Source organism: Streptomyces sp. NPDC058457 (assembly GCF_042720695.1).
GTDB lineage: Bacteria > Actinomycetota > Actinomycetes > Streptomycetales > Streptomycetaceae > Streptomyces.
The window spans coordinates 1-55,038 of record NZ_JBHXLU010000073.1 but is presented as its reverse complement, the minus strand read 5'-3'; the positions used below and the strand labels follow the sequence as shown (position 1 = coordinate 55,038).

General features: G+C 71.8%; 56 protein-coding genes, 2 pseudogenes and 1 riboswitch (1 of these 59 only partly in view). Of the genes and pseudogenes, 32 read left to right on the top strand and 26 right to left on the bottom strand.

The features are described 5' to 3' along the window. Positions 1–1,491, bottom strand: partial view of a cobyric acid synthase gene (locus ACFWPS_RS39715; protein WP_383714907.1) — the 5' portion only. The gene continues 45 nt to the left of window position 1, outside the view; only the first 1,491 of its 1,536 coding nucleotides appear in the window; it begins with the start codon at positions 1,489–1,491; its stop codon lies off the left edge, out of view. 182 nt (positions 1,492–1,673) lie between these two features. Beyond that, positions 1,674–2,609 (bottom strand): annotated as a pseudogene (locus ACFWPS_RS39710) (cobalamin biosynthesis protein); the annotation flags it as partial. 99 nt (positions 2,610–2,708) lie between these two features. Continuing rightward, positions 2,709–2,851, bottom strand: a riboswitch (cobalamin riboswitch). 127 nt (positions 2,852–2,978) lie between these two features. On the opposite strand from ACFWPS_RS39710, the gene ACFWPS_RS39705 reads away from it, so the two are divergent. Further along, on the top strand, positions 2,979–3,320 hold the full coding sequence (locus ACFWPS_RS39705) for a DUF397 domain-containing protein (protein WP_383714905.1): 342 nt from the start codon (positions 2,979–2,981) through the stop codon (positions 3,318–3,320). A 253-nt stretch (positions 3,321–3,573) separates the two neighbouring features. On the opposite strand, the gene ACFWPS_RS39700 is transcribed toward ACFWPS_RS39705, so the two are convergent. The 5 genes from ACFWPS_RS39700 to ACFWPS_RS39680 all read right to left on the bottom strand — a co-directional run bounded on the left by ACFWPS_RS39700 (position 3,574) and on the right by ACFWPS_RS39680 (position 7,580). Beyond that, positions 3,574–4,020, bottom strand: a complete 447-nt coding sequence (locus ACFWPS_RS39700; RefSeq protein WP_383714903.1) for a hypothetical protein — start codon at positions 4,018–4,020, stop codon at positions 3,574–3,576. Positions 4,021–4,044: 24 nt separating this feature from the next. After that, positions 4,045–4,902, bottom strand: a complete 858-nt coding sequence (locus ACFWPS_RS39695; RefSeq protein WP_383714900.1) for a helix-turn-helix domain-containing protein — start codon at positions 4,900–4,902, stop codon at positions 4,045–4,047. Between the two features lie 247 nt (positions 4,903–5,149). Then, the gene (locus ACFWPS_RS39690; protein WP_383714897.1) at positions 5,150–5,377 is read right to left on the bottom strand and encodes a hypothetical protein; all 228 of its coding nucleotides are present in this window, start codon (positions 5,375–5,377) and stop codon (positions 5,150–5,152) included. A 19-nt stretch (positions 5,378–5,396) separates the two neighbouring features. After that, complete coding sequence (locus ACFWPS_RS39685; protein WP_383714895.1) at positions 5,397–6,641, bottom strand: anion permease; 1,245 nt, start codon at positions 6,639–6,641, stop codon at positions 5,397–5,399. Positions 6,642–6,815: 174 nt separating this feature from the next. Then, positions 6,816–7,580: a lysozyme gene (locus ACFWPS_RS39680; RefSeq protein ID WP_383714893.1), complete on the bottom strand. Its 765-nt coding sequence runs from the start codon at positions 7,578–7,580 to the stop codon at positions 6,816–6,818. Positions 7,581–7,776: 196 nt separating this feature from the next. Here ACFWPS_RS39680 and ACFWPS_RS39675 point away from each other — a divergent pair, with 196 nt between their 5' ends. The 3 genes from ACFWPS_RS39675 to ACFWPS_RS39665 all read left to right on the top strand — a co-directional run bounded on the left by ACFWPS_RS39675 (position 7,777) and on the right by ACFWPS_RS39665 (position 11,726). Further along, positions 7,777–8,511 carry a class II aldolase/adducin family protein gene (locus ACFWPS_RS39675; RefSeq protein WP_383714891.1) on the top strand — a complete coding sequence of 245 codons (735 nt, stop codon included), beginning with the start codon at positions 7,777–7,779 and terminating at the stop codon, positions 8,509–8,511. A gap of 202 nt (positions 8,512–8,713) precedes the next feature. Beyond that, entirely contained in the window at positions 8,714–9,841 is a 1,128-nt protein-coding gene (locus tag ACFWPS_RS39670; RefSeq protein WP_383714888.1) for an alpha/beta hydrolase, read from the top strand. Positions 9,842–10,343: 502 nt separating this feature from the next. Then, a complete protein-coding gene (locus ACFWPS_RS39665) occupies positions 10,344–11,726 on the top strand; it encodes a hypothetical protein (RefSeq protein WP_383714885.1) in 1,383 nt (460 codons plus the stop codon). A gap of 46 nt (positions 11,727–11,772) precedes the next feature. Here the strand turns inward: ACFWPS_RS39665 and ACFWPS_RS39660 are convergent, their stop codons facing one another. Together ACFWPS_RS39660 and ACFWPS_RS39655 are read right to left on the bottom strand one after the other, a co-directional pair. Beyond that, on the bottom strand, positions 11,773–12,186 hold the full coding sequence (locus tag ACFWPS_RS39660) for a VOC family protein (protein ID WP_383714882.1): 414 nt from the start codon (positions 12,184–12,186) through the stop codon (positions 11,773–11,775). A 116-nt stretch (positions 12,187–12,302) separates the two neighbouring features. Further along, complete coding sequence (locus ACFWPS_RS39655) at positions 12,303–13,193, bottom strand: neutral zinc metallopeptidase (protein WP_383714880.1); 891 nt, start codon at positions 13,191–13,193, stop codon at positions 12,303–12,305. Positions 13,194–13,759: 566 nt separating this feature from the next. On the opposite strand from ACFWPS_RS39655, the gene ACFWPS_RS39650 reads away from it, so the two are divergent. The 4 genes from ACFWPS_RS39650 to ACFWPS_RS39635 all read left to right on the top strand — a co-directional run bounded on the left by ACFWPS_RS39650 (position 13,760) and on the right by ACFWPS_RS39635 (position 17,591). Further along, a complete protein-coding gene (locus ACFWPS_RS39650; RefSeq protein WP_383714877.1) occupies positions 13,760–14,380 on the top strand; it encodes a hypothetical protein in 621 nt (206 codons plus the stop codon). Positions 14,381–14,472: 92 nt separating this feature from the next. Beyond that, the gene (locus ACFWPS_RS39645) at positions 14,473–16,071 is read left to right on the top strand and encodes an ABC-F family ATP-binding cassette domain-containing protein (RefSeq protein ID WP_383714874.1); all 1,599 of its coding nucleotides are present in this window, start codon (positions 14,473–14,475) and stop codon (positions 16,069–16,071) included. Between the two features lie 369 nt (positions 16,072–16,440). Beyond that, a complete protein-coding gene (locus ACFWPS_RS39640) occupies positions 16,441–16,659 on the top strand; it encodes a helix-turn-helix domain-containing protein (protein ID WP_046727957.1) in 219 nt (72 codons plus the stop codon). A gap of 128 nt (positions 16,660–16,787) precedes the next feature. Then, positions 16,788–17,591 carry an enoyl-CoA hydratase/isomerase family protein gene (locus tag ACFWPS_RS39635; RefSeq protein WP_383714872.1) on the top strand — a complete coding sequence of 268 codons (804 nt, stop codon included), beginning with the start codon at positions 16,788–16,790 and terminating at the stop codon, positions 17,589–17,591. 88 nt (positions 17,592–17,679) lie between these two features. On the opposite strand, the gene ACFWPS_RS39630 is transcribed toward ACFWPS_RS39635, so the two are convergent. Next, positions 17,680–18,375, bottom strand: a complete 696-nt coding sequence (locus tag ACFWPS_RS39630; protein ID WP_383714869.1) for a nucleopolyhedrovirus P10 family protein — start codon at positions 18,373–18,375, stop codon at positions 17,680–17,682. 87 nt (positions 18,376–18,462) lie between these two features. On the opposite strand from ACFWPS_RS39630, the gene ACFWPS_RS39625 reads away from it, so the two are divergent. The 5 genes from ACFWPS_RS39625 to amaP are packed head-to-tail and all read left to right on the top strand — an operon-like array spanning position 18,463 to position 20,701. Further along, positions 18,463–18,927, top strand: coding sequence for an Asp23/Gls24 family envelope stress response protein (locus ACFWPS_RS39625; RefSeq protein ID WP_089101589.1), 465 nt, complete (start codon positions 18,463–18,465; stop codon positions 18,925–18,927). Between the two features lie 32 nt (positions 18,928–18,959). After that, entirely contained in the window at positions 18,960–19,154 is a 195-nt protein-coding gene (locus ACFWPS_RS39620; RefSeq protein ID WP_383714865.1) for a hypothetical protein, read from the top strand. Continuing rightward, the gene (locus ACFWPS_RS39615) at positions 19,151–19,510 is read left to right on the top strand and encodes an Asp23/Gls24 family envelope stress response protein (protein ID WP_383714862.1); all 360 of its coding nucleotides are present in this window, start codon (positions 19,151–19,153) and stop codon (positions 19,508–19,510) included. Before ACFWPS_RS39620 ends, ACFWPS_RS39615 begins: the two co-directional genes overlap by 4 nt. Continuing rightward, complete coding sequence (locus ACFWPS_RS39610; RefSeq protein ID WP_383714860.1) at positions 19,510–20,118, top strand: DUF6286 domain-containing protein; 609 nt, start codon at positions 19,510–19,512, stop codon at positions 20,116–20,118. Before ACFWPS_RS39615 ends, ACFWPS_RS39610 begins: the two co-directional genes overlap by 1 nt. A gap of 4 nt (positions 20,119–20,122) precedes the next feature. Beyond that, the gene (gene amaP / locus ACFWPS_RS39605; protein WP_383714857.1) at positions 20,123–20,701 is read left to right on the top strand and encodes an alkaline shock response membrane anchor protein AmaP; all 579 of its coding nucleotides are present in this window, start codon (positions 20,123–20,125) and stop codon (positions 20,699–20,701) included. Between the two features lie 83 nt (positions 20,702–20,784). On the opposite strand, the gene ACFWPS_RS39600 is transcribed toward amaP, so the two are convergent. The 5 genes from ACFWPS_RS39600 to ACFWPS_RS39580 form a co-directional block, all read right to left on the bottom strand. After that, positions 20,785–21,540, bottom strand: a complete 756-nt coding sequence (locus ACFWPS_RS39600; protein WP_383714855.1) for an SDR family oxidoreductase — start codon at positions 21,538–21,540, stop codon at positions 20,785–20,787. A 5-nt stretch (positions 21,541–21,545) separates the two neighbouring features. Beyond that, positions 21,546–23,330, bottom strand: a complete 1,785-nt coding sequence (locus ACFWPS_RS39595; protein WP_383714852.1) for a glycoside hydrolase family 15 protein — start codon at positions 23,328–23,330, stop codon at positions 21,546–21,548. A gap of 70 nt (positions 23,331–23,400) precedes the next feature. Then, positions 23,401–24,198, bottom strand: coding sequence for an SURF1 family protein (locus ACFWPS_RS39590; RefSeq protein WP_383714849.1), 798 nt, complete (start codon positions 24,196–24,198; stop codon positions 23,401–23,403). 49 nt (positions 24,199–24,247) lie between these two features. Further along, positions 24,248–24,481, bottom strand: a complete 234-nt coding sequence (locus tag ACFWPS_RS39585) for a hypothetical protein (protein ID WP_361284438.1) — start codon at positions 24,479–24,481, stop codon at positions 24,248–24,250. A 113-nt stretch (positions 24,482–24,594) separates the two neighbouring features. Next, the gene (locus tag ACFWPS_RS39580; RefSeq protein WP_383714847.1) at positions 24,595–25,584 is read right to left on the bottom strand and encodes a DEDDh family exonuclease; all 990 of its coding nucleotides are present in this window, start codon (positions 25,582–25,584) and stop codon (positions 24,595–24,597) included. Between the two features lie 240 nt (positions 25,585–25,824). Here ACFWPS_RS39580 and ACFWPS_RS39575 point away from each other — a divergent pair, with 240 nt between their 5' ends. From ACFWPS_RS39575 to ACFWPS_RS39540, 8 genes are all read left to right on the top strand, one after another. Continuing rightward, positions 25,825–26,628: an acetoacetate decarboxylase family protein gene (locus tag ACFWPS_RS39575; RefSeq protein ID WP_383714844.1), complete on the top strand. Its 804-nt coding sequence runs from the start codon at positions 25,825–25,827 to the stop codon at positions 26,626–26,628. After that, positions 26,628–27,512: an SDR family NAD(P)-dependent oxidoreductase gene (locus ACFWPS_RS39570; RefSeq protein ID WP_383714841.1), complete on the top strand. Its 885-nt coding sequence runs from the start codon at positions 26,628–26,630 to the stop codon at positions 27,510–27,512. The genes ACFWPS_RS39575 and ACFWPS_RS39570 overlap by 1 nt, the downstream gene beginning before the upstream one ends. Positions 27,513–27,543: 31 nt before the next feature. Further along, positions 27,544–28,830 (top strand): amidohydrolase family protein, encoded by a 1,287-nt coding sequence (locus tag ACFWPS_RS39565; RefSeq protein WP_383714838.1) that lies wholly within the window; start codon positions 27,544–27,546, stop codon positions 28,828–28,830. Then, positions 28,827–30,056 (top strand): amidohydrolase family protein, encoded by a 1,230-nt coding sequence (locus tag ACFWPS_RS39560; protein WP_383714835.1) that lies wholly within the window; start codon positions 28,827–28,829, stop codon positions 30,054–30,056. Before ACFWPS_RS39565 ends, ACFWPS_RS39560 begins: the two co-directional genes overlap by 4 nt. A 45-nt stretch (positions 30,057–30,101) precedes the next feature. Beyond that, a complete protein-coding gene (locus tag ACFWPS_RS39555) occupies positions 30,102–30,815 on the top strand; it encodes a VIT family protein (RefSeq protein ID WP_383714833.1) in 714 nt (237 codons plus the stop codon). A 100-nt stretch (positions 30,816–30,915) separates the two neighbouring features. Continuing rightward, a complete protein-coding gene (locus ACFWPS_RS39550; RefSeq protein ID WP_383714830.1) occupies positions 30,916–31,782 on the top strand; it encodes a sterol desaturase family protein in 867 nt (288 codons plus the stop codon). Next, positions 31,779–32,453 carry a lysoplasmalogenase gene (locus ACFWPS_RS39545; protein WP_383714827.1) on the top strand — a complete coding sequence of 225 codons (675 nt, stop codon included), beginning with the start codon at positions 31,779–31,781 and terminating at the stop codon, positions 32,451–32,453. The genes ACFWPS_RS39550 and ACFWPS_RS39545 overlap by 4 nt, the downstream gene beginning before the upstream one ends. A gap of 36 nt (positions 32,454–32,489) precedes the next feature. Beyond that, a complete protein-coding gene (locus ACFWPS_RS39540; RefSeq protein ID WP_383714825.1) occupies positions 32,490–33,536 on the top strand; it encodes a zinc-dependent alcohol dehydrogenase family protein in 1,047 nt (348 codons plus the stop codon). A gap of 24 nt (positions 33,537–33,560) precedes the next feature. Here ACFWPS_RS39540 and ACFWPS_RS39535 read toward each other — a convergent pair whose 3' ends face one another. From ACFWPS_RS39535 to ACFWPS_RS39520, 4 genes and pseudogenes are all read right to left on the bottom strand, one after another. Continuing rightward, positions 33,561–34,562 (bottom strand): CopD family protein, encoded by a 1,002-nt coding sequence (locus ACFWPS_RS39535; RefSeq protein ID WP_383714822.1) that lies wholly within the window; start codon positions 34,560–34,562, stop codon positions 33,561–33,563. A 111-nt stretch (positions 34,563–34,673) separates the two neighbouring features. Continuing rightward, positions 34,674–36,122, bottom strand: coding sequence for a CoA transferase (locus tag ACFWPS_RS39530; RefSeq protein ID WP_383714819.1), 1,449 nt, complete (start codon positions 36,120–36,122; stop codon positions 34,674–34,676). Between the two features lie 43 nt (positions 36,123–36,165). Next, a pseudogene (locus ACFWPS_RS39525) lies at positions 36,166–36,569 on the bottom strand (peptidase S8); the annotation flags it as partial. A 66-nt stretch (positions 36,570–36,635) separates the two neighbouring features. Continuing rightward, the gene (locus ACFWPS_RS39520; RefSeq protein WP_383714816.1) at positions 36,636–38,162 is read right to left on the bottom strand and encodes a S8 family serine peptidase; all 1,527 of its coding nucleotides are present in this window, start codon (positions 38,160–38,162) and stop codon (positions 36,636–36,638) included. Positions 38,163–38,510: 348 nt separating this feature from the next. Here ACFWPS_RS39520 and ACFWPS_RS39515 point away from each other — a divergent pair, with 348 nt between their 5' ends. The 3 genes from ACFWPS_RS39515 to moaA all read left to right on the top strand — a co-directional run bounded on the left by ACFWPS_RS39515 (position 38,511) and on the right by moaA (position 41,626). Continuing rightward, positions 38,511–38,867 (top strand): DUF485 domain-containing protein, encoded by a 357-nt coding sequence (locus tag ACFWPS_RS39515; RefSeq protein WP_383714814.1) that lies wholly within the window; start codon positions 38,511–38,513, stop codon positions 38,865–38,867. After that, positions 38,864–40,483, top strand: a complete 1,620-nt coding sequence (locus tag ACFWPS_RS39510; protein WP_383714811.1) for a cation acetate symporter — start codon at positions 38,864–38,866, stop codon at positions 40,481–40,483. The genes ACFWPS_RS39515 and ACFWPS_RS39510 overlap by 4 nt, the downstream gene beginning before the upstream one ends. 153 nt (positions 40,484–40,636) lie before the next feature. After that, entirely contained in the window at positions 40,637–41,626 is a 990-nt protein-coding gene (gene moaA, locus ACFWPS_RS39505) for a GTP 3',8-cyclase MoaA (protein WP_383714808.1), read from the top strand. A 15-nt stretch (positions 41,627–41,641) separates the two neighbouring features. On the opposite strand, the gene ACFWPS_RS39500 is transcribed toward moaA, so the two are convergent. After that, positions 41,642–41,854, bottom strand: coding sequence for a hypothetical protein (locus ACFWPS_RS39500; protein ID WP_383714806.1), 213 nt, complete (start codon positions 41,852–41,854; stop codon positions 41,642–41,644). Positions 41,855–42,078: 224 nt separating this feature from the next. Beyond that, complete coding sequence (locus ACFWPS_RS39495; RefSeq protein ID WP_383714804.1) at positions 42,079–42,480, bottom strand: DUF3099 domain-containing protein; 402 nt, start codon at positions 42,478–42,480, stop codon at positions 42,079–42,081. Between the two features lie 245 nt (positions 42,481–42,725). On the opposite strand from ACFWPS_RS39495, the gene ACFWPS_RS39490 reads away from it, so the two are divergent. Next, a complete protein-coding gene (locus ACFWPS_RS39490; RefSeq protein ID WP_383714803.1) occupies positions 42,726–43,004 on the top strand; it encodes a GlsB/YeaQ/YmgE family stress response membrane protein in 279 nt (92 codons plus the stop codon). A gap of 132 nt (positions 43,005–43,136) precedes the next feature. Here ACFWPS_RS39490 and tyrS read toward each other — a convergent pair whose 3' ends face one another. The 3 genes from tyrS to ACFWPS_RS39475 all read right to left on the bottom strand — a co-directional run bounded on the left by tyrS (position 43,137) and on the right by ACFWPS_RS39475 (position 47,557). Continuing rightward, positions 43,137–44,405: a tyrosine--tRNA ligase gene (gene tyrS / locus ACFWPS_RS39485; RefSeq protein WP_383714800.1), complete on the bottom strand. Its 1,269-nt coding sequence runs from the start codon at positions 44,403–44,405 to the stop codon at positions 43,137–43,139. A 79-nt stretch (positions 44,406–44,484) separates the two neighbouring features. Further along, positions 44,485–45,879 carry a metallopeptidase TldD-related protein gene (locus ACFWPS_RS39480; RefSeq protein WP_383714798.1) on the bottom strand — a complete coding sequence of 465 codons (1,395 nt, stop codon included), beginning with the start codon at positions 45,877–45,879 and terminating at the stop codon, positions 44,485–44,487. An 82-nt stretch (positions 45,880–45,961) separates the two neighbouring features. After that, positions 45,962–47,557, bottom strand: coding sequence for a TldD/PmbA family protein (locus tag ACFWPS_RS39475; protein WP_383714796.1), 1,596 nt, complete (start codon positions 47,555–47,557; stop codon positions 45,962–45,964). A 197-nt stretch (positions 47,558–47,754) separates the two neighbouring features. On the opposite strand from ACFWPS_RS39475, the gene fabG reads away from it, so the two are divergent. From fabG to ACFWPS_RS39460, 3 genes are all read left to right on the top strand, one after another. Then, a complete protein-coding gene (gene fabG, locus ACFWPS_RS39470; protein WP_383714793.1) occupies positions 47,755–48,474 on the top strand; it encodes a 3-oxoacyl-[acyl-carrier-protein] reductase in 720 nt (239 codons plus the stop codon). 5 nt (positions 48,475–48,479) lie between these two features. Then, a complete protein-coding gene (fabI, locus tag ACFWPS_RS39465) occupies positions 48,480–49,247 on the top strand; it encodes an enoyl-ACP reductase FabI (RefSeq protein ID WP_089107826.1) in 768 nt (255 codons plus the stop codon). A 162-nt stretch (positions 49,248–49,409) separates the two neighbouring features. Then, positions 49,410–49,760, top strand: coding sequence for a hypothetical protein (locus ACFWPS_RS39460; RefSeq protein WP_383714792.1), 351 nt, complete (start codon positions 49,410–49,412; stop codon positions 49,758–49,760). Here ACFWPS_RS39460 and ACFWPS_RS39455 read toward each other — a convergent pair. Further along, the gene (locus tag ACFWPS_RS39455) at positions 49,738–50,430 is read right to left on the bottom strand and encodes a FadR/GntR family transcriptional regulator (RefSeq protein WP_383714789.1); all 693 of its coding nucleotides are present in this window, start codon (positions 50,428–50,430) and stop codon (positions 49,738–49,740) included. The genes ACFWPS_RS39460 and ACFWPS_RS39455 overlap by 23 nt on opposite strands. A 78-nt stretch (positions 50,431–50,508) precedes the next feature. On the opposite strand from ACFWPS_RS39455, the gene ACFWPS_RS39450 reads away from it, so the two are divergent. From ACFWPS_RS39450 to ACFWPS_RS39435, 4 genes are all read left to right on the top strand, one after another. After that, entirely contained in the window at positions 50,509–51,828 is a 1,320-nt protein-coding gene (locus tag ACFWPS_RS39450; protein WP_383714787.1) for a CynX/NimT family MFS transporter, read from the top strand. Between the two features lie 199 nt (positions 51,829–52,027). Beyond that, positions 52,028–52,144, top strand: a complete 117-nt coding sequence (locus tag ACFWPS_RS39445; protein ID WP_089107830.1) for an SGM_5486 family transporter-associated protein — start codon at positions 52,028–52,030, stop codon at positions 52,142–52,144. Positions 52,145–52,320: 176 nt separating this feature from the next. Continuing rightward, positions 52,321–52,527 (top strand): hypothetical protein, encoded by a 207-nt coding sequence (locus ACFWPS_RS39440; RefSeq protein ID WP_189261052.1) that lies wholly within the window; start codon positions 52,321–52,323, stop codon positions 52,525–52,527. Positions 52,528–52,606: 79 nt separating this feature from the next. Next, positions 52,607–53,125 carry a SixA phosphatase family protein gene (locus ACFWPS_RS39435; protein ID WP_383714786.1) on the top strand — a complete coding sequence of 173 codons (519 nt, stop codon included), beginning with the start codon at positions 52,607–52,609 and terminating at the stop codon, positions 53,123–53,125. A 118-nt stretch (positions 53,126–53,243) separates the two neighbouring features. On the opposite strand, the gene serB is transcribed toward ACFWPS_RS39435, so the two are convergent. Continuing rightward, complete coding sequence (serB, locus tag ACFWPS_RS39430) at positions 53,244–54,452, bottom strand: phosphoserine phosphatase SerB (RefSeq protein WP_383714783.1); 1,209 nt, start codon at positions 54,450–54,452, stop codon at positions 53,244–53,246. Between the last annotated feature and the right edge of the window lie 586 nt (positions 54,453–55,038).

Sequence of the window (55,038 nt, the reverse complement as noted above, 5' to 3'; positions counted from 1 at the left end):
GCCCGACTCGATGAGCCGCCAGAGCGCGTCCGTGTCCGCGTGCTGTTCGATCAGGTCGCCGAGCCGGTCGAGCTGCTCCTCGCGCAGCGCGGCGAACGAGGTGTCGGGGGCCGGCACGAACCGGCGTCCCGCGGCGGCCGCCACCTCGCGCAGGAAGGCCCGCCGGAAACCGTCCGACTCCAGGGAGCCGTGCCAGTGCGTGCCCCAGGTCTGCCCGACCCGGCACCCGTCCAGGCTGTGTCCTTTGCCATCGGAGATGAACGCCTCCCCGCCGGTCACCTCACTGACCCCGTGATGGATCTCGTACCCCTCGACACGCTCGCCGAGGGCCTCTCCCACCGGCCGGGTGAGGGTCTTCTCCCGGGCGAACCGGACGCGCACGGGCAGCACACCGAGCCCGTCGACGGCACCCTTGCGGCTCTCGACCTCGTCCTCGATGTGCTCGCCGAGGATCTGGAAGCCACCGCAGATCCCGAGCACGGGCCGCCCCTCGGCGGCCCGGCGCCGCAGCGCCTCGGCCAGCCCCCGCTCCCGCAGCCACTCCAGGGCCCGGACCGTTCCCCGGGTCCCCGGAATCACCACGAGATCGGCGTCGGCCAGCTCCTCGGGCCGGTCCACGAACCGCACCACCACGCCGGGTTCGGCGGCCAGCGCGTCCACGTCGGTGAAGTTGGACATCAGCGGGATCGCACAGACGGCGACCCGGAGCACGTCCGCCCCGACGGGCGGGGCCGTGTTCGACTCCCGGACGGTCCCCCGCAGGGACACCCGCAGTCCGTCCTCCTCGTCGATGCCGAGCCCGTGCCGGAAGGGGAGGACACCGTAGGTGTGCCGCCCGGTGAGCCCGTGCAGCATGTCCAGGCCCGGCTCCAGCAGGGAGACGTCCCCCCGGAACTTGTTGACGAGGAACCCGGCGACGAGGGCCTGGTCCTCCGGCGAGAGCAGCGCGACGGTCCCGAAGAAGGAGGCGAAGACGCCCCCGCGGTCGATGTCCCCGACCACGAGCACGGGCAACCCGGCGTTCCGGGCGATCCCCATGTTCACGATGTCGGTCCGGCGCAGGTTGATCTCCGCCGGACTGCCGGCCCCCTCACAGATCACCGCGTCATACGTGCCCCGCAACTCGGCGAGACAGTCGAGCACGGTCCCGAGCAGCCGCTGCTGCCGCCCACCGTGGTACCCGCGCGCGCTCAGCTCGCCGACCGGCTTGCCGAGCAGCACGACCTGACTGCTCTGCTCGCCACCGGGCTTGAGCAGCACGGGGTTCATGAGCGCGGTCGGCTCCACCCGGCAGGCCTGCGCCTGCATGGCCTGCGCCCGCCCGATCTCGGCACCTTCGCGCGTGACAAAGGAGTTGAGCGACATGTTCTGCGCCTTGAACGGCGCCACTTTCACACCCTGCCGCACCAGCCACCGGCAGATACCCGCGGTGACAACACTCTTCCCGGCATCGGAGGTGGTACCGGCCACGAGGAGCCCGCCGTTGTTCATGAGGAACCCCCCGGGCGTTGCACGGCCGACCGCGACCGCTGCGGCCGGTCGACCCGCAACTGCTGCGGCCGGTCGACCCGCAACTGCTGTGGGCGGTCGTCCCGCAGGGCGATGGGGGTCCCCCCGCGCGAGCGCAGCCCAGCGTGGGGGAGGGTGGGCACAGCCGACAGCGCCGGGGACTTTGCAACCCGCCCCCGCAGCAAGGCGGTCGCCGCACTCACCCCCAACGCCAGCCACCCCACCCGCCGCGACAACCGCACCGCCCGATCGATGTCCGCGACTTCCACAGCCCGCCCCTCCCCGTTCAGCACCGGCCGATGCTCGACCCGCCCGCCATACGACAGCGTCCCCCCGAGCCGCACCCCCAACGCCCCCGCGAACGACGCCTCCACGGGCCCGGCGTTGGGACTCGGATGCTTCACGGCATCGGTCCGCCAGGCCCGTACCGCTCCCTTGGGGTCGCTCCCGGCCACGGCGGCCAGCACGGCGGTCAGCCGCGCCCCCGGCCACCCGGCCACGTCGTCCAGCCGCGCGGAGGCCCACCCGAACCGCCGGTACCGGGCCGACTTGTGGCCCACCATGGCGTCCAGGGTGTTGACAGCCCGGAACCCCACCAGCCCGGGCACGCTCCCCACGGCCCCCCACACCAGCGCCCCGACGACCGCGTCGCTGGTGTTCTCGGCGACGGACTCCACGACCGCCCGGGCGATCCCGTCGGCGTCCAGGGCCTGCGGATCCCGTCCGCACAGATGCGGCAGCCGCGCCCGGGCCGCCTCGACGTCGCCCGCCTCCAGGGCCCGCCCGACGGCGCGGGCCTCGCCGGCGAGCGAAGTGCCCCCGACGACGGCCCAGGTGGCGGCCGCGGTGAGCGCGACGGACGCGGCGGTGGACGGTCGTACGGCCCGCTGGGCGACGGCGCCCAGCGCCACGGCGCCACCGGCGCACACAGCGGTGTGCAGCGCGCCCCACCCGCGGTGGTCCCGCCACAGCACCCGCTCCACGGCCCCGGCCGCCCGCCCGAACACGGCGACCGGATGCCCCCGGCGCGGGTCGCCGAGCAGCAGGTCACCGAGAAGGCCGGCGGCGGCGCCGTACGCGAAGACGCGATCGGCACCCATCGGCTCAGCCGGCCGCGGGGTCGGGGACGGGCCGGGTACTGAACCTCGGTCGGCAGCCGCGCATGGCGATATGTCCTCACTCAGGGTGTCCGCGCCCTGGCTCGACGAGACCGGCGGTGAGAGTTCCTGGCTCCCGGGGATTGCTACCCCGGTGACAGTGGCGGGACCGCGCCGGATTCACACCGGCTTCCTCCCTTGCCGCCGTACATGGCTCGGGCAGTCCACCACGCCCCTGGAAGACCCGTCAACTTGCCGTTGACCTGCTACGGAGGAGTGTGCTGAGGCCCACACACAGGCCGGTTTGGTCATTGGCCGACCGGGTCCGGTCTCTCTAGACTGAAAAAGAGAGTCCGGCGAGCGGTAGGGCGAGTGGCGGAGGGCGTTTGCGGCCCATTCCTCGGGGGGTCTGTGCGGCTGCGTGCGGCGACGCTACGGTTTGCTGACATCGGCGGACAGCTTCGAGACGCGAACTCGCGAGTCGAGGAGGTCGGTGTGGTCGACGGGGGCCCGTCCGCGAGTGCGTGGCGGATCAGCAGCCATTCGTTGAACGGCGATACCTGTGTAGGGATTGCCGTCGTCTCGGGAGTGGTGCTGGTCCGCGACACGAAGGATCCGACAGGCTCGGCAATCATCCATCTCGCGCGCAGCCCTTGGCACTTGTTTCTCGTGGGGCTCAGATCGCACCCTTTAAGTGACGCCGAGCGGATGTGACCGACCTGGGAGGGGAGCCAGATGTGGAGCGACATCGGACGCCGGGGGACACACCGAACTGACGGGCCTGTCCTCGCGGGGTACTGCGTGGTGTGCGGTCTGGTGGCGAGCGTGGCGGGAGCGGCCAGTTCGCTCTTGGCGGACGGCACCAGGAACAAGCTGATCGTTTGGGCGGCGGTGGCGCTGGTCGTCGCCTTGGCCGGGGGCGTGGGCTGGGGATACGGCCTCGATCCGGTCCGCCGTCTTGTGAACCTCACTCCTGCCCGCCCCGGCCCGGGCGCCGCAGGAAACGGCCGAGAGCGACACCGACCGCGCTGACGGCGCTCGTGGCGGCCAGTCCCAGAGCGATCGCCACAGGCCTTGGTATCGACAGGTGGATGCCACGAGCCGCGTAGCAGAGGAAGCCCAAGGAGAGTATGACCACGACTATGCACAGGGTCGCGGTGGCGAACCTCTGGATCGCGGTTCTGGAGAACGCCTGGTCCTCCGCTATGCGCCGATTGCTCTCGGCATGGCGAATGGCCTTGAAATTCTCGGTCTTCGGGTCGTGGTCGGTGATGCGGTCGAGTAACTCGTTGTCCGACAGGGGATTGCTGCGCTGCGGCTCCTCAGGGGGCGCAGCGGCCTCCGTCGTCACATGGAAGCGCTCACGTCCCCGGAACCGCAGTGCTGCAGTAAGTTGTTCGGTGAGCCGCCCCATCGCCCCTCCCGTAGGGCTCATGGCTTAACTGGTGCCGAAGCTCCGTGCCGCGTCGTCGATCAGGGCGACGGCGTCATCACCCTTGAGTGCCATGTCGGTGAGCAGGGCGAAGCACTCCTGGTACCGGGCGATGAGTTCGTGGTCGTCCCGGACCGCGATCTGCCCCGTCGCGTGCTCCAGCCACAACAGGTCGTCGTCGTCCCTGAAACCGAGCAGGATGAAGCTGCCGAGCGTCGCGTAGTGGGCGCCCGCGTCGAAGGACAGCACCTGGAGGGTCACCCGGGGGTGTTCCATCAGGTTCTTGAGGTGCTGCAGCTGACGCCGCATCACGGCGGGTTCACCGATCCGGCGGCGCAGGGCCGCCTCGTCCACCACGAACATCAACTCGGGGGACTCGTCTCCCTCGAAGAGCCGGTCCTGGCGGGCCGTGCGCAGCTCCACGACGCGACGCACCCGCTCTTTCGGAGCCTGAGGGGCGAGCAGTGCCTCCGCGTAGTCCTCCGTCTGCAGGAAGCCCGGGACGGCAATGGCATGGTAAGTGCGTACGGTGTCGGCGGCGCTCTCGTATCCCAGGTACTGGGTGAACGGCGGATTCAGTACGTCGGCGAAGGGTGTCCACCAACTCTGTCCCTTGGAGCCCCGGGCCGCCTCTTCCAACTCGGAGACGAGCTGAGCGTCCGTCACTCCGTAGCGGGTGAGCAGGGCCCGCAGGTCGGTGACCGAAATACTGACCGTGCCGGCCTCGATGCGGATGATCTTGGAGAGGGACCACTCCAGGGCTTCGGCCGCCTCGCGCTGAGTCAACTCGGCCTTCTCCCGGGCCCTGCGCAGCTCGATGCGCAGCCTGCGTCGGTTCAGGCTCGGATCCAATGGCCGGGGCATCCTGCTCTCATTTCTCTGCGTCTGGGCCGAAGCGTGGGGCTGGCGGAACGCTGGGATCGCTTCGACCATACCAGGTGGCTCTGCCCAATATGCCATATGTCACTTCGCCATTTCCCGTGGATGTGGCGACCCGATGGTGGCGTGTCGGCTACGTCTGATCAGGACATGCGAAACGCGGGGCGGGGAAGCGTGAATGTGCGCTTCCCCGCCCCGCGGGACGGTGTGGAGGGGTGGTTCGCCCGAGCCCTCAGGCCTTCGCCACGATCAGGTGGATGCCCCATGCCACGGCGGCCGCGCAGCCGGCGAAGCAGAGGTAGGCGGCGGTTGCGGCCAGGGTCGCGGAGTTGCCCTGGGCGGTGGCGCGTTCGCGGGCGGAGAGGCCCTTGATGCCGAGGGTGAAGAGGGCCACCAGGCCCACCGTGGCCACGAGGCTGACGCCGAAGACGGAGCCGATGGCTGCCCAGTCGATGTTCATGTCGCTTCTTCCTCGGGGGTCAGACGGTGGCGGCCGGGTCGGTCGCGGGAGCAGCCGGGGCGGGGGAAGGGGCGGGGATCGTGGCGGTCAGGTCCTCCGTGACCGTGCCCGCGGGCGGCGGGGTCACGGCGGCGATCGCCGTGGTCACGACACCGGCCGGCTCGTCGGTGCCGACGACGTTGCTGGAGTCCACGGCCTCGCGGCGGGAGAGCTTCCAGATCGTGGCGCTGGCGGCCACGAGGAAGACGGCGACGACCGCCGTGCCCCAGTCGCCGAGGTCCGTCACGGACTCGGCGAGGGCGCCGACCAGCGCGGCGGCCGGGAGCGTGAGCACCCAGGCGACCATCATGCGGGTCGCGGTGGACCAGCGGACCGTGCCGCCCTTGCGGCCGAGGCCCGCGCCCATCACCGAACCGGAGACGACGTGCGTGGTGGAGAGGGAGAAGCCGAGGTGGGAGGAGGCCAGGATCGCGGTGGCCGCGCTGGTCTGGGCGGCGAAGCCCTGCTGCGGCTGGAGGTCGGTCAGACCCTTGCCCATGGTGCGGATGATCCGCCAGCCGCCGATGTAGGTGCCGAGCGCGATCGCGAGGCCGGCGGAGAGGATGACCCAGGTGGGAGGGTTCGAACCGGGGGCGATGGAGCCGCCCGCGATCAGCGCGAGGGTGATGATGCCCATCGTCTTCTGCGCGTCGTTGGTGCCGTGCGCGAGCGAGACCAGTCCGGCGGAGGCGATCTGGCCGGCGCGGAAGCCCTTGCGGGTGGCGTTGTCGTCGGCGTTCTTGCCGATCGCGTAGGACAGGCGGGTGGAGAGCATCGCCGCGAGGCCCGCGACCACGGGGGCGGCGACCGCCGGGAGCAGGACCTTGGTGACGAGCACGTCGCCGTGGACCGCGCCGAAGCCGGCGGAGGCGACGGTGGCGCCGATCAGACCGCCCATGAGGGCGTGCGAGGAACTGGAGGGCAGGCCCACCAGCCAGGTCACGAGGTTCCAGAGGATGGCGCCGACGAGCGCGGCGAAGATGACCTCGGGACGAATGCCGTTCTCGTCGACGAGACCCTTGGAGATCGTGTTGGCGACCTCCACCGAGAGGAAGGCGCCCACCAGGTTGAGCGCGGCGGACATGGTCACCGCGATCTTGGGCTTGAGCGCACCGGTCGAGATGGTGGTGGCCATCGCGTTGGCGGTGTCGTGGAAACCGTTCGTGAAATCAAACGCGAGTGCGGTGACCACCACAATCGCCAAGATCAGCGAGAAGTTTTCCATTTACCCAGGCAATCTTTCGAGGTCATTGGCTGTTGGACCGTAGGCAACCTGGATGAACGGAAGGTGAACTGAGGCGGTCTTGGCGGTGTCTGGAATCGACTTTGCGATGTCTGGGGGCGGGGCGGACCGGGGCCGCCGTCCCGGTGTCGGTCCGGCGGCCCAGTCCCCCCTTGGTCAGCGGCCCTTGGCGAACGACTTCAGCCGGCCCGCCGACCCGTTGAAGAGATTCTGGTCACCCGGCAGGCTGCCGCTGTTGTCGTACTGCCAGAAGGTCCAGGACGACCATCCGGCCGGCAGCGTTCCCGCGTCCGCCGAGCCGTGGCGGGCGATCCACAGCGCATGGTCGGCGGCGAACGCGCCGCTGCCGCCGGTGCACAGGTTCCACCAGTTGGTGGTCGTGTAGATCACCGGTCGCCGGCCGGTCTCCCGCTGCAGTTCATCGCTGAAGGACCTGATCCACGTGACCATCCCGGAGTGGCTCAGCCCGTAGCACTTGTGCTTCTTGTCGTACGGGTTGTACTCGACGTCGAGCGCGGGCGGCAGCGTCCAGCCGTCCGCCGTCCAGGTGCCGCCGTTGCTCACGAAGTACGCGGCCTGCCGGGCGCCCGACGACTTGTCCGGCAGGGCGAAGTGGTATGCGCCCCGCACGATTCCCGCCTGGCGCGAACCGTTGTACTGCTGGCCGAAGTACGGGTTGCGGTAGGTGGTGGACTCGGTCGCCTTGATGTATACGAACCTGGCTCCCTTCGCCTTGGCGCTCGGCCAGTCGACGCTCTTCTGGTGCGAGGAGACGTCGTGCCCCCTCGGCAGGCTCGCCGCGGACGCCGGTGTCCCGGCGAGCGCGGCCGCGGTCCCCGCGAGGACGAGCGCCGCCACGGACGCCACCGGCGCGCGGACACGGATGCGGTGGCGGGACGGCGGAATGCGGTCACGGGCCATGTTTCCCCCCGGAATGGCGACGTGTACGAAAAATCGTCCAGAGATTATTGGAAGATCGGCGTATCCTCGGCGATCTTCGGCCAAGCCGGGAAATGGAAGGCTTTGTGGCGATTTGCGCTCTATTGGATTCGGGACGTCCGGTCTAAAGTGCCCTGCCGCGCGGGCCGGTTGGGGCGTCGCCTGGCAGGATCGGGCCATGGTCGAGCAGCGGCGGGACGCGCGTGACGGACGGGACGGACGCGCCGGCGCACAGGGTGTGTCGGAGCCGCGAAGGCGGGATGTACGCGCGGAGGAGGCGAGTGCCTGGCGCGAACTCGTCGCCACGGCCCGCCGCACGGTGTCCGACGGACTGGTCGTCGGCACCTCCGGCAACGTCACGGTCCGCGTCGGCGACACCGTGCTGGTCACGCCGTCGGGCGTGCCGTACGACAGGCTCACCCCGGACGACGTGACGGGCGTGGACCTCTCCGGCCGCCAGGTCCTCGGCACCCTGGTCCCGACCAGCGAACTGCCGATGCACCTCGCGATCTACGACAGCACCGACGCCGGGGCGGTCGTCCACACCCACGCCGTCCACGCGACGGCCGTCTCGACACTCGTCCCCGAGCTGCCGGCGATCCACTACATGTCCGCCGCCCTCGGCGGCGCGGTCCGGGTTGCCCCGTATGCGACGTACGGCTCCGACGAGTTGGCCGAGAACATGCTCCGCGCCCTGACCGACCGCTCCGGCTGCCTCCTCCAGAACCACGGCACGATCACCTACGGCACCACCCTGACCCAGGCCTACGACCGGACCGCCCAGCTGGAGTGGATGTGCCGGCTGTGGCTGACGGCGTCCTCGGTGCCTGGTCTGACCCCGAGCCTGCTGTCCCCGGAACAGATCACGGAGGCCGGAGAGCGGCTGCGGGGGTATGGGCAGCGACGGGACTGAGCCCACTCGGATCGCCCTCGTCCTCGCCTTCGTCCTCGCCCTTGGTCCGCAGCGACGGCGCTGAGCCGCGGCGGACCACTCCCGCGGTGCCGGACCATCCCTCGCCCGCTCGAAAGCCCGCTCCGCTCGGAAGCCCGCCCTGCTCACGGAAGCCCTCTCCGCTCCACTGGCCGCCGTCGGTGTCCGCCCCGACACTGGACAGGTGCGCCCAGTCAAAGTCACGGCCGCTGCCGTCGGTGCCGTACTCGCCGCCGGTGCGGCCGGCGTGGTCGCGGGACGGTTCGCCAGTGACGCCGCGCTGAAGGCACCGCCCGGCCGGCCCCTGCCCACCGAACCCCGGCTCACCGTGCACGGCACCGCGGCCGGCCGCATCACCCTCACCCGCGACCTCGCCTCGCTGCGCCCCGGCACCTACGGCCTGGCCGGCGACGGCTCGCACGCGGTCGTCGGCGCCGTCCTGGAGGCCGCCGCGGACACCGCCGACACCGTCGTACGGCGGCTGGAGCGGGTGACCCACGGCACCTTCGAGACCGGCGACAGGGCCTGGCTCACCGCCAATGTCCACATCGGCAACCCCGGCACCGCCCTGGGCCTGGAGTACGCCGACATCGACCTGCCAGGCGAACTCGGCGCGCTGCCCGCCTGGTTCGTGCCCGGCCACCGGGACACCTGGGTGATCGCGGTGCACGGCCTCGGCACCACCCGCGAACACCCCATGAACGTCATGGCGTTCCTGCACGCCCGGCGCCTGCCGGTCCTCGCCCTCTCCTACCGCGGCGACCTCGGCGCTCCACGCCCCCCGGACGGCCTGAACCACCTCGGCGAGAGCGAGTGGCGCGACCTGGACGCGGCGATCCGCTACGCCGTCCGCTACGGCGCCCGCCGTGTCGTCCTGTACGGCTGGTCCACCGGAGCCACCATGGCGCTGCGCGCCGCCGCCCACTCGGCACTGCGCGAACGGATCTCCGGCCTCGTCCTGGACTCCCCGGTGCTCAGCTGGGAGGCCACCCTGCGCGCGCTCGCCCAGGCCCGGCACACTCCCGAGCCCCTGCTGCCGCTCGCGGTGCGCGCCGCCCAGGGCCGCGCCGGCCTGCACGCCGACCATGCCGTCGACCCCGTCGACCCGGACCACCTCACCGTGCCCACCCTGATCGTGCACGGCCCGGAGGACATGGTGGCCCCCTGGGCGTACTCCCGCCGGCTCGCCGAGCGGCGCCCCGACCGGGTGGCCCTGCACACCGTCCCGGACGCCCCGCACGGCGCGATGTGGAACGCCGACCCGGAGGAGTACGAGGAACGACTGCGCCGGTTCCTCACACCGCTGATGTGATGTGCCGCGGATGCGATACACCCACGATGTGACGCGCTCCGGCGCGTGCGCTCCCTGGTGTGCGCGCTGCCGGATGTGCGCGGTCCCGCATTCGCGCGGTCCCGCATGCGCGCGCCGTTCGATGTGCGCCCCCTGACGCGTGCGCCCTTCGACGCACGCGCCCCCTGTTGCGCGCCCCTTCGTCCGATGGCACCCCCGATGTGATTCTTCCCGCACCCGCCGGTCCTTCCCCTCCGCGTCCCCGGCCTCTCCCCGTCCCAAGCCGGAGACCCCGATTCCAGCCGGTTCCGAAGGTTCCGTTTAAGGCCGTACCACTGGCCTGAACATGTCCCCTCGCCTCCCCTCGCACCCCGTGCGTTGGCCAGCCCCGTCGCCCGCCGTGACATTCCGTTTGGGTTTTCGGACCGTCAACCGGAAGACTGCACCCGTGACGTCCCGTATCCCGCGCGACTCAAGGCTTCGACTCGTCCGAACGCGACCCCTGGCCGCCGCCCCCCGAGCGATGAACCAGCGGCCCGCGCGCCGCCCCGCACCCCGCCCGCCCGAGGGCACCCCGGCCCCCGCCGAGCTGGCCAGAATGGCACGGTTCGGCCTCGCCGGCGCGGCCCGCGTGGCCCACTGGGCGGACGCCGCCCTCGGGCCCGGCAGCGACGGCGCCACCGCCGACGGCAAGGCCACCCTCTCCGACGCGTCCGCCGAACGCGCGTCCGAGGACCTGGGCCTGACCGCCGCTCAGATCCGTGCCGACTGGGACACCGCCCGCCTCGCCGGTCTGGTCGAGGTGCACGGCGACAGCGCACGCCCCGGCTGGCGTCTGCGCGCCTGGGACCGCGACGACAGCGCCGTGCTGCGCGGCTGGGTCGCCCTCTTCGACGCCTGGTCGCTCGCCCACCCGGAGCCCGCGGAGTTCGAGGCCGCCGCCGTCGCCGAGGTCGTCTCGGCCATGCCCCAGGTGCTCTCCTTCCTCCAGCTGTCCGCCGGTCCCGTCCCGGTCGAGCAGCTCCTGGACCTGCTGGGGCAGCGCGTCACCGAACTGCGCACCGAGCGCTGCGAGGTCCCCTACGACCCGGAGACCGGGACCGCCGGGCCGCTCGCCGCCGTGCGCTCCGCCGACGCCGACCCGGCGGACCACATCCCGGCCGACGATCCGGCCCCCGCCGACGAGGCCGAGCTCGCCCCTCTCCTCGACTGGTCCCTGCACGCCCTCGCCTCCGTCGGCGCGCTGACCTACGGCGACGGCCAGGCCACCCTCACCCCGCTGGGCAGCTGGGCGGTCTGGGTCAAGCTGGAGCAGATCTGCGTCGCCGCGCAGAGCCCCGCCGGGAACATCGAGGTAGCCGCCGAGGAGATGCTGCGCGGCTGCGCCCAGCTCCGGCCCAACGCGGCCCGCGCCGAGTACCGCGCCTGGCTCGCCGCCCGCCCCGTCGGCGGCGCCGTCACCGAACTCGTGGACGCCGCCCGCGGCGAGGACGCCCTGCTGCGCGGCCTCGCCTTCGAGGCGCTGCGCGTCGTCGGCGCCCCTGCCGAACCGGACGTCCGAGCAGTAGCCGACGAGCCGACCCTGCGGCCGTACGCCCTGCTGTGGCTGGCCGAGCACGACGGGGTCGATCCCGAGGACGCCCACGAGGTGCTCACCAGGGAAGAGGCGACCTGGCTCTGGGTGGACACGGCCGCCGCGGTCGCCGACCACGGTGAGGCGCCGCTGCTGGTCCGCCACCTGGAGTCGGCGCTGCAGCCCACCGTCCCCGTGCTGCTCGACGAGGTGCGCGCGGTCGGTCACCCGCGCACCGTGCAGGTCCTGGTCGCGCTCGCCGCCGCCCACCCCGACCCGGCGCTGGCCAAAGCCGTCCGCAGGGCCGCCTTCCAGGTGCACACCGGCGGCTGACGGCAGCGACGGACCGGGCCGGCCGGACGGGGCGGACCGGGGCGGATCAGACCCCTATCTCAGGCGCGTACGTGCCGAAGCTCCAGATGTTGCCCTCGACGTCCCGGGCCATGTAGTCCCGCGAACCGTAGTCCTGGTCCGTCGGGGGCATCAGGATCTCGGCGCCGTGGTCCACGGCGCGCTGGTGGTGTGCGTCGACGTCGTCCACGACGAGGTACACCCCGGTCGGTCCCGCACCCTCCATCGCCGCGTCGAACCGGCCGCCGCGGCCCTTGGAGCCCAGCATGATCGCGCCGTTGCCCTGCACCAGCTCGGCGTGGAGCACCATGCCGTCCTCGCCCTCGTACACCGACAGTTCGGTGAAGCCGAAGGCCTCCGTCAGCTGCTTGATCGCCGCCTTCGCGTCCGCGTACAGCAGCGACGGATAGATGCTCGGCCGCCCGCCACTCGTGCCCGTCATCCCGATCACTCCCTCGTGTACCGGTCCCCCGAAAGCCTTCGTTCCGACCTGGTCCCCAGTCTTGCACCCGGCACTGACAACGTCCCCGGCCCGCACCGTCGTTGCAGGTCGGCGGCTCAGCGGAAGGTGTTGCAGCGCGCCATGTCCCCGCTCCGGTACCCCTGGTAGAACCACTGCTGCCGCTGCTGCGCCGACCCGTGCGTCCACGTCTCCGGCGTCACCCGTCCCTGGAACCGCTCCTGGATCCGGTCGTCGCCCACGGCCGCCGCCGCGTCCAGCCCGTCCTGGATGTCCGCGGCCGTCAGACTGGTGATCAGCGGCCGGCCGGTCGACTTGTCCTTCGTCGTCGTGGCGTGGTGCGCCCACACCCCGGCGTAGCAGTCGGCCTGCAGCTCCACCCGCACCGAATTGCTGTTCGCGCCGGTCAGGTTGGACTGCGACCTGCTCAACGTGCCCATCAGGTCCTGCACATGGTGCCCGTACTCGTGCGCCACGACGTACGCCTGGGCGAACGGCCCGCCGCTCGCCCCGAACCTGGACCGCAGTTCGTCGAAGAAGCCGAAGTCCAGATAGACCTTCCGGTCGCCCGGGCAGTAGAACGGCCCCACCGCCGCGGTCGCCGTCCCGCACGCGGTGCCGACCCGCCCGCTGAAGAAGACCGTGGGGGCGGCCGTGTAGGTGCCGTGGCGGCGCTGGAACTCCTGCGTCCAGAAGTCCTGCACGCTGTTGACCACGGCCACGGTCCGGCAGTCCTCCTTGGTGTTCGCGTCCTGTCCGGTACGGCAGCTCTGCTGTACCTGCGCCAGCGAGGAGGAGGCGGGCGCGGGCGAGCTGTCCCCGGAGGAGAGGCCCAGCTGGTCCGGGCCGACACCCAGGAACAGGGCGAGAAGCAGCGCGATCAGGCCGACCAGGCCGCCGCCGACGGTCGCCTTTCCGCCCGGGATCCGGCTGCCCCGCACGTCCTGCACCTCGGAGGTGTCCAGGTTCGCGTCGTCGTCGAACTGCATGGGGCACCGCCTTCTGCTCGCACCGTCCCCCACCACCACCTTGCGCCATCCGCGCCGCCACTTCGCGCCGATGACCGGACGAACGCCCGAACGGGCGACGTCCCGCCCCGCCCCCGCGTCACGCCCGCCCGCCCGTCCCGGGCATGGCTACGCTCTCCGCCTGACTCATGGCACAGGGGCGCCCGCCGGGGCGCCGAAGGGGGGAAGGGGTGGCGGTTCTGCACCACAGGAGGACCGAGCCACCCGACACCGAGGCCCGCCCGGAAGGGTCTGCGAGCGCCCACCGCGACCGGTCTCCGACGGCACTCCCCAAGCAGCCTCCACTCCCTGAGCGGTCTCCGACGGCCATCCCCGACCAGTTTCCGACGGCCATCCCCGAGCAGTCCCCGACCGCCCGCCCCGAGCCGTGTGCGACCGCCCGGCCCAAGCAGCCCCGGACCACCGTTCCGGAGCAGTTTTCGGCGGCTCTCCCACAGCGGCCTCCGACCGCCCTCCCGGGAGCACCCCCCGCCCGCAGACCGCTCAAGCGTCTTGTCGGCCCAGCCCTCGTCCTCCTCCTCGCGGCCGTGCTCCTCTCCGTCGCCCACCAGATCCGTCCCGCCCCCTACGGCGACCGCCTCACCCCCGGCCCGCCCGCGCCCACCGCACGCGCGCGTGGCGACGTCGTCGAGGCCTACGACGGGCGGACCCTGCGCTGGCGGTACGCGCGCGTGGGGCGCCGCCCGCTCAGCGTGCTGCCCACGCGCGGTCACGCGTTCACCGTCTGGGACGACGGACTCGTCACCGACACCGACGGCCGCTCCGTGCGCTGGCACCGCGCCCTGCCCGCGGCGACCGACTGGCTGCGCGACCGGGGCGGCACCGGCGTCCTGCGCCCCCTGGGCCGCGGCATCCTCGCGGTCGTCACCCCGGCCCGTATCGCCGCGTACCGCACCGCCGACGGCGACCTGCGCTGGGTGCTGCCCGCCCGCGCGGGCTGCGCGTTCCGCCCCGAACGTGCCGTACGTCACGGCCCCGCCCTGCTCGTCGCCCAGCCCTGCGCGCACGGCGCCTGGACCGCGCAGCTCGTCGCCGTGGACGACCTGGGCGGAATCGCTCCGCACCGCACACCGCTGGGCAACGACAGGCCCGGCGCGGGCCGCCCCGAACACCCGCGCACCGAAAAAGTGCTTGCGCCGCCCCGTTAGACTTGGCCCATGGCCATTCTCCTCGCGCATTAGACGGCGGGAACGTCCTCAGCCGCCCACCCGTCACTTTCCGTACGCTCTGGAGTCTGTCCGTGATCTCCGCCTCCGGTATCGAGCTGCGCGCCGGTGCCCGCATCCTCATCGAGAACGCCACGTTCCGCGTCGCCAAGGGCGACCGCATCGGCCTGGTCGGCCGCAACGGCGCAGGCAAGACCACCCTCACCAAGGTCCTGGCCGGTGACGGCATCCCCGCCGCGGGCACCGTCACCCGCTCCGGCGAGGTCGGCTACCTCCCGCAGGACCCCCGCACCGGCGACCTCGACGTCCTCGCCCGCGACCGCATCCTCTCCGCGCGCGGCCTCGACATCCTGATCCGCAAGATGCGCGAGAACGAACAGCGCATCGCCAACGGCCAGGGCGCCACCCGCGAGAAGGCGCTCAGGCAGTACGAGCGCCAGGAGACCGAGTTCCTCACCAAGGGCGGGTACGCCGCCGAGGCCGAGGCCGCCACCATCGCCGCCGCGCTCAGCCTGCCCGACCGGGTGCTCGGCCAGCCCCTGCACACGCTCTCCGGCGGTCAGCGCCGCCGTATCGAGCTGGCCCGGATCCTGTTCTCCGACGCGGACACGCTCCTGCTCGACGAGCCGACCAACCACCTGGACGCGGACTCGATCGTCTGGCTGCGCGACTACCTGAAGACCTACCGCGGCGGATTCATCGTGATCTCCCATGACGCCGACCTGGTCGAGACGGTCGTCAACAAGGTCTTCTACCTGGACGCGAACCGCTCCCAGATCGACGTCTACAACATGGGCTGGAAGCTCTACCAGCAGCAGCGCGAGGCCGACGAGAAGCGCCGCAAGCGGGAGCGTGCCAACGCCGAGAAGAAGGCCGCCGCACTGCACTCGCAGGCCGACAAGATGCGCGCCAAGGCCACCAAGACGGTCGCCGCGCAGAACATGGCCCGCCGCGCCGACAAGCTGCTGTCCGGCCTGGACGCCGTCCGCGTCTCCGACAAGGTCGCCAAGCTGCGCTTCCCGGAACCCTCGCCCTGCGGCAAGACCCCGCTGACCGCCGAGGGCCTGTCGAAGTCGTACGGCTCGCTGGAGATCTTCACCGACGTCGACCTGGCCATCGACAAGGGCTCCCGGGTCGTCATCCTGGGTCTCAACGGCGCCGGCAAGACCACCCTGCTGCGGCTGCTCGGCGGCGTCGAGCAGCCTGACACCGGCGAGGTCATCGAGGGGCACGGCCTCAAGCTCGGCTACTACGCCCAGGAGCACGAGACCCTGGACCCGGAGCGCACGGTCCTGGAGAACATGCGCTCGGCGGCGCCCGACCTGGACCTCGTCGAGGTCCGCAAGACGCTCGGCTCGTTCCTGTTCTCCGGCGACGACGTCGACAAGCCGGCCGGTGTCCTCTCCGGCGGCGAGAAGACCCGGCTCGCCCTCGCCACCCTGGTCGTCTCCTCCGCGAACGTCCTGCTCCTGGACGAGCCGACCAACAACCTCGACCCCGCCAGCCGCGAGGAGATCCTCGGCGCCCTGCGCACCTACAAGGGCGCGGTCGTCCTCGTCACCCACGACGAGGGTGCCGTGGAGGCGCTCCAGCCCGAGCGGATCATCCTGCTGCCCGACGGCGTCGAGGACCTGTGGGGCGCCGACTACGCGGATCTGGTCGCGCTCGCCTGAGATCCGAAGATCCGATCGCGTCGCCCTCGTTTGATCGAATGCCTGATCCACTGGCTATGGATCATTCGGCCTATCGGTGATCCATCATCTGTGTGAGATCTCCTCGTATCGAGGTGTGTCCTACATCGATTTTGCGGCCGATCCCTTTGTCGACAAGGGATCGGCCGCTTTCTGCTTCTGACCTGGCACTTCGCGGATGAGCCCGTCCGGCCCTGCGGACAGCCCTCGCCGGAATCGCGGATTCCGTATGTGGGGATGCGCTCCTGTCGTCACAACGATGTCTCACGGACCTTGCCGAATGGGTGGCCATCGCGCCCCGGAGGGGTGATCATGAGGGGACCAGAGCGCACTTCCCATGAGGAGGCACGGGTGGCCGAGACTCTGAAGAAGGGCAGCCGGGTGACCGGCGCCGCGCGCGACAAGCTCGCGGCAGACCTGAAGAAGAAGTACGACTCCGGTGCGAGCATTCGGGCACTGGCCGAGGAAACCGGCCGCTCGTATGGCTTCGTCCACCGGATGCTCAGCGAATCGGGTGTCACGCTGCGTGGGCGTGGCGGGGCGACGCGGGGCAAGAAAGCCGCGTCCTGACCCCGGGCGGCCCATCGGCTTCGATGGTGGCCACCCGGTCGGTCGGGTGATCGGCCGGGTGGTTACTGTGCAGTCACTTAGCATGCCGTAAGGCAATGCGTGATGACCGCACACATCGGAGGCGCCCCATGGCTTCGCCCGACCAGGACCTCGCTCCTGTTCTCGACAAGGACGGCGTACGGCTCACCGTCGACGACGCGCTCGCCACGGTGACGCTGACCAACCCGGCCAAGCGAAACGTCCAGAGCCCCGCACTGTGGCGGGCGCTGGCCGAGGCCGGGCGGTCGCTGCCGGGGTCCGTCCGGGTCGTCGTGCTGCGCGGTGAGGGCCAGTCCTTCTCCGCGGGCCTCGACCGGCAGATGTTCACGCCGGAGGGGATCCCGGGCGAGCCGACCTTCGTCGAGCTCGCGCGCCGTGACGACGCCGAACTCGATGCGGCCATCGCCGGATTCCAGGAGGCGTTCACCTGGTGGCGGCAGAGCGACATCGTGTCCATCGCCGCCGTGCAGGGACACGCCATCGGGGCCGGCTTCCAGCTGGCCCTCGCCTGTGACCTGCGCGTCGTCGCGGACGACGTGCAGTTCGCCATGCGCGAGACCAGCCTCGGACTGGTGCCCGACCTGACCGGCACGCACCCGCTCGTCTCACTGGTGGGCTACGCCCGCGCGCTGGAGATCTGCGCGACCGGACGGTACGTCCAGGCCGCGGAGGCGGTGGCTTCCGGGCTGGCCAGCGTCGCCGTGCCGGTGGGCGAACTCGACGCGGCGGTACAGGACCTGGCCGGCGCGCTGCTGGCTGCGCCGCGGGACGCCGTCGTGGAGACGAAGGCGTTGCTGCTGGGCGCCGGGGGGCGTAGCTACGACGAGCAGCGAGCTGCCGAGCGTCAGGCGCAGGCCCGGCGGCTTCGGGACCTTGCAGGGGTGGGCGAGTAGCGCCCCGTCAGGGGCGCGGGGCTGCATTCGATATCCGGCTACCGCCGGGTGGGCGCGACCAGCCCCCACCGGCCCGCACGGTCGGCAGTCACTCGACAGCTGTCACCACCAGCGCTACCGTCGGCCGATCCGCCAGCGCCTCGCCGACCGCCGCACGGACCCGTCGGGCCACCTCCACGGCCCGCGGGCCGTCGGTCAGCGCCACCTCCACCCGCACATGCCGGCGTGGCAGCGCGGCGTCGACGTGGATCTCCCGGCTCAGCGCCCCCGTCACCCGCGCCACCCCCGGCACCGCCAGCGCCGCCGCCGTCACCCGGGCCCCCTCGGGATCCGCCCCCTCCCGGACCGACGGCGGCCGGGGCGCACGTACCGCCTCCGGTGCCGCCGGCTCCTCCTCCAGCAGGTCGGTCACCCGCAGGTCCACCTCCGTCACCGCCAGCCCGAGCCGTTCCGTGGCCGCGGCCAGCGCCCGCCGCAGCCGGGACGCCGTCGTCGGCAGGGGCTCGGCGGCCGTCGCCGCGAAGTCCGCCGAAAGACGCAGCGGCCCCGGCGGTACCGCACCGGGCGGTGAGGGTACGACGGCCTCCGCCACGTCCGCCGGATCCGCCAGGGCGATCCGCACCGTACCCAGCCGCACCTGCGACACCTCGGCCGCCGCCCGCCGCAGCACCGCGTCCGCCGCCGCCTCCGAGAGCCACGCCCCGTCCCGCGGGCCGCCCAGGGGAAGCAGCCTGCCGAAGCCCAGGGGGTGCCCTACCGTGTCCGTCCTTCGGTCCGCCGTCATTGCTCCAGCCTGCCGCATCTCCGGGGCACGACAGGACATCCGCACGTACCGTGGTCGCAGGACGACGACGGGAAGGGACGCACGGCGATGACCGAGATGGCGGCGGAGCCCGAGAAGGACCCGACGGTACAGACCCGGAAGACCGTCAGGCGCGGCGGCGGCGACCCGGCGACCCGGGGGCGGACGACGATCGCCGACGGAGTCGTGGAGAAGATCGCCGGACTGGCGGCCCGGGACGTGGTCGGCGTGCACGCGATGGGCAGCGGCCTCGCCCGCACGTTCGGCGTCGTGCGCGACCGGGTGCCCGGCGGCTCCAAGTCCGTGAGCCGGGGCGTGAAGGCCGAGGTCGGCGAGGTGCAGACCGCGCTCGACCTGGAGATCGTCGTGGACTACGGCGTGTCGATCGCCGACGTGGCCCGCGCGGTCCGGGAGAACGTGATCGCGGCCGTGGAGCGCATGACCGGGCTCGAAGTGGTCGAGGTCAACATCGCGGTGAGTGATGTGAAGCTTCCGGAGGAAGAGGAAGAGGAGCCGGAGTCCCGGCTCCAGTGACCGCTGACCGGGACCGCTGAGGGGAGCGCACCATGAATATGGCCGTGGTCGGCATGATCGCCGGCATGGCGCTGGGCTTCGCCGGGTACTTCGGCGGGTTCGGCGCCTTTCTGCTGGTGGCGGCGCTCGGGGCCATCGGGTTCGTCGTAGGCCGGTTCGCGGAGGGGGACATCGAACTAGGCGACTTCTTCCGCAGTCGCGACGACCGGCGTGACCGTCGGCGATGAGCTCCGCGAGTGGTGAGACGCAGGGCGCTCCGACGGTCGTGGCGCCCGGCGAGCGCGGCGCCATCCGGATCGCCGACCGGGTCGTGGCCAAGATCGCCGCACAGGCGGCCCGCGAGGCGCTCGGCCCCCTCCCGAAGGACGCCGTACCCCCGCACGCCACCGTGGTCACGCACCATGACACGGCCCGCGTCCGGGTCCACCTCGAACTGGACTACCCGTCCGACATCGGCGCCCGGTGCGCGGCCGTGCGTCGGCATGTGGTCGAGCGGGTAGGCGCGTTGGTGGACATGGAGGTGCCGGAGGTCGCCGTCCACGTGGAACGGCTGCACCCGGCCCAGACCCAGGGGAGGGCGTGATGAGCACCGAGCAGACACCGGTCATCGAGAAGCCACCGCCACCACCGGCCGCGTCCCCGGCCGGCCACGAGCCGCGCTTCTGGTCCCCGCGCCGGGTCCCCGCGACCCTGGTCGCGGTGCTCGTCCTGGTGATCGCGGGCGCCTTCCTGTACGACATCGCGGCCGTACGGGCCCACCACCCCGCCATGCGCTGGCGCCGCGAACTGGCCCGCCGGCTCGCGGCGCAGCCCCTCGACGACACCTGGGTCCTGGTGGGCGCGGGCATCGCCGCCGCCCTCGGCCTGTGGCTGCTGACCCTGGCCGTCACTCCCGGCCTGCGGGACCTCCTGCCCATGCGCCGCACCCACCCGGACGTCCGCGCCGGGCTGCGCCGTGACGCGGCCGCCCTGCTGCTGCGCGACCGGGCCATGGAGATCTCGGGCGTGCGCCGGGTGCGGGTACGGCTGCGCCGCTCCCGCGCCCACGTCCTCGCCGTCTCCCACTTCCGCGAACTCGACGAGGTGCGGGGCGACCTGGAGGCGGCCCTGACCGACGCGATCCGCGCGATGGGGCTGGCCCGTCCACCCGCCCTGACCCTCCATGTGATCCGCCCCGGCCGGAAGGGGTGACGCCGTGCTCGGCACCGTCAACCGCGTACTGATCGCCCTCGCGGGCCTCCTGCTCCTCGCCCTCGGCGGCTCGGTCCTGGCCGTCGGCCTCGGCGCCCCGTCCCCGTCCTGGTGGATCCACCACGGCCGCCACGACGTCCTGCTCAGCACGGCCGAGCGCACCCACTGGCGTGACGCGGGCTGGTGGTGGCCGACGGTCCTGGCCGCGCTGGCCGTCCTGGTCCTGCTCGCCCTCTGGTGGCTGACCGCACAACTGCGCCGACGCCGTCTGACCGAGGTCGTGGTGGACACGGGAGACGGCGAGAGCGCGTTGCTGCGCGGCAGGGCCCTGGAAACGGTCCTGGCCACGGACGCGGCCAACCAGCAGGGCGTCTCCCACGCCCAGGCGGTCCTACGGGGCACCCGCACGGCACCGGAGGTACGGGTGTGGCTCCAACTGGAACCGGACGTGGCCCCGGAGGAGGCTCTGACGGACCTGACGAACCAGGCACTGACACACGCCCGGAACTCAGCCGCGCTGAAGAAACTCCCCGCAGAAGTCCGACTGACGTCAGTCAAACACCGTGCGGAGAGGGTCACTTGAAAACGCCGTCCACGGAGGCGCCTCTTTAGGGGCGCGGGGAACTGCGCGACCAGCCCCCACAACCCGCACCCGACAACCGACCGTCAGAACCCGTGCCTCATCCCCCCGTCCACAGGCACCATGATCCCCGTCAGATAGGACGCGGCCGGAGACATCAGGAACGCCGCCACCCGCCCGAACTCCTCCGCCGTCCCGTACCGCCGCAACGGGATCCGCGACTCGTGCTCGGCCCGGGTCGCCTCCGGGTCGGCGGACATGGCGTCCAGCTCCCGCACCCGGTCCGTGTCGATCCGGGACGGCAGCAACCCCACCACCCGGATCCCGCGCGGCCCCAGCTCGTCCGCCAGCGACTTGGCGAACCCGGCAAGACCCGGCCGCAGCCCGTTGGAGATCGTCAGCCCGGGAATCGGCTCGTACACGGACGCGGACAGCACGAACCCGATGACCCCGCCGTCCTCCAACTCCGCCGCGGCCGCGCGGGCGAGCCGTACGGCCCCCAGGAACACCGACTCGAACGCGCTCTGCCACTGCTCGTCCGTGTTGTCCGCGACGAACCCGGCCGCAGGTCCGCCCACGCTCACGAGGATGCCGTCGAACCCTCCGAAACGCTCACGCGCGAGTGCGATCAGCCGCTCCGGCGCCGACGGATCCGCGTTGTCGACGGCCGCGCCCACGGCGTTGGGCCCCAGCTCGGCCGCCACGTCGTCGGCCCGCTTCTCGTCCCGTCCGGTCACCACGACCTTCGCCCCGTCGGCGACCAGCTCGCGCGCGGCCGCGTGGCCCAGCCCGCGGGTGGCTCCGGTGACGACGTACACCCGGTCCTTCAGTCCAAGATCCATGGCCCCTATCCTGCCTTCTCGCCGTCGAAGAGCGTGAGGGCGGTGTTCACCAGCCCGATGTGACTGAACGCCTGCGGGAAGTTGCCCAGCTGACGCCCGGTCTCCGGGTCGTACTCCTCGGACAGCAGCCCCACGTCGTTGACGAGGCCCACCAGCCGTTCGAACAGTTCCTTCGCCTCGTCGGTGCGGCCGGTCATGTGGAGCGCGTCGGCGAGCCAGAACGAGCAGGCCAGGAAGGCGCCCTCGCCGCCCGGCATCCCGTCGACGCCGATCGCGTCGGTGTCGTAGCGGCGCAGGAACCCGCTGTGGCCCAGGTCGTCGCGGATCGCGTCCACCGTGCCGATCACCCGGGGGTCGTCCGACGGCAGGAAGCCGACGCGCGGGATCAGCAGCAGGGAGGCGTCGAGTTCGCGGGAGCCGTAGTACTGCGTGAAGGTGTTGCGCTGCGGGTCGAACCCCTTCTCGCACACCTCCCGGTGCACTTCGTCGCGCAGCGCGCGCCAGCCCTGCAGATCGCCCTTGAACTCCGCGTGGTCCTCCAGGGTCCGCACCGCGCGATCCGCGGCCACCCACACCAGCACCTTGGAGTGCACGAAGTGCCGACGGCCGCCGCGGACCTCCCACAGGCCCTCGTCCGGCTGCCGCCAGACCTTCTCCAGGAACTTCATCAGCGCGCACTGGATGGCCCACATGTGCGGCTTGGTGGGCAGACCGGCGGTGCGGGCCAGCGACAACGAGTCCATGACCTCGCCGTACACGTCCAGCTGGAGCTGGTCGACGGCGCCGTTGCCGACGCGTACGGGAGCGGAGCCGGCGAAGCCGGGCAGCCAGGGCAGCTCGAACTCGGGCAGCCGGCGCTCGCCCGCGAGGCCGTACATGATCTGCAGGTCCGCCGGGTCGCCGGCGACCGCGCGGACCAGCCAGTCGCGCCAGCGCTCGGCCTCCTTGTGGTAGCCGGCGGCGAGCAGGGCGCCGAGGGTGAGGGTGGAGTCGCGCAGCCAGCAGAAGCGGTAGTCCCAGTTGCGCACCCCGCCCAGTTCCTCGGGCAGCGAGCTGGTGGCCGCGGCGACGATGCCGCCGGTCGGTGCGTAGCTGAGCGCCTTGAGGGTGATCAGGGAGCGCACGACCGTGTCCCGGTGGGGGCCGTCGTAGGTGCAGCGGGCGGTCCAGCGCCGCCAGTCGGTGACGCTGGTGCGCAGCGCCTCGTACGGGTCCACGAGCGGCGGGCGTGGCTCGTGCGAGGGGTGCCAGGTGAGCACGAACGCGACCCGCTCGCCCTCGGCGACGGTGAACTCCGAGTGCGTGCCGAAGTCCTCGCCCCAGGTGCGCACGGACGGATCGCTGCGCAGCCACACCGAGTCGGGCCCGGCGACGGCGACCCGGTGCCCGCCGGAGCGGCGCATCCACGGGATGACCGAGCCGTAGTCGAAGCGGAGCCGGAGCGTGCTGTGCACGGTGACGCGGCCGCTGACGCCCTCGACGATGCGTACGACGTCGGGCGCGCGGTCGCGCTGGGGCATCAGGTCGGTGACGCGGACCGTGCCCCCGGCGGTCTCCCACTCGGTGTCCAGGACCAGGGTGTCGGGCCGGTAGCCGCGCCTGGTGCAGGTGGTGGCGCCGTCGGGGGCGATCCGCCAGTGGCCGTGGTCCTCGTCGCCCAGGAGCCTTGCGAAGCAGGCCGCGGAGTCGAAGCGAGGCAGGCACAGCCAGTCGATGGAGCCGTCCCGGCCGACCAGGGCCGCGGTCTGCTCGTCGCCGATGAGCGCGTAGTCCTCGATGCGTCGGTCCACGGGACCCGGTTTCCCGCCCGGTCGGGGCTCGAACCAGGGGGTGGGCCGGGGGAGTGACGCGGCACGGCGCTCAGACGGCGGCCGGTTCCGCCTCCTCGGCCGTCTCCTGCTCCGCCGCCGCCTCCGCACGCGTGCGTGCCTCACGGCGGACCAGCACGAAGAAGCCGTAGGGGACACCCGCGGCGAACAGCCACCACTGGATCATGTACGCGTAGTTCAGCGGGGCGTCTTCCTTGCCCGGGTCGGAGATCTGTTCCGGGGTGTCGCCCTTGGGCTCGGGCGCCGTCTGCTCGATGTAGCCGCCGAGCACCTGCTTGCCGAGCCGACGGGCCTGCTCCTCGCTGTTGATCAGCATGGTCTGCCGGTCGGGCAGGCCCTTGAGGTCCTTGATGCCGCTCGCCGCGGTGGTCTCGTCGGGCATCAGCCGGCCCTGGATGGTGACCTTGCCGGCCGGCGGAGCGGGGATCTTCGGGAAGGCGGTCTGGCTCGGGCCGTCCGACGGGATCCAGCCCCGGTTGACCAGCAGCACCTTGCCGTCGGCCAGGACGAAGGGGGTGAGGACGTGATAGCCGACCTCGTCGTCGGAGTTGGTACGGCGGCGGACGACGACCTCGTCGGCGGTGTCGAAGGTGCCGGTCGCGGTGACCGTGTGGTACCGCTCCTTGCGGGTCACGGCGTGCCCCGGCTCGGTCACCTGCTCGACCGGCACCGGCTTGGCGCCGAGTGCTTCGGCGACCAGCTGGTTGCGGGCGCTGCGCTCCTCGTACCGGTGCTTCTGCCAGATCCCCAGGCGGATCATCGTGGGGATGAGAAGCAGCGAGATGAGGGTGAGGATCACCCACTGCCGGGTCAACAGGAAGCGGTACACCCCACGACCGTACAACTCGGTCGTGGGGCGCGATCGGGCGGGTACCGGGTCAGACGCGGTCGACGATGCCCGCCTTCCCCGCCTCACGGGCGCAGTGGGCACCGCAGTACCACTGGTTCTCGGCCTCGACGCCCTGCCCGATGATCGAGACCTTGCAGTGCTCGCAGAGCGGGGCCATGCGGTGGATCGCGCAGGAGAAGCAGTCGAACACATGGACCGCGCCCTGTGCGTGCACCTCGAAGGTCATTCCGTAGTCATTGCCGCAGACTTCGCATTTCGCCATGGGGCACAGGGTGGGCGGTCGGCCGCGCGGGGGCGAGCGGGCGCCGGGCGAGTCGTACGGCAATCACCCGTCCGTACGGCCCGTGCGGACGGGTGTACGGCCTGCCGCTGCGATCACTTCTCCGTCGCAGGCGCCACGTCCCGCAACAGCTGCCCGAAGGCCGCCTCGTCGACGACCGGCGTCCCGAACTGACGGGCCTTGAGGACCTTCGACGTGCCCGAGTCGGGGTCGTTGGTGACGAGCAGGCTCGTGAGCCGCGAGATGCTCGTGGAGACGTGCAGACCGGCCTCGGCGGCCCGGTCCTCCAGCAGCTCCCGGTCGATCGAGGTGTCCCCGGAGAACGCCACCCGCATGCCCTGCCGCAGCGGTTTGCCGTCCTCGTACCGTCCCGGGTTCGGGTAGGGGCACGCCGGCCGCTTGCGGGACGGCCGCCAGCTGGTGGGCCGGTACCCGCCGTGGCCCCCGCTCGCCTGCTGCCCGATGCGGGGCGTGTCCGACCACTCCGTCAGCGGCCGGCACTCAAGGAGCGGCAGCCGTACGTTGCCCGCCGCCGCGGCCCGCAGGCTGGGCCGGAACGCCTCCGCGAGCACCCGCGCGTCGTCCAGCGCGTGGTGCGCCCGCCGCTGTACGACGCCGAAGTGCGCGGCCAGGGTCTCCAGTTTGTGGTTGGGCAGCGGCAGGCCCAGCTCCTTGGAGAGCGCGATCGTGCACAGCCGCTGCCGCACCGGGGCCTCGGCCTTCGCCCGCGCGTACTCCCGCGCGATCATCTGCCAGTCGAAGACCGCGTTGTGCGCGACCAGCACCCGGCCGTCCAGCCGGGCCGAGAACTCCTCGGCGATGTCGGTGAAGAGCGGCGCGCCTTCGAGCACCTCGCTCGTCAGACCGTGGATCCACACGGGACCCGGATCCCGCTCGGGGTTGACCAGCGTGTACCAGTGGTCCTCGACCTCGCCGCGCTCGTCCAGCCGGTAGACGGCCGCGCTGATTATCCGGTCGTCCCGGGCCAGTCCGGTGGTCTCCACGTCGACGACGGCATACCCCTTGGGGTATGCGGCGGGCCACGGGGTGCCGGGGGACACTGTGGTCGTACGGTCTTCGAGCATGGTCATTGAGGATACGGGCCCGGACCGACAGCCCGGTGCGTCAGGTCGCCTGCCGCAGCCGCCCGTTCGAATGTCCTGATTGCCCGTCCGCCGCGACTGCCCGTCCGCCCTGATTGCCCTTCGCGTGGCTATGGACCTTTTCGTCGCCCGGTGCAAGCGTGCTCCCCGCCCGGCGCGCAGACGCGACGACTCCGCGCCGACGCGACGCAGCCGGTGGTCGACGGAAGGGCGGTACGGCGGATGGCACGCGTACGGTACGGCGCTCGGACCGAGGCGGAGATCGCGGCCGCGCGCACCACGAAGCTCCCCGACGTCTGGTCCACCGGGGTGGTGGCCGTCTGGGAGACCGACCCGGACGCGGTCGCGGCCGTCCTGCCGCCGCCGCTGAAGCCGGCCGGCCGGCCCCTGGCCCGCGTCAGCATCAGCAAGGTCGAACTGCCCGGATACCCGCTCGGCGCGGGCTCGTTCGCGGTCGCGGCCGCGCACGGCACGGTCGAGGGCTGGTACCCGCTGGTCATGCCGATGACCCACGAGCGTGCCCTCACCGGCGGCCGCGAGGTCTTCGGCGAGCCCAAGAAGCTGGGCGAGGTCACCGTCGAGCGCGAGGGTTCCGCCGTCCGTGCGGTCCTCGCCCGCCACGGCGTCGCCTTCGTGGAGGTGCGCGGCACGGTCGACGGCCCGCTGCCGCTGCCCGAGCCCGCCCCGAAGACCGACTTCTACTTCAAGTTCCTCCCGGCGGTGGACGGTTCGGGCTTCGACGGCGACCCGCTGCTGGTGCACTGCGTACGCGAGGAGAAGGTCCGCCGGCTGGAGCGCGTCACCGGGGAGGTGATCCTCCGCGAGTCGGCCTACGACCCCGTCGCCGACCTGCCGGTGCTGCGCCTGCTGGACCTCACCCTCGGCGAGAAGACCAGCGACCAGCGCGGCCGGGTCGCCGAACGGGTCGACGCCCAGGCCCTGTTGCCGTACGTCCACCAGCGCTACGACGACCCGCGCCAGATCCATGACGCGCCTCCGGAGGGCAGCGAAGGGAGCGGGGTCTGATGGAGCTGCACGAAGGGCAGGTCGCCGTCGTCACCGGCGCGGCGAGCGGGATCGGGCTCGCGATGGCCCGGCGGTTCGCCGCCGAAGGGCTGAAGGTGGTCCTCGCCGACGTGGAGCCGGCCGCCCTGGAGAAGGCCGCCGACGGGTTGCGCGCGGAGGGTGCCGACGTGCACGCGCGCGTGGTCGACGTCGGCGTCCGCGAACAGGTTCTGGAACTGGCCGAGTCGGCCTACGACGCCTACGGCGCGGTGCACGTCCTGTGCAACAACGCCGGGGTCGGTTCCGGCGCCGAGGGCCGCATGTGGGAGCACGAACCGAACGACTGGAAGTGGGCGTTCGAGGTCAATGTGTGGGGCGTCTTCCACGGCGTCCAGGCTTTCGTGCCGAGGATGATCAAGTCGGGTCAACCCGGTCATGTGGTCAATACATCCTCCGGCGACGGCGGTATCGCGCCACTGCCCACGGCTTCCGTGTACGCGGTCACGAAAGCGGCCGTCGTCACGCTCACCGAGTCCCTGTACGCGCATCTCAGGGCGGAGCACGCGCGCGTGGGCGCCTCGGTGCTCTTCCCGGGGCCGCACATGCTGCGCACGGGCCTGTGGGAGTCGCACCGCAACCGCCCCGACCGCTACGCCAAGGAACGGCCGCGCAGGACGCCGTACCGCAGCCTCGACCAGTGGGAGGCGGCGATGCGCGAGGCGGGCAAGGAGGTCGCCTTCACGCCCGTCGAGGAGGTCGCCGAGTCCGTCGTGGCGGGCATCCGCGCGGACCGCTTCTGGCTGCTGCCGCCCAGCGAGCACAGCGACGCCCAGATCAGGGCGCGGGCCCGGTCGATGCTGGACCGGGCGAACCCGTCGTACCTCGAGAGCTTCATCTTGGACTGAACGGACTGAACGGACTGAACAGGGGGCAGTGGTGACCGCGTACGACGACCCATACCTGATCATCTCCTCGGACTGCCACGCCGGGCTGCCCACCGAGGAGTACCGGCCCTATCTGGACGCCCGGTTCCACCGGGACTTCGACGAGTTCCTCGCCGGGCGCGACCGCCGCCGGGAGGAGATGACCCGGCTCGGCATCCGCAACGAGGCGTTCGCGGCCAAGTGGTTCCAGGACAACGAGGAGGGGCTGCGCGGCGGCTGGGACAGCGCGCAGCGCCTGAAGGAGCTGGACGGCGACGGGGTGGCCGCCGAGGTGGTCTTCCCGGACGCCGACGCGGTCGACAGCCGGACGGCGGCACCCTTCGGGGTGGGCCTCGGCCTGTCCGGGGACCAGGACCCCGAGCTGGGCATGGCGGGCGCCCGGGCCCACAACCGCTGGCTGGCCGACTTCGTGTCCGAGAACCCCGAACGGCACTGCGGGGTGGCCCTGTTGCCGGTCACGGCCCCGACGGACCGGGTCGTCGCCGAGGTCCACCGTGCGAAGGAGTCCGGTCTCGGCGCCCTGATGATCCCCTCCATGTGGGTCGACAAGGAGCCCTACCACGACCGCCGTTACGACCCCGTCTGGGCGGCCGCCGCCGAGTGCGGGATGCCGGTCCTCACCCACTCCGGCGCGGCCCCGCGCCACGAGTACGGCGACCATCTCGGCATCTACGTCAGCGAGGTGACGTGGTGGCCGGCCCGCCCGCTGTGGTTCCTGCTCTGGTCCGGCGTGTTCGAACGCCACCCCGGACTGCGCTTCGGCGTCGCCGAGTCGGGCTGCTGGTGGCTGCCGAACCTGCTGTGGTTCATGGACCGCCTCTACCTCGGCGCGCACGGCGGCAAGAAACTCTCGCCGTTCGAGGAACTGCGGCGTCCGCCGCACGAGTACCTGGACCGCCAGGTGTTCGTCTGCGCCACCAACACCAAGCGCCGGGAACTCGCCCAGCGCTACGAGATCGGCGTCGACAACATCCTCTGGGGCAGCGACTTCCCGCATCCCGAGGGCACCTGGCCCGACACGCGCGCGTGGCTGCGCAGCACCTTCCACGACATCCCGGTGGCCGAGACCCGCCGGATGCTGGGCCTCGCGGCGGCCGAGGTCTTCGGCTTCGACGTGGACCGCCTGACCCCGCTGGCCCGCCGCATCGGGCCCACCCCCTCCGACCTCGGCCAGCAGGCCGACCAAGCCGCCGTGCAGGCCTCCTGGGCCCGCTCGCGCGAGGTGGGCCGCCACTGGCTGACCGGCAACGACTTCCCGACCCTGGGGGTGACGTCGTGAGCGACGACCGCTACACGGTGATCTCGGCCGACTGCCACGCGGGGGCGGACCTCCTCGACTACCGCCCCTACCTGGAGAAGCGCTACCACGACGACTTCGACGTGTGGGCGGCGACGTACGTCAACCCGTACGAGGACCTGCTCGCCGACTCGGCGGACCGGAACTGGAACTCCGCGCGGCGGCTCGCGGAGCTGGAGGAGGACGGGATCGTCGCGGAGGTGATCTTCCCGAACACCATCCCGCCGTTCTTCCCGTCCGGCTCGCTCATGGCCCCCGCGCCGACGGCGGCGGAGTTCGAACGGCGCTGGGCGGGCCTGCGCGCCCACAACCGCTGGCTGGCCGACTTCTGCGCCGCAGCTCCGGGCCGCCGGGCGGGCGTCTTCCAGATCCTCCTCAACGACGTCGAGGAGGCGGTGAAGGAGATCCGCCGGGCGGCCGGGGCAGGCCTGGAAGGCGGTCTGATGCTCCCCGGCACCCCGCCCGGCTCGGGCCTGCCCGAACTGCACGCGCGCGTGTACGACCCGATCTGGGCCGTCTGCGCGGAACTCGGCGTCCCCGTCAACCACCACGCGGGTTCGGCCTCCCCGCCGCTCGGCGACGAACCGGCCGCCCGCGCGGTCTTCATGGTCGAGACGACCTGGTTCTCGCACCGCGCGCTCTGGCACCTGGTCTTCGGCGGCGCTTTCCGCCGCCACCCGGACCTGAGACTGGTCCTGACCGAACAGGGCTCCGGCTGGATACCCGGGGTCCTGGCCATGCTGGACTACTACCACGGCCGCATGCTGGCGGCGGCCACGAAGGCGACGACCGCCGAGTCGAAGTTCGGAGTCGGCCTGGCGGAAGCGATGGGCGAACCGCCGTCCTCGGTCTGGCACGAGAACTGCTTCGTCGGCGCCAGCTTCATGCGCCCCCACGAGGTGCCGCTGCGCGACCGCATCGGCGTGGACAAGATCATGTGGGGCAGCGACTACCCGCACGACGAGGGAACGTACCCGTACACCAGGGAGGGCCTGCGCTTCGCCTTCGCCGGCGTCCCGCGCGACGAACTCGCCGCGATGCTCGGCGGCAACGCGGCCCGCGTGTACGGCTTCGACCTGGACCTCCTGGACCCGATCGCGGCCAAGGTGGGACCGACGGTCGCGGAGATCGCCGAGCCGCTGCCGGACCCGCCTGCGGACGCGACGAGCCCGGTGTTCGCCCGAGGGGCCTCGGTACGGGTCTGGTGACGTCGGTACGGCGCCCATGGGCCTCGGGGTGCGATCCTCCCTGCTGTGACGGAACCTACGCACGACAACGAGGCCCACGGGGGAGCACTCGGCTCCCGGCTGAACTGGCTGCGTGCGGCCGTACTGGGCGCGAACGACGGCATCGTGTCGACGGCGGGCATCGTCGTCGGCGTCGCGGGCGCCACGGCCGACCGCAACGCCCTGCTGACGGCGGGCCTGGCCGGTCTGCTCGCCGGATCCATGTCGATGGCGGCGGGGGAGTACGTCTCGGTGTCCACCCAGCGAGACTCCGAGCTCGCCGCACTGGCGCAGGAGAAGCGGGAGCTGAAGGAGCAGCCAGAGGCGGAACTGGAGGAACTGACCGAGTTGCTGGAGCGGCGCGGCCTGTCCCGGGACGTGGCCCGTGAGGCGGCGGGCCAGCTGACGGAACGCGACGCCCTGAAGGCGCACGCGCGCGTGGAACTGGGCATCGACCCCGACGAGCTGACCAACCCCTGGCACGCGGCCCTCGCCAGCTTCCTCGCCTTCACGGTGGGGGCGCTGCTCCCGCTGCTCGCGATGGTCCTGCCGCCCTCCGGCTGGCGGCTCCCGGTGACGGTGGGCTCGGTGCTGGCGGCGCTGGTCCTGACCGGCTGGGCCAGCGCCCGCCTGGGAGCGGCCGCGGCGGGTCCGGCGGTGCTGCGGAACGTCCTGGGCGGGGCGCTGGCCATGGGGGTCACCTACGCGGCGGGGACCCTGCTGGGGGCGGCCGGGGTCTAGCTCATTGGCGGAGATCGCCAACAAGCAAGCGCATACCGCAGGTAATACTTGTGGGTAACAACGTCTAGCCGCGGCCGACCGGCGGTTCTACGGTGCCCCCATGCCGAACCTGCCCGATGTCGTGCTGTGGTCGATACCCGCCTTCGTGCTGCTCACCGTGATCGAGGTGATCAGCTACCGCATCCATCCCGACGACGATGCCGCCGGATACCAGGCCAAGGACGCGGCCACGAGCATCGGCATGGGGCTCGGGTCGCTCGTCTTCGACTTCGTGTGGAAGATCCCGATCGTCGCGATCTACACGGCGATATACGAACTGACCCCGCTGCGCGTTCCCGTCCTGTGGTGGACGGTCCCGCTGATGCTGCTCGCGCAGGACTTCTTCTACTACTGGTCCCACCGCGGCCACCACGTCATCCGCATCCTGTGGGCCTGCCACGTCGTCCACCACTCCAGCAAGAAGTTCAACCTCTCCACCGCGCTGCGCCAGCCCTGGACCTCGCTGACCGTCTGGCCGTTCTACGTCCCGCTCGTCGCAGTGGGGGTGCACCCCGCCGCGCTCGCCTTCTGCTCGTCCGCCAACCTCGTCTACCAGTTCTGGATCCACACCGAACGCATCGACAAGATGCCCCGCTGGTTCGAGTTCGTGTTCAACACGCCGTCCCACCACCGCGTGCACCACGCCTCCCAGGGCGGCTACCTGGACCGCAACTTCGGCGGGATCCTGATCATCTGGGACCGGCTGTTCGGGTCCTGGGTGCCCGAGGTCGAGCGGCCCGTGTACGGGTTGACCAAGAACATCAACACGTTCAACCCCGTCAGGGTGGCCACCCACGAGTACCTCGCCATCGCCAAGGACATCAGGGCCGCGCGCAGCTGGCGGGAGCGGGCCGGGCGGGTGTTCGGGGGACCGGGCTGGGCGCCGGCGCCCGCCGTGGAGCAGGCCGAGGAGTCCGTGGCCGCATGAGAGCGTCCCGGGCGCTGCTCGCCGCCTTCGCCCTCGCCGTCGTCCTCGACCTCGCCTGCCTGGCCGCCGGCTTCCACACCGGACATGCCGCCGCCAAGGTGCTCCTGATGCCCCTGCTCGCCGCGTCCGCGGCCCGCGCGGGTGCTCCACGGCTCCTCGTCGCCGCCCTGCTGTGCGGCTGGGGCGGCGACGTCCTGCTCCTCTCCGACGCCGACCCTGCCTTCATGGCGGGCATGGCCTCCTTCGCCGCCGGGCACGTCTGCTACCTCGTCCTCTTCCGCCGCGTCCGCCGTCAGGGCCCGCCACACGCGCGTGCGCGCCTCCTCGCCCTCGCCTACGCGGCCGCCCTCGTCACCCTGGTCGCCCTGCTGTGGCCGGACCTGCCCGCCGGCCTGCGCGTCCCCGTGGCCGGCTACAGCACCCTGCTCACGGCCATGGCGTACACCGCCGCCACCCGGCTCGGCCCGGTCGCCGGGATCGGCGGCGCGCTCTTCATGCTCTCCGACACGCTGATCGCGACCGGCGTCGCCGACTGGCCGCAGCTGCCGCGCCCCGGCTTCTGGATCATGCTCACCTACGCGGTGGCACAGTTCCTGCTGGTCCGGGGCACCCTCGACGCGCGGCCCGCACCGGCCACGGCGTACCGTGAAGTGCGCTCGACCACCCCCTGAGCGCACCCACGACACCGCACGAGAAGGACCCTCGCCATGCGTGCCACCACCATCCATGCCCCGTTCGACATGCGCGTGGAGGACGTGCCCGAGCCCGTGGTGCAGCTGCCCACCGACGCCGTCGTACGGGTGCTGCGCGCCTGCATCTGCGGCAGCGACCTGTGGGCGTACCGGGGTGAGGCGGCCCGGCAGCCGGGGCAGCGCATCGGGCACGAGTTCCTCGGCGTCGTCGAGGAGACCGGCTCCGAGGTGGGCACCGTACGGCGCGGGGACCTCGTGGTCGCCCCGTTCATGTGGTCCGACGGCGTCTGCGACTACTGCCGCGAGGGCCTGACCACGTCCTGCGAGCACGGCGGCTTCTGGGGCGCCGTGGGGTACGACGGCGGCCAGGGCGAGGCGGTGCGCGTCCCGTTCGCCGACGGCACCCTGGTCCGGCTGCCCAAGGACGCGGCCTCCGACGACCATCTGCTGTCCGCTCTGCTCACCCTCTCCGACGTGCTCGGCACTGGCCACCACGCGGCCCTCGGCGCGGGCGCCCGGCCCGGCGCCACGGTCGCCGTCGTCGGCGACGGCGCGGTCGGCCTGTGCGCCGTGCTCGCTGCCAAGCGGCTGGGCGCCGAGCGGATCATCGCGCTGGGCCGGCACGAGGTCCGCACGGACATCGCGCGCCGCTTCGGCGCCACCGACGTCGTCGCCGAACGCGGGGACGCGGCCGTGGCCGCCGTGCGCGAACTCACCCGGGGCCAGGGCGCGCACGCCGTCGTCGAGGCCGTGGGCACCGAGCAGTCCATGCGGACGGCCGTCGAGATCACCCGCGACGGCGGCGCGATCGGCTTCGTCGGCGTCCCGCACGGCAGCGGCACCGGCCTGGACCTCGGCGTCATGTTCGACCGGAACATCGCGCTGCGCGGCGGCGTCGCCCCGGTCCGCGCCTACATCCCCGACCTGCTGCCCGACGTACTCGACGGCACGATCGACCCTTCGCCGGTCTTCGACCTGACCGTTGGCATCGAGGGCGTGCCCGACGGCTACAAGGCGATGGACGAGCGCACCGCCCTGAAGGTGCTCGTCACCAACGACTGAATCAACATGCCGATCAATACTTGATCAAGTCCACCTGATCGGCAGCGGCAGCGCCGTCAACACCCCCGACACCGCCACCACCGCCCCCAGCACGGCCACCTCGGCCCGCGCGGGGACGTACGCGGTCAGCGGGTCGGCCGCCCGGCGCAGCCGGAACCGGGCCCACAGCGCCAGCACGGCGACGGCGGCGACGAGGATCACCTTGGCGAGCAGGGTGCGCCCGTACGCCGTCGTCGTCAGCTGGTCCAGGACCGTGCCCACGGGCATCCGCCGCAGCGAACTCCACACGCCCGTCGCGGTGATGGCCGCGAGGAGTACGCCCGCCACACGCGCGTAGAGACCGAGCAGCGCCGCCCCGGCCTCCCGGCCGCGCCACCGGCGCAGCATGCGCAGCGCGTGCAGCAGACCGCCCACCCACAGCGTCGCGCACGTCAGATGCACCAGTGTCAGCGAGGCGCCGAGCAACGGGTGGTGCTCGGGCGCGGGATGGGCGCGCAGCGCCTCGGCGACGGCCACCGCCGCCAGCGGCCACGCCTGGGCGGCCGGGCGGCGCGAGCGGGCGCACAGACCGGCCAGCAGAAAGGCGTTGACCTCGATCAGCGCCAACTTGCCGTCGCGCGACTGGTACAGGCCGCCCACGTCGATGTCGGCGAGAGAACGCGGTACCAGGTTGCCCGTCGACACGACCGACGCGAGCCCCAGCGCGGCGACGAAACCGGCGACGGCCGCGAACACCGCCCAGCCGGCCGGCCGTTCGGGCGGCGGGTCCGGCAGCCGGCGCGCCAGCCGGTCCACGAACAGCTCACCCGACGGCACGCACAGGGCGGCGAACAGCACCCCGCGCAGCAAGGCGATGCCGCCCACTCCCGGCGCGGCGGCCTCCCCGGTGCCCCGCAGCGCCACGGACGGCCCGAGCAGCGGCACCAGCGCGGCCACCGCCACCAGCACCAGGACGGCGACGGCCCGCCAGGTCCCCGGGCGTCTCGCGGGGCCGCTCGCGGCAACCTCGGCGGTCGGTCGTGTCAACGGCCCCCCTGATCTCCACCAGCCATGACAGAAGCGGGCAAGTACAGGAAAACAGCTGGCGGAACGGCATACCACCCATTCGTACGTTTCCGGCCGCCCCGGCCTGCGCGATCACACCCGGCGAGCCGCGTCCGGTCTCACCTCCGGACCGGGTGACCATCCCCAGCGGGCCGGATCCGCCCCCCACGGCACCGGCGGCCGTGCCCAGTCGGCCGGTCCGCCGGCGAAGGACAACGGAGGGCGCGCGTACCGCAGCCGCCCCAGCGCGCTGTCCGTCTCGCCGAGCCAGGCGTCCGGCCCCTCGTACGGCTCGCCGTCCTCCGGCCCGGACTCCACCTCCCCCTCCGCCTTCTCGCCCTCCAACTCCTCCATGAGCCACCGTGCGGTCCGCGCCAGAGCCAGCCGTACGAACCTGCTGCCGCCGTCGTAGGACTGCTCGGTCAGCGCCCGCAGCACGCCGGCCGCCAGCAGATAGCCGGTGCCGTGGTCCAGCGCCTGTGCGGGCAGCGCGCCCGGCCGGTCCGCCGAACCCTCGATCTCCGCGATGCCCGTGGCGACCTGGACCAGGCTGTCGAAGCCGCGCCGCCCGCCCCACGGCCCGTAGGCACCCCACGCCGACACCTGGGCCACGACCAGCCCGGGCCGCCGCTCGGCCAGTGCCTCGGGGGAGAGGCCGAGCCGGTCCAGGGCGCCCGGCCGGTAGCCGGTGACCACGACGTCCGCCGAGGCCAGCAACTCCTCGAAGGCCGCCCGGTCCGTCGTCAGGCCGAGCGTCGCCGAGCGTTTCCCGAAGCCCGTGTCGGCGTGCTGGTCGGGGAGTTCGGGCAGCCATGGCGCGTCCAGCCGCAGGACGTCGGCGCCGAGCAGCCCGAGGGTGCGGGTGGCGACCGGGCCGGCCAGGACCCGGGTCAGGTCCAGGACGCGCAGGCCGGCGGCGGGCAGCAGAGGAGCGGCGCAGGCGTCGAGCGGCGGGAGCACGCGCGCGTGCGCCGTGTCCGGGCGGACGCGCTCGATCAGGGGCCGCGCGGCCACCTCGGCGGCCTGCTCGTGCGCGGCCCACTCCCCGGGCGAGCGCAGCGCCACGGCGAGCCCGCCGGCGGCGTAGACCGCGTCCTCCACCTCCAGCGCGGGCCGCGCGGCGATCCGGGCGGCGGCATCTTCCGGGGAGGCGTCCGCCGGCAGGCCCAGCGCGCCCAGCAACCGGGCCCTGTGATGCGGGTAGTTGGCGTGGGTGCGCACCCACCCGTCGGCCGCGCGCCAGAACCGGGACAGCGGGGCGAACTGCACGGGTGCCCGCCCGTCGACCAGCAGGTGGCGCTCACTGGTGAAGGCCGTCGCCACGGCCCCGTCGTCCACCCGGACCCCGGGCACCTCCGCGGCCCCGGTCCGCCGCGCTCCCAGCTCGGCGGCGGCCAGCGCGCACGCGCCGACGCAGGCGCGGGCGAGCCGGCGTACCGGAAGGTGCGCAGGAAGCGTGCCCGCGCGCGTCACGGTCGTGACCCGCGCGGGCAGCGACGGATCGCCGCCCAGCGCGGACCACGCGTACTTGATTCCAGTCATGACTGTACTATGCATTATTGACTGGATCAATATATGTATGTACCTACCTGGTCACCGCCGCCAGTGCGTCGGCGGTGACCCAGCCGTAGAAGCCGTTGTGGTTCTTGGAGCCCTCGCACACCGCGTCGATCTTGCCGTCGCCGTTGATGTCGTACGGGTCGGTGCACGGCATGGCGCTCGCCTCTGCGTACAGCAGGGCCTTCACCCGGGCGGCGGAGGCGTGCGGATGGGTTGACACGTACCCGCCATGTACCCCCACTTGCCGCCCGGCAGCGGGCCCAGGATCAGGCCGCTGGTGGCCGAGGGCGCCGGCGCCTGGTAGCCCGTCGCGTCGCCGCCGGGCGCGGCGATGTCGATGACCCCGAGGCCGTAGTTGGAGAACGACGACTTGAGGCCCTTCGCGCCGGTCGCCGCGACCGTGACGACACCCGGCAGCTGGGTCGGTATGAGGCCAGGTCGTAGCTCTCGTTCGCGGAACGGGCGTGCCGTGCGGGAAGTCCTGCTCTGCGGTGACTACTTGACGGCGCGCAGCGCGTCGACGACACCGGAGCCGTAGAAGCCGTTGACGTGCTTGCCGCCCACGCAGGTGGCGTCGACGACGCCGTCGCCGTCCCCGTCGTACGGGCCGGACGGGCAGCCCGGGTTGTCCGCCTCGGCCTTCAGGAGGGCCAGCAACCGGGCCGGAGTGGCGTGTGGGTGGGTCGACTTCAGCAGCGCGGCCACGGCGGCCACGTGCGGGGACGCCATCGAGGTGCCCTGGAGGAAGCCGTACTGGTCGTTCGGCAGGGTGGACAGGATGCGGCCGTTCTGCGACGGCGTGTCCGGGATCTGGTACCTGTCGCCGCCCGGGCCCGCCACGTCGATGACGCCCTGGCCGTAGCTGGAGTAGTACGACTTCGTGTTGTTGAAGCCGACCGCGCTCACGGTGACCACACCGGGCAGCTGGGTCGGCACGTCGAAGCACTCGTGCGGATCGACCGTCCGGGGGGTGGCCGTCGAGTCGTCCGGGCTGGAGTCGTCCGTGAGGGCGTGCGCGTCGAGGTCGTCGTTCGAGTTGCCCGCCGAGGCCACATTGAGCGTGCCCTTGTGCTGGGCGTACAGCTGCGCCCTGTTGACCGCGTCAACGATGGCGCGCTGATCGGGGTCGTCCATGCAGTTGTACAGCCATGGATCAACGTAGTAGCTGTTGTTGGTGATCTCGATGCCGTGGTCGGCGGCGAAGACGAAGGCGCAGACGACGCTCTCCGGATAGAACAGCTGCGTCGAGTCGGGTTGGGCCACCGTGATGCTCGCGACCTTCACGCCGGGAGCCACGCCCGCCACGCCGATCCCGTTGCGGGCGGCGGCTATCTCACCGGCGACATGGGTGCCGTGGTAGTGGGCGGCGTCCACCGGCCGCCAGGCGCCGTACGTCGTGTCCGCCTTGCCGCCCACGCAGTTGGCGGACTGCGAGGCGGAGAAGTTCGGGGCGATGTCCGGGTGGGTGTCGTCGACGCCGGTGTCGATGATGGCGACCGTCACCGAGCGGCTCCCCGGGTTGATCGCGGCGGCCTTGTCGGCGCCGATGGCCCGCAGGTCCCACTGGTCGGCCTCAAGGGGCTCCTGGCCCGCGGTCGCCCGCTGCTCGGCCTTCGCGGCCGCCGCCTTCGACAGGACCTGTACGGCACCCTCGTCCGTGGTTCCCGCGGCGCTCAGCGGAGCCGTCCGGGTGGCGCCCGCCGACTGCACTCCGCGCACCGCGCGCATGGCCGCGCCGAAGTCCGGGTTCGCCGAGTGCACGACGATCACGCCGATCTTGTCGTACGTCGCGATGATCGTGCCGCCGTTGCGCGCGATCGCCCGCTGCACCGACTCGATCGTGTCGTGGTCCGTCCTGGTGTTGACGACGTAGGCCAGGTTCGGCCCGTCCGTTGCCGACGCCGCCCGGGCGGTCAGCGGCACCGCGGAAGCCGTCGCCGGCACGAGGCCGAGCGAGGCGGTCAGCGACAGGATCACCGGGACGGCGAGCGCCAGCCCACGTCTGGAACGCAGATGAGCCATGGGGTCTCCACATCATCCGGAACATCGGCCGAGAACATCGGCCGAAAACGGGACCGCCCAAGACGCGAGCGGCGCTTGGGCAGGTACATGACGGGTGGTGCAGGGCCGAAGTTATCTCCCGCAGTCACCGGCCAGCAATGACCGGAGGTGACTTGCGCCGACGACTTCCGAAAGAACCCGGGCGAGTTGAACCTGTCCACGCGTGGCGCCGTGACCTTGGGGAGGGAGCCGCAGCAGGATCGAGGCCCCCCGTCGGATTCACTCACCGGAGTCGATACGTCACTCCAGGTGGGTGATCCAAATGTCTGTGAGGTCACAATCCGCATGTCCGTATCGCGAGGAGACTCCGTGGCTACCGAGACACCACCGCCCTCGAACACGCAGACCCGGCTCCCCTCCGGCGAGGAGTTCGCCGAGGTGCAGCAGAGTCCGGAGTTCGCCGAACTGCGGCACTCCTACCGCTCCTTCGCCTTCCCGCTGACCTTCGCCTTCATCGCCTGGTACCTGCTCTACGTCCTGCTCTCCAGCTACGCGGACGGCTTCATGGGCACCAAGGTCGTCGGCAACATCAACGTGGCCCTGGTCCTCGGCCTCGCCCAGTTCCTCACCACGTTCCTCATCGCCTGGTGGTACGCCCGGCACGCCGCCGCCAAGCTCGACCCCAAGGCCGAGGCCATCAAGTCCCGGATGGAGGGCGGCGCATGAGCCCCGCGATCACGCTGGCGGCCGGTGCGGCCAGCGAGCACCGGACCCTGATCATCACCCTGTTCGCGGTGTTCGTCGCCGCGACCCTCGTCATCACCGTCTGGGCGGGCCGCCAGACCAAGGACGCCGCCGACTTCTACGCGGGCGGCCGCCAGTTCACCGGCTTCCAGAACGGCCTCGCGGTCTCCGGCGACTACATGTCCGCCGCGTCCTTCCTGGGCATCGCGGGCGCCATCGCCCTCTTCGGCTACGACGGTTTCCTCTACTCCATCGGCTTCCTGGTCGCCTGGCTCGTCGCCCTGCTCCTGGTCGCCGAGCCGCTGCGCAACTCCGGCCGCTACACCATGGGTGACGTGCTGGCCTACCGCATGCGCCAGCGCCCGGTCCGGACCGCCGCCGGCACCTCCACCATCGTCGTCTCGATCTTCTACCTGCTGGCCCAGATGGCGGGAGCGGGCGTCCTCGTCTCCCTCCTCCTCGGCATCACCAGCGACGGCGGCAAGATCGGCATCGTCGCCCTGGTCGGTGTCCTGATGATCGTCTACGTCACCATCGGCGGTATGAAGGGCACCACCTGGGTCCAGATGGTCAAGGCCGTGCTGCTCATCGCGGGCGCCCTGCTGCTGACCCTCATGGTCCTGGCCAAGTTCCACTTCAACGTCTCCGACCTGCTCGGCAAGGCCGCCGACAACAGCGGCAAGGGCTCCGCCTTCCTGGAGCCCGGCCTGAAGTACGGCGCCACCGGCACCACCAAGCTGGACTTCTTCTCCCTCGGCCTCGCGCTGGTCCTGGGCACCGCGGGCCTGCCGCACATCCTGATCCGCTTCTACACCGTGCCCACCGCCAAGGCGGCCCGGAAGTCGGTCCTCTGGGCGATCGGCCTGATCGGCACCTTCTACCTGATGACCCTCGCCCTCGGCTTCGGCGCGGCCGCGCTGATCAAGCCGGACGAGATCATCGCGTCCAACAAGTCCGGCAACACCGCGGCCCCCCTCCTCGCCCTCCACCTGGGCGGCGTCGACTCCAACTGGGGCGCGATCCTGCTGGCCACGATCTCGGCGGTGGCCTTCGCGACGATCCTCGCGGTGGTCGCGGGCCTCACCCTGGCGTCCTCGTCGTCCTTCGCGCACGACATCTACGCCAACGTCATCAAGAGGGGCCAGGCCACCGAGAAGCAGGAGATCAACGCGGCCCGGTACGCCACGGTCGGCATCGGCGCCGTCTCCATCCTTCTCGGCGCCCTCGCCCGCGACCTGAACGTCGCCGGCCTGGTCGCCCTCGCCTTCGCGGTCGCTGCCTCCGCCAACCTGCCGACCATCCTCTACAGCCTCTTCTGGAAGCGGTTCACCACCGCCGGAGCCCTCTGGTCGATCTACGGCGGCCTGGTCACCGCGGTCGGCCTGGTGCTGTTCTCGCCGGTGGTGTCCGGCAAGGAGACGTCGATGTTCCCGAGCGTCGACTTCCACTGGTTCCCGCTGGAGAACCCGGGCATCATCTCGATCCCGGTCGGATTCCTCCTCGGCGTCGTGGGCACTCTGCTGTCCAAGGAGGCCCCGGACACCGAGAAGTACGCGGAGCTGGAGGTGCGGTCCCTGACAGGTACCGGAGCGCACTGAGCTTCGTACGACTGGTCGCGTCGACGGGATCGTAGAGTCCTACGACGCGGCCGCGTCGTACCTCGTGGCATCGGGCCCCTCGCGATGTCGGTGGTGTCACGTAGGCTCGCAGGTGACGGGAAAGAACTGGTTCGGACGCGGGAGGGGGCCCACGTGCTCATCGACACCTATGGCCGGGTGGCCACCGATCTGAGGGTCTCGCTGACCGACCGGTGCAATCTGCGCTGCACGTACTGCATGCCCGAGGAGGGGCTGCAGTGGCTGGCCAAGCCCGACCTGCTCACGGACGACGAGATCGTCCGGCTGATCGACATCGCCGTCCGCCTGCTGGGCGTCGAGGAGGTCCGCTTCACCGGCGGCGAGCCGCTGCTGCGGCCGGGCCTGGTCGGCATCGTGGAGCGGGTGGCGGCCCTGGCACCCCGTCCTCGGACGTCCCTGACGACCAACGGCATCGGCCTGCGCCGCACCGCGACGGCCCTGAAGGCCGCCGGCCTGGACCGGGTCAACGTCTCCCTGGACACCCTGCGCCCGGACGTCTTCAAGACCCTCACCCGCCGCGACCGCCACCAGGACGTCCTGGACGGTCTCCGGGCCGCCCACGACGCCGGCCTCACCCCGGTCAAGGTCAACACGGTCCTGATGCCGGGGCTGAACGAGGACGAGGCCCCCGACCTGCTCGCCTGGGCGGTGGCCCACGGCTACGAGCTGCGCTTCATCGAGCAGATGCCGCTGGACGCCCAGCACGGCTGGAAGCGCGACAGCATGGTGACGGCCGGGGACATCCTCGCCTCCCTGCGCACCCGCTTCGACCTCACCCCCGAGGGCGCGGACGACCGCGGCTCGGCCCCGGCGGAGCGCTGGCTGGTCGACGGCGGCCCGCACCGCGTCGGCGTCATCGCCTCGGTCACCCGCCCGTTCTGCGCGGCCTGCGACCGCACCCGCCTGACGGCCGACGGCCAGATACGGACCTGCCTGTTCGCGCGGGAGGAGACGGACCTGCGCGGTGCGCTCCGCTCGGGCGCGCCGGACGAGGAGATCGCCCGCCGCTGGCGGCTGGCGATGTGGGGGAAGAAGGCGGGGGCGGGACTGGACGATCCGGCGTTCGTGCAGCCGGACCGGCCGATGTCCGCGATCGGCGGCTGACCCGGCCTGCCCCGCCTACTCGGGCGAGGGCGGCTCCCACTCCCGCAACAGCACCACGTCCTTCAAGAACCCCCGCACCCCCAGGAACTGCGAGAGATGCTCCCGGTGCTCCTCACAGGCGAGCCAGGTCTTGCGCCGCTCCGGCGTGTGAATCTTCGGGTTGTTCCACGCCAGCACCCACACCGCGTCGGCGCGACAGCCCTTGGCCGAACAAATGACGTCACTCACTGCTTCGTCTCGCAGTCTCGCAAAAAAGCCCCGCAAACAAGGCGACGCCGAGCAGCCACGGGGGGAGCTGCCCGGCGTCGGTCCGTCGCTCCGACGGGGGATGCGGAGCGCGTACGCAGTATGTCATGGGTCACCCTTGGCCCGGCACTGGAACAGCACGATTGATCTGAGCATTTCTTGAGCTTCGCGCGGGGTCGCAGCCTGTCCGCGACGCGTCCCGATCCTCAGACCGACCCCGGCCGCTCGCCGCTCGCGGCCCCCGCCGCCGGGTCCGCCACCGCGTCCTCCGGGACGGATTCCGCATGTGTCGCCTCCGCCCGCGGCGGTGTGATCATCAGCCGGGTCGGCGCGACCCCGAAGGTCGACGGAAGCGACGGCGGCCGTTCCCGTCCCGCGTTGGCGATCACCACGGCGACATACGGGAGCAGTGCCCCGAGCACCAAAGCCACGACGGCGACGTACCGTTCGACGTTCCACAACGTCACCGCGAGGATCACCGACATGGTCCGGATGGTCATCGAGATGATGTACCGTCGCTGCCGGCCGCGTACGTCCTCCGCCAGGCCGGTGCGGGCTCCGGTGATCCGGAACACCTGGACGTTGCCGTCGCCGCGCTGCTTCCGCATCACATTCCACCATCCGCCCGCATCGGACTCTCCCCGGCCCCTACCCGGTCCGCACCCGCTCGGGTAACCGGGCCAGGATGCTTCCCACGTTACGCCGCGCCTGCGCCGCCTTCGAGACCGGGTCGCCCTCCTGCCTGCGTGAACGCCCTGCGCCGTAGCGCGTACGGCGGTACCGACATGCGCCGTACGGCGCACGGACCCAGACTTGGCGTAATGCTCACGTCGAGCCGTACGAGGAGGCAGTCATGGGCTGGTTGTGGGCGATCATCGTGGGTTTCGTGCTGGGGCTGATCGCGAAGGCGGTCATCCCGGGCAAGCAGCACAGCCCACTCTGGCTGACGACCATCTTCGGCATCCTGGGCGCCATCGCCGGCAACGCGATCGCCCGCGCGGTGGGCGTGGCGGAGACGAAGGGCATCGACTGGACCCGCCACCTGTTCCAGCTGGTGGCGGCGATCATCATCGTCTTCCTGGGCGACATGGCGTACACGGCGACAGTGGGAAAGCGAAAGCAGCACACCTGAGCCCCCGGGACTTCACAGCGCCCCGAACCTCACAGCGCCCCGAACTGAAGCGCCCCGAAAGGGGCGCGGGGAACTGCGCGATCAGCCACGTCGAACCTGCGGCCGACAACGCACCCCGCACCCCCACGGCGCTCACGAACCGACGACCTCCACGGCCGCCAGGTTCTTCTTCCCCCGCCGCAGCACCAGCCACCGCCCGTGCAGCAGCTCGTCCGCGGCCGGCACCGCGTCCTCGGCGGTCACCTTCACGTTGTTCACGTAGGCCCCGCCCTCCTTCACGGTCCGCCGCGCAGCGGACTTGCTGGCCACCAGCCCGACCTCGGCGAGCAGGTCGACCACCGGACCCAGCTCGGCGACCCGCACGTGCGGCACCTCGGACAGCGCGGCGGCCAGCGTCCGGTCGTCCAGCTCCGCCAGCTCGCCCTGCCCGAAGAGGGCACGGGACGCGGCCATCACGGCAGCCGTCTGGTCGGCGCCGTGCACCAACGTGGTCAGCTCCTCGGCCAGCGCCCGCTGTGCGGCCCGCGCCTGCGGACGCTCCTCGGTCTGCTTCTCCAGCTCTTCGATCTCCTCGTGGGACCTGAAGCTGAAGATGCGCAGGAACTTGGAGACGTCCCGGTCGTCCGCGTTCAGCCAGAACTGGTAGAAGGCGTACGGCGTGGTCATCTCCGGGTCGAGCCAGACCGTGCCGGACTCCGTCTTGCCGAACTTGGTGCCGTCGGCCTTGGTGATCAGCGGTGTGCCCAGTGCGTGCACCACGGCGTCGGGCTCGACCTTGTGGATCAGGTCGGTGCCCGAGGTGAGGTTGCCCCACTGGTCGCTGCCGCCGGTCTGCAACGTGCAGCCGTACCGCCGGTACAGCTGCAGGAAGTCCATGCCCTGCAGGATCTGGTAGCTGAACTCCGTGTAGCTGATGCCCTCCTGGGACTCCAGGCGCCGGGCCACGGCCTCCTTCGCGATCATCTTGTTCACGCGGAAGTGCTTGCCGATGTCCCGCAGGAACTCGATGGCCGACAGGCCCTGCGTCCAGTCCAGGTTGTTGACCATGACCGCCGCGTTCGGACCCTCGAAGTCCAGCAGCGGAGCGATCTGGGCGCGCAGCCGCTCGACCCACTGGGCGACGACCTCGGGGGCGTTGAGCGTGCGCTCGGAGTTCGGCTTCGGGTCACCGATCAGGCCGGTGGCGCCCCCGACCAGGCCCAGCGGGCGGTTGCCCGCCTGCTGGATCCGGCGCATCGTCAGGATCTGCACGAGGTTGCCGAGGTGCAGGCTGGGCGCGGTCGGGTCGAAGCCGCAATAGAACGTGACGGGACCGTCCGCGAACGCCTTGCGCAATGCGTCCTCGTCCGTGGAGAGGGCGATGAGCCCCCGCCACTTCAGCTCGTCGACGATGTCCGTCACGGTTCTCGTATCTCCTTGAGCGATCTTCGGCAGATCTCTGGATGATCTTCGGGCGGTCGTGCGACCACCGGCTACGAGGTTATACGCCCTGACTGACAGAGCTCATATTGAAGTCGGGCACGCGCAGCGCGGGCATCGCAGCCCTAGTGAACCAGTCGCTCCACTCCCTCGGCAGCGTCTTTTCCGTGCGTCCGGCCTCGGTCGCCCGCCCCAGCAGGTCCACCGGCGACTCGTTGAACCGGAAGTTGTTCACCTGCCCGGTGACCTGGCCGTTCTCCACCAGGTAGACACCGTCCCGGGTCAGGCCGGTGAGCAGCAGCGTCGCCGGGTCGACCTCGCGGATGTACCAGAGGCAGGTCAGCAGCAGCCCGCGCTCGGTCGACGCGACCATGTCCTCCAGGGAGCGGTCCTGGCCGCCGTCGAGGATCAGGTTGCCGCCCGCCGGGGCGACCGGCAGCCCGGTGAGGCCCGCGCTGTGCCGGGTGGTCGTCAGGTGCTTCAGCCTGCCGTCCGCGACCCACTCGGTGGGGGCGACCGGCAGCCCGTTGTCGAAGACCGACTGGTCCCCGCCGGAGGAGTGCGCGACGACGAAGGGCGCGCACTCCAGACCCGGCTCGTTCGGGTCGCTGCGCAGGGTCAGCGGCAGGTCGGCCAGCTTCTCGCCGACCCGGGTGCCGCCGCCCGGCTTCGAGAACACCGTCCGTCCTTCGGTCGCGTCCCGCCCGGACGCCGACCACAGCTGGTAGATCAGCAGGTCGGCGACGGCGGTCGGCGGCAGCAGCGTCTCGTACCGGCCGGCCGGGAGGTCCACGCGCCGCTCGGCCCAGCCCAGCCGTACGGCCAGCTCGGCGTCGAGCGTGCCGGGGTCGACGTCCTTGAAGTCCCGCGTGGACCGCCCGGCCCAGGCGGAGCGCGTACGGTCCGGCGACTTGGCGTTCAGTTCCAGCGTGCCGGTGGGCTGGTCGTGCCGCAGCCGCAGCCCGGTCGAGGTGCCCACGTACGTCGACACGAGTTCGTGGTTGGCGAAGCCGTACAGCTCGCGGCCACCGGCACGCGCGCGTGCGAAGGCCTCGCCGAGCGCCGGGGCGAAGTCGGCGAACACGGCGGAGGAGGTCTCGGCGGGCGCGTCCGTGAAGTCCGGGGCCTCCGGCACGCCGGTGACCAGCGGCTGGGCGTCCTCGGCGGGTCCGGCACCGCGCGCGGCGGCCTCGGCGGCCCGCACCAACGGCTCCAGGTCGTCCGCGGTCACGGCCGCCCGGGACACCACGCCCGAGGCGGTGCCCTCCTTGCCGTCGACCGTCGCGACGACGGTGAGCGAACGGCCGCGCGTGACGCCGTTCGTGGTGAGCGCGTTGCCGGCCCAGCGCAGGTTGGCGGTGGAGTGCTCGTCGGCGATGACCACACAGCCGTCGGCCCGCGACAGTTCCAGAGCGCGCTCGACGATCTCGTGCGGCTTGTTGTTACGGGCGCTCATCGACCGGCCTCCTGCGTGGTGTTGAGACTGTGCTTTCCCGGGGGGTAACCCCCGGACCCCCAGCCGAGTCCTGCACTGACGCTCATCGACCGGCCTCCTGCGTGGTGTTGAGGATGTTGACGCCCTTGAAGAGGGCCGAGGGGCAGCCGTGCGACACGGCGGCGACCTGTCCCGGCTGGGCCTTGCCGCAGTTGAAGGCGCCGCCGAGGACGTACGTCTGGGGGCCGCCGACGGCCGCCATGGAGCCCCAGAAGTCCGTGGTCGTCGCCTGGTAGGCGACATCGCGCAGCTGCCCGGTGATCCGGCCGTTCTCGATCCTGAAGAACCGCTGTCCGGTAAATTGAAAATTGTACCTTTGCATGTCGATCGACCAGGAGCGGTCGCCGACCACATAGATCCCGCGGTCGACCCCGCCGATCAGGTCCTCCGTCGCCAGCCCGGCCGGGTCCGGCTGCAGGGACACGTTGGCCATGCGCTGCACGGGGACATGCCCGGGGGAGTCGGCGTACGCGCACCCGTTGGAGCGGTCGAAGCCGGTCAGCCGCGCGATCCTGCGGTCCAGCTGGTAGCCGACGAGCGTGCCGTCCTTCACCAGGTCCCAGGACTGGCCCGCCACGCCCTCGTCGTCGTAGCCGATGGTCGCGAGGCCGTGCTCGGCGGTGCGGTCGCCGGTGACGTTCATCAGCTCGGAGCCGTACTTCAACTTGCCGAGCTGGTCGAAGGTGGCGAAGGAGGTGCCGGCGTAGGCGGCCTCGTAGCCGAGTGCGCGGTCCAGCTCGGTGGCGTGGCCGATGGACTCGTGGATGGTCAGCCACAGGTTGGAGGGATCGACCACCAGGTCGTACAGGCCCGCCTCGACACTCGGCGCCCGCATCTTCTCGGCCAGCAGCTCCGGGATCTGCTCCAGCTCGGTGTCCCAGTCCCAGCCGGTGCCGGTGAGGTACTCCCAGCCGCGGCCGACCGGCGGTGCGATGGTCCGCATGGAGTCGAACTCGCCGCTGGAATCGTCGACCGACACCGCCGTCAGCTGCGGATGCAGCCGCACCCGCTGCTGCGTCGTCACGGTCCCGGCCGTGTCCGCGTAGAACTTGTTCTCGTGCACGGTGAGCAGCGAGGCGTCGACGTGGTTGACGCCGTTCGCCGCCAGCAGCCGCGTGCTCCACTCCGCGAGCAGCGCAGCCTTCTCCTCGTCCGGCACGGAGAACGGATCGATCTCGTACGACGAGATCCACGTCTTCTCCGCGTGTACCGGCTCGTCGGCCAGCTGCACCCTCCCCCACTGCCCGAAAGGCGTGGGAGGTGCCCCCACGTCGGACCCGGCGGCCTTGATGACCTGCGCCGAGAGCTTCGCCATCGCCACCGCCTGCGAGGCGACCTTGGCGGCCGCGTCGAGGGTCAGGTCCACCCCCGACGCGAAGCCCCAGGTACCGCCGTGCACGACCCGGACCGCGTACCCGAGGTCGGTGGTGTCCGACGATCCGGCGGGCTTGGCGTCCCTGAGCCGCCAGGACGCGCTGCGCACCCGCTCGAACCGGAAGTCCGCGTGCTCGGCCCCCAGCGCACGCGCGCGTGCCAGCGCGGCGTCGGCCAGGGCCCGTAGCGGAAGCGCCGTGAAGGCTTCGTCGATGGAATGAGGCACGGAGGTCTCCCTGCTGTCGTGGCCTGTCCGTCCGATCATGTCGCGCCCGCGGGCGCGACGACCACAGGTTTCGGCCCGGCGTCGGGCTTTTCTGTAGGGACCCGACAGTGACACTCCCGAGCCACTGTCGGTGCCCGCTTGCCCGCGGCGATGGCGGGACCGATAGGTTTTCGATGAAGCCGCCTGTCGTGCCAGCTGCTCGGGCGGGTGGTCAGACCGAACGAAAGGGTGATCCGTTGAGCCGCTCGGTTCTCGTCACTGGAGGCAACCGGGGCATCGGCCTCGCCATCGCCCGCGCTTTCGCCGACAACGGCGACAAGGTTGCCATCACGTACCGCTCGGGTGAGCCGCCGGCCATCCTCAAGGAACTCGGCTGCCTCGCCGTCAAGTGCGACATCACCGACTCCGAGCAGGTGGAGCAGGCCTACAAGGAGATCGAGGACGCGCACGGCCCGGTCGAGGTCCTGATCGCCAACGCCGGCATCACCAAGGACACGCTTTTGATGCGCATGTCCGAGGAGGACTTCACCTCGGTCCTCGACACCAACCTCACCGGCACCTTCCGGGTCGTCAAGCGCGCCAACCGGGGCATGCTGCGTGCCAAGAAGGGCCGCGTCGTCCTCATCTCCTCGGTCGTCGGCCTCTACGGCGGCCCCGGCCAGGCCAACTACGCCGCCTCCAAGGCCGCCCTGGTCGGCTTCGCGCGGTCCCTCGCCCGTGAGCTGGGTTCGCGCAACATCACCTTCAACGTCGTCGCGCCCGGCTTCGTCGACACCGACATGACCAAGGTGCTCACCGACGAGCAGCGCGCCGCCATCGTGTCGCAGGTGCCGCTCGGACGGTACGCGGAGCCCGAGGAGGTCGCCGCGACGGTGCGGTTCCTCGCCTCGGACGACGCCTCGTACATCACTGGAGCCGTCATCCCCGTTGACGGCGGACTGGGAATGGGTCACTGATCACCATGAGCGGAATCCTCGAGGGCAAGCGCATCCTGATCACGGGTGTGCTGATGGAGTCCTCCATCGCCTTCCACGCGGCCAAGCTGGCCCAGGAGCAGGGTGCCGAGATCATCCTCACGGCGTTCCCGCGGCCCACGCTGACCGAGCGCATCGCCAAGAAGCTGCCGAAGCCCACCAAGGTCATCGAGCTGGACGTGACGAACGATGAGCACCTCGGCCGCCTTGCCGACCTCGTCGGCGAGGAGCTCGGCGGCCTCGACGGCGTCGTCCACTCCATCGGCTTCGCCCCGCAGGACGCGCTCGGCGGCAACTTCCTGAACACGCCGTTCGAGTCCGTCGCGACCGCCATGCACGTCTCGGCGTACTCCCTGAAGTCGCTGACCATGGCCTGCCTGCCGCTGATGCAGAACGGCGGCTCGGTCGTCGGCCTCACCTTCGACGCCCAGTACGCCTGGCCGCAGTACGACTGGATGGGTCCGGCCAAGGCCGCCCTGGAGGCCACCAGCCGTTACGTCGCGCGCGACCTGGGCAAGCAGAACATCCGCTGCAATCTCATCTCCGCGGGCCCGCTCGCCTCCATGGCCGCCAAGTCCATCCCGGGCTTCAGCGACCTGGCCGCCGTCTGGGACCACCGCTCCCCGCTGGAGTGGGACCTCAAGGACCCCGAGCCGGCCGGCAAGGGCATCGTCGCCCTGTTGAGCGACTGGTTCCCGAAGACCACCGGCGAGATCATCCACGTGGACGGCGGTCTGCACGCCATCGGCGCCTGACCCGCACGGACTCCCGAGGCCCGCATCCCGCAGGGGTGCGGGCCTCACCCGTTCGGCCCACCGGCCGGGCCGTCGCCGCTCCGGCGGCGCACCCTGGATTACGCGTGGAGCAAGCGTTCACCGCGCGATGTCCCTCCCCAGCCCGGCCGAGGAGGTCCCCTTGTGCGCCTGTCCCGCAGCCTGGCCCCGGTGACCCTGGCCCTCGCCCTCGTGCTGACGCTGCCCTACGACGCGGAGTGCCACGCGCGCGTGCCGAGCGGGCACAAGCCGGCCCCGCAGCTGTTCGGCGCGGCGTGCCGGACCACCGTCCGCGGCTCCCACGTGGTGGCCTACTGCCACAACCCCTACGTCGACACCGACCGGGTCCGGCTGCACATCGAGTGCGCCCAGTGGTGGGACATCGACACCGACGGCTCCCCGGTCGACACCGGCCCGGCGATGACCGTACGGCTCTCCGGCCGATGCTGGAAGGACGTCCGCGCGGTGTGGGTCAGTCACCAGAAGGTGAGCTGAACCGGTCCGGACGGCACAGGAACGGGTAGCTCGCCGCCTCCTTCGCGGCCGCGTCCGCGTCGCCCGCGCGGATCGCCTCGACCAGCCGCGCGTGGTCCATGTACGACTGCGGCGTCAGCTCCGCGCCGACGTCCGCGCGCAGCCACTCCCGCAGCACCTCGCCCAGGTCGGCGTACATCGCCGTCAGCACGTCGTTGTGCGAGGCGGCCACCACGGCCAGGTGCAGGGTCGCGTCCGCCGTCACGAAGGCCTCCGCCTCCCCCGATCGCCAGGCCTGCTCGCGGCGCGCCAGGAGGGCGTCGAGCTGCCTGAGGTCCTTCTCGGTGCGACGGACCGCGGCCAGCCGGGCGGCCGACGACTCCAGGGTGGAGCGCAGCTCGGCGATGTGCCGGGGGTCGGCCTCGGCGAACCGGCGGTGCATCACACCGGCCAGCTCACTGGTCGCCGCCACGTACGTCCCCGAGCCCTGGCGGATGTCCAGCAGGCCGTTGTGCGCCAGCGCCCGGACGGCCTCGCGGACGGTGTTGCGGGCCACCCCGAGCTGCTCGACCAGCTCCGGCTCGGTGGGGATGCGCGAGCCCACCGGCCATTCGCCCGAGGTGATCTGGTTCCGCAGCTCGGCGATGACCTGCTCGGACAGCGCCGAGCGGCGCGGATGGCTCAGAGGCATGACACACCTTCGCACGCGAGGGCCGACGGGAGCGATCGGGCCTGCCCGGGGATGGACAACCAATCATCCCATGATTCTATGATGGGCCTCATGGCAGGCAAGGAAACCGAGACCTCGACCGCTACGGCACCACGGACGACGGCACCCGAAGGGAGCCCCGCGACCGCCACGCGCGCGTGGACGACACGGCTGGTCGTCATCGGCATCGTGCTGTCCGCGGTCAACCTCCGGCCCGCCATCACCAGCCTGGGCGCGCTCCTGGAGGAGGTCCGGGACGGCCTCGGCATGAGCGGCAGCGTGGCCGGGCTGCTCACCTCCGTGCCGCCGTTCTGCTTCGCCGTCTTCGGTGTCATGGCCCCCCGTCTCGCCCGCCGCTTCGGCCCGGTGGCCGTGGTCTGCGCCGGCATGGTGGCCGTCACGGCCGGCCTGCTGATACGGCCGTACGCCGGGAGCACGGCCGGGTTCCTGGCCGGCAGCGCGCTCGCGCTCATGGGCATCGCGGTCAGCAACGTGCTGATGCCGGTCATCGTCAAGCGCTGGTTCCCCGACCGGGTCGGCTCCATGACCGGCCTGTACTCGATGGCCCTCGCCGCCGGCACCTCGGTGGCCGCCGCGGTGACCGTGCCCATGACGGACGCGCTGGGCGGCGGCTGGCAGACCGGGCTGGCCGTGTGGGGCGGGCTCGCGGCGGCCGCGGTGCTGCCGTGGGTTCCGCTGGTACGGGACCGGGGAACGGCACCGGCTCCCGAGGCAGCGGCAGAGGCCGGGGCCGGGGCACGCGCGCGTGCGGAGCGGCAGCCGCCCGCCCTGCGGATCACCCGCAGCCGTACCGCCTGGGCGCTCGCCGTGTTCTTCGGGCTCCAGGCCACCGCCGCCTACATCACGATGGGCTGGATGGCGCAGATCTTCCGGGACGCGGGCGTCTCCGCGAGCACGGCGGGGCTGCTGCTGGCCGTCACCATGGCGATGGGCGTTCCGCTGGCCTTCGTCATCCCGCGCGTGGCCACCCGGCTGCCGCACCAGGGCCCGATCGTGATCGCGCTCGGTGTCTGCGGCCTCGCCGGATACGCCGGCCTGTACCTCGCGCCCGCCGGCGGCGCCTGGGCCTGGGCCGTGCTGCTCGGCATCTCGAACTGTGCCTTCCCGCTGGCCCTCACGATGGTCGGGATGCGGGCCAGGACCGGCGCGGGCGTCGCCCAGCTCTCCGCCTTCGCCCAGAGCGCCGGATACCTGATCTCCATCCCCGGCCCGCTGCTGGTGGGCGTGCTCTACCAGCACGGCGGCGGCTGGGGCCTACCGATCGCCCTCATGATCGGCCTGATGATCCCGCAGATGGCCGTCGGCGTCCTGGCGGGCCGCGACCGCACGGTGGAGGACGAGGCGGCCGCGACCGCGTGACGTAGAGCCGGCCGAGGCCGCGTGCCGTCGAGCCGGCTGCACCCGCGTGGCGTCGAGCCGACCGGGATCGCCTCGTCGCACCGGCCCCGTCGGCCCGTGCCGCCCCCATCGGCCCGTGTCGGCCCCCGTCGGCCCCTGCCGACCCGTGTCGTGGCCCCCCGCCCGGTCCGTCCCCTTCCGAGGGTGCCAGACTGGCCCCATGCCAGTGCTCGACCCGAACCCCCAGAACGGTCAGAAGAAGATGCTGATCGTCTTCGGCTCGTTCTTCGCCATCTTCATCGTCATCGCCGTCATCGCGACCCTCGCGTCCCCCTGACCACGCCGACCACCGCCCCCGCGGCCGAGGGTGGGGCTAGCCCCACCATCCCCTAGGGGGTGAGGGTCAGGGTCAAGTGGGTGGATCACCGGATGGGTTGGCGACCGCGGATTCCGTAGTTTCGAGGTGTGGCCGCGAGGACGGCCGACGGACCTCGGAGACCAGCGGAGGCGATCATGCCGGCCCTAACGCACACCCGGCCCCACCCGGCGACCCCGGGCAGCGTCGACATCCGGCTCCCCTGGTGGGCGCTCGCCCTTCCCGCGCTCGCCTTCGTCGCCCTGCTGATTCTCATACTGAACCCGGCGGACGCCCACGCGGCCACCGGCGACCCCGCCGTCACCCACCTCTTCGAGCGCGTACAGCAGCTCGTCACCCGCTAGCCGCCGTACCTCCGGGCAGTGCGAAGCCGCATGTCAACTCCCTGCGCCCGATGGCCTGTTTCATGCGAAGCTGGGTGCCATGAGCGTCGCAGAACCCCGCAGGATTGTCCTCTTCCGCCATGCGAAAGCCGACTGGCCACAGGTGACCGACCACGAGCGACCGCTCGCTGACCGGGGCCGAATGGACGCCGCCGTCGCCGGACGCAAGCTGGCGGACAGCGGCATCACCTTCGACCTGGCCCTGTGCTCCACCTCCGTGCGTACCCGGGAGACCTGGAAGCTCGCCGTCCATGAGCTCGCGCACCGGCCGAAAACCGTCTATGAGGAGCGGGTGTACGAGGCCTCGCCGGGCGAGCTGATCGCGGTGCTCAACGAGGTGCCCGACGACGTACAGAACGTGATCCTCATCGGTCACAACCCCGGCGTGCACGGTGTGACCGAGATCCTCGTCGGCACCGCCGAGGACGACGCCCGCGAGCGGATGAACCGCCGGGGCTTCCCCGCGGCCGCCTTCGCCGTCGTGACGCACGAGGGCTCCTGGAAGGCCCTGGAGCCCGGCGTGGCCACACTCGCGGACTACTGGGCACCCTCGGAATGAGACCACCGCACCACCACTGACGTGGCACGCCGAGGGGCCGGGCACCGTGGAGAACGGTGCCCGGCCCCTCGGTCCGGATCGGCGTGTCCGGATCGGCGTGTCGGATCGGCCGGACGGTTCAGCTCTCGTCGAGAGTGTCGGCCGCCTCGACCTCTTCGCGGGTGACGCCCAGCAGATAGAGGACCGTGTCCAGGAACGGGAAGTTCACCGCCGTGTGCGCGGCCTCGCGGACCACCGGCTTCGCGTTGAAGGCGACACCGAGACCGGCCGCGTTCAGCATGTCCAGGTCGTTGGCCCCGTCGCCGATGGCCACCGTCTGCACCAGCGGCACACCCGCCTCGGCGGCGAACCGGCGCAGCAGCCGCGCCTTGCCCGCCCGGTCCACGATCTCGCCGGTCACCCGGCCGGTCAGCTTCCCGTCGACGATCTCCAGCGTGTTGGCCTGGGCGAAGTCCAGCCCCAGCCGCTCCTTCAGATCGTCGGTGACCTGGGTGAAACCGCCCGAGACGACGCCGACTTGGTAGCCGAGCCGCTTCAGCGTACGGATCAGGGTCCGCGCGCCCGGCGTCAGCCGCACCTCGGCGCGCACCTTCTGCACGACCGACTCGTCCAGCCCCTTCAGCAGCGCCACGCGCGCGTGCAGCGACTGCTCGAAGTCCAGCTCGCCGCGCATCGCGGCCGCCGTCACCTCCGCGACCTGGTCCTCGCACCCGGCGTGCGCGGCGAAGAGCTCGATCACCTCGTCCTGGATGAGCGTCGAGTCCACGTCCATGACGACCAGCCGCTGGGCCCGCCGGTGCAGACCCGCCGCCACGACCGCGATGTCCACGCCGAGCTCGGCCGCGTCGGAGGCCAGGGCGGTGCGCAGCGGCTCGGTCTCCACGCCGGACACCGCGAACTCGACGGCCGTCACCGGGTACTTGGCGAGCCGGAAGATACGGTCGATGTTGCCGCCGGTCTTGGCGATCCGGGCGGCGATGGCGGCCGTCGACTCGGCGGTCAGGGGGTGGCCGAGGACGGTGACCAGGGAACGGCCGAGACCGCGCGGGCGGTTGTCGCCGCGGCCGGAGATGATCTCCGCCTGCATCTTCATCGACTCGGCCCAGCTGTGCACGGTCGCCCGGAGGTCGCCCTCCAGCCCCGCCGGGGGCTGGGTCACGAGCGCGCACAGCACCAGGCGGCCTCGCGTGACGACCTGCTCGATGTCGACCACGTCGACCATGTAGGCGGCAAGAGTGTCGAAGAGGCCGGCCGTGATGCCCGGCCTGTCCTTGCCGAAAATCTTGACGAGGAGAGTGGGGACCTCGGAGGTCTGCGGATCGCTCATGGTGTAACCACCGTAACCGGCACCCAGTGCCTGCGGCGCAGGTGGTCCGCCTGACGGACACGGAACAATAGGTGTCGGGCCGGTGTCGGACGCTTTGCTTCCGGGCTACAGGTGAACGCGCGTGCGATGTCCAGGGCCTGGTCAGGAGTACACCCGGCCGTGTCTTCACGCACGGTTCGGCACCGGGACACGCGCGCGGCGGACGTGCCGATCCGCGCGGCCGCCGCTCCCGGCCCGGCGCCAGGTCTCACCGCCGGGGCCGCCCGGGCGGCGGCGGAGGGGGTGGGGGAGGAGGCGGTGGCGGTGGCGGCGGCCCGGCGCTCGGACCGCCCTGGGACCCGTCGGGCCGCCGCCCGCCCGGCCGGGGCCGCGAGGAGCGGGGCGGCGGGTCGATCGGCCGGGCCATGGTGGGAGCGCCGTACACATCGCCCGAGCCGGGCGGCGGTGCGTCGGAGCGGTCCCCGCCGCCACCCGGCCGGCTCTCCTCCGGTGCCTGTCGTCCGTCGGCGCGCCGGCCGAGCGGGGGCCCCGCCGGGGGGGCCCGCCCCCGCGCCCCCCCCCCCCCCCCGACCCCACACCCCGGCCC

Coding starts and splice junctions, on each gene's coding strand:
- ACFWPS_RS39665 (WP_383714885.1), top strand. CDS start 10,344: ATGAACCAGCGGCCCGCGCGCCGCCCCGCACCCCGCCCGCCCGAGGGC.
- ACFWPS_RS39545 (WP_383714827.1), top strand. CDS start 31,779: ATGAGAGCGTCCCGGGCGCTGCTCGCCGCCTTCGCCCTCGCCGTCGTC.
- ACFWPS_RS39475 (WP_383714796.1), bottom strand. CDS start 47,557: ATGATCGGACGGACAGGCCACGACAGCAGGGAGACCTCCGTGCCTCAT.
- ACFWPS_RS39660 (WP_383714882.1), bottom strand. CDS start 12,186: ATGACGGGCACGAGTGGCGGGCGGCCGAGCATCTATCCGTCGCTGCTG.
- ACFWPS_RS39450 (WP_383714787.1), top strand. CDS start 50,509: ATGATGGGCCTCATGGCAGGCAAGGAAACCGAGACCTCGACCGCTACG.
- ACFWPS_RS39700 (WP_383714903.1), bottom strand. CDS start 4,020: ATGGGGCGGCTCACCGAACAACTTACTGCAGCACTGCGGTTCCGGGGA.
- ACFWPS_RS39655 (WP_383714880.1), bottom strand. CDS start 13,193: ATGCAGTTCGACGACGACGCGAACCTGGACACCTCCGAGGTGCAGGAC.
- ACFWPS_RS39540 (WP_383714825.1), top strand. CDS start 32,490: ATGCGTGCCACCACCATCCATGCCCCGTTCGACATGCGCGTGGAGGAC.
- ACFWPS_RS39435 (WP_383714786.1), top strand. CDS start 52,607: ATGAGCGTCGCAGAACCCCGCAGGATTGTCCTCTTCCGCCATGCGAAA.
- ACFWPS_RS39610 (WP_383714860.1), top strand. CDS start 19,510: ATGAGCACCGAGCAGACACCGGTCATCGAGAAGCCACCGCCACCACCG.
- ACFWPS_RS39575 (WP_383714844.1), top strand. CDS start 25,825: ATGGCACGCGTACGGTACGGCGCTCGGACCGAGGCGGAGATCGCGGCC.
- ACFWPS_RS39615 (WP_383714862.1), top strand. CDS start 19,151: ATGAGCTCCGCGAGTGGTGAGACGCAGGGCGCTCCGACGGTCGTGGCG.
- ACFWPS_RS39600 (WP_383714855.1), bottom strand. CDS start 21,540: ATGGATCTTGGACTGAAGGACCGGGTGTACGTCGTCACCGGAGCCACC.
- ACFWPS_RS39625 (WP_089101589.1), top strand. CDS start 18,463: ATGACCGAGATGGCGGCGGAGCCCGAGAAGGACCCGACGGTACAGACC.
- serB (WP_383714783.1), bottom strand. CDS start 54,452: ATGAGCGATCCGCAGACCTCCGAGGTCCCCACTCTCCTCGTCAAGATT.
- ACFWPS_RS39455 (WP_383714789.1), bottom strand. CDS start 50,430: ATGCCTCTGAGCCATCCGCGCCGCTCGGCGCTGTCCGAGCAGGTCATC.
- ACFWPS_RS39510 (WP_383714811.1), top strand. CDS start 38,864: ATGAGCCCCGCGATCACGCTGGCGGCCGGTGCGGCCAGCGAGCACCGG.
- ACFWPS_RS39495 (WP_383714804.1), bottom strand. CDS start 42,480: ATGCGGAAGCAGCGCGGCGACGGCAACGTCCAGGTGTTCCGGATCACC.
- ACFWPS_RS39680 (WP_383714893.1), bottom strand. CDS start 7,580: ATGGCCCGTGACCGCATTCCGCCGTCCCGCCACCGCATCCGTGTCCGC.
- ACFWPS_RS39620 (WP_383714865.1), top strand. CDS start 18,960: ATGAATATGGCCGTGGTCGGCATGATCGCCGGCATGGCGCTGGGCTTC.
- ACFWPS_RS39490 (WP_383714803.1), top strand. CDS start 42,726: ATGGGCTGGTTGTGGGCGATCATCGTGGGTTTCGTGCTGGGGCTGATC.
- fabI (WP_089107826.1), top strand. CDS start 48,480: ATGAGCGGAATCCTCGAGGGCAAGCGCATCCTGATCACGGGTGTGCTG.
- ACFWPS_RS39530 (WP_383714819.1), bottom strand. CDS start 36,122: ATGACTGGAATCAAGTACGCGTGGTCCGCGCTGGGCGGCGATCCGTCG.
- ACFWPS_RS39690 (WP_383714897.1), bottom strand. CDS start 5,377: ATGAACATCGACTGGGCAGCCATCGGCTCCGTCTTCGGCGTCAGCCTC.
- ACFWPS_RS39675 (WP_383714891.1), top strand. CDS start 7,777: ATGGTCGAGCAGCGGCGGGACGCGCGTGACGGACGGGACGGACGCGCC.
- ACFWPS_RS39580 (WP_383714847.1), bottom strand. CDS start 25,584: ATGCTCGAAGACCGTACGACCACAGTGTCCCCCGGCACCCCGTGGCCC.
- ACFWPS_RS39585 (WP_361284438.1), bottom strand. CDS start 24,481: ATGGCGAAATGCGAAGTCTGCGGCAATGACTACGGAATGACCTTCGAG.
- ACFWPS_RS39440 (WP_189261052.1), top strand. CDS start 52,321: ATGCCGGCCCTAACGCACACCCGGCCCCACCCGGCGACCCCGGGCAGC.
- ACFWPS_RS39685 (WP_383714895.1), bottom strand. CDS start 6,641: ATGGAAAACTTCTCGCTGATCTTGGCGATTGTGGTGGTCACCGCACTC.
- ACFWPS_RS39520 (WP_383714816.1), bottom strand. CDS start 38,162: ATGGCTCATCTGCGTTCCAGACGTGGGCTGGCGCTCGCCGTCCCGGTG.
- ACFWPS_RS39550 (WP_383714830.1), top strand. CDS start 30,916: ATGCCGAACCTGCCCGATGTCGTGCTGTGGTCGATACCCGCCTTCGTG.
- ACFWPS_RS39480 (WP_383714798.1), bottom strand. CDS start 45,879: ATGAGCGCCCGTAACAACAAGCCGCACGAGATCGTCGAGCGCGCTCTG.
- ACFWPS_RS39445 (WP_089107830.1), top strand. CDS start 52,028: ATGCCAGTGCTCGACCCGAACCCCCAGAACGGTCAGAAGAAGATGCTG.
- ACFWPS_RS39635 (WP_383714872.1), top strand. CDS start 16,788: ATGGCTTCGCCCGACCAGGACCTCGCTCCTGTTCTCGACAAGGACGGC.
- ACFWPS_RS39630 (WP_383714869.1), bottom strand. CDS start 18,375: ATGACGGCGGACCGAAGGACGGACACGGTAGGGCACCCCCTGGGCTTC.
- ACFWPS_RS39570 (WP_383714841.1), top strand. CDS start 26,628: ATGGAGCTGCACGAAGGGCAGGTCGCCGTCGTCACCGGCGCGGCGAGC.
- ACFWPS_RS39695 (WP_383714900.1), bottom strand. CDS start 4,902: ATGCCCCGGCCATTGGATCCGAGCCTGAACCGACGCAGGCTGCGCATC.